45 protein-coding genes, 2 tRNA genes and 3 rRNA genes are annotated in these 57,671 nt (G+C 42.6%); 20 read left to right on the top strand and 30 right to left on the bottom strand.

Annotated elements, in window-relative coordinates; genetic code table 11:
• Window positions 1–82: 82 nt before the first annotated feature.
• Window positions 83–1,747 (bottom strand): M28 family peptidase, encoded by a 1,665-nt coding sequence (locus QR722_RS00250; protein WP_286284737.1) that lies wholly within the window; start codon window positions 1,745–1,747, stop codon window positions 83–85.
• Between the two features lie 171 nt (window positions 1,748–1,918).
• Here QR722_RS00250 and QR722_RS00245 point away from each other — a divergent pair, with 171 nt between their 5' ends.
• From QR722_RS00245 to QR722_RS00230, 4 genes are all read left to right on the top strand, one after another.
• A complete protein-coding gene (locus tag QR722_RS00245; RefSeq protein WP_286284735.1) occupies window positions 1,919–2,488 on the top strand; it encodes a TetR/AcrR family transcriptional regulator in 570 nt (189 codons plus the stop codon).
• Between the two features lie 142 nt (window positions 2,489–2,630).
• Entirely contained in the window at window positions 2,631–2,954 is a 324-nt protein-coding gene (locus QR722_RS00240) for a DUF1820 family protein (protein ID WP_286284734.1), read from the top strand.
• 97 nt (window positions 2,955–3,051) lie between these two features.
• Window positions 3,052–4,809 (top strand): DUF885 domain-containing protein, encoded by a 1,758-nt coding sequence (locus tag QR722_RS00235; RefSeq protein ID WP_286284733.1) that lies wholly within the window; start codon window positions 3,052–3,054, stop codon window positions 4,807–4,809.
• An 81-nt stretch (window positions 4,810–4,890) separates the two neighbouring features.
• The gene (locus tag QR722_RS00230; RefSeq protein ID WP_286284732.1) at window positions 4,891–5,355 is read left to right on the top strand and encodes a hypothetical protein; all 465 of its coding nucleotides are present in this window, start codon (window positions 4,891–4,893) and stop codon (window positions 5,353–5,355) included.
• Between the two features lie 25 nt (window positions 5,356–5,380).
• On the opposite strand, the gene QR722_RS00225 is transcribed toward QR722_RS00230, so the two are convergent.
• Entirely contained in the window at window positions 5,381–5,848 is a 468-nt protein-coding gene (locus QR722_RS00225; RefSeq protein WP_286284731.1) for an EVE domain-containing protein, read from the bottom strand.
• Between the two features lie 127 nt (window positions 5,849–5,975).
• Here QR722_RS00225 and imuA point away from each other — a divergent pair, with 127 nt between their 5' ends.
• From imuA to QR722_RS00210, 3 genes are all read left to right on the top strand, one after another.
• Window positions 5,976–6,659 (top strand): translesion DNA synthesis-associated protein ImuA, encoded by a 684-nt coding sequence (imuA, locus tag QR722_RS00220; RefSeq protein ID WP_286284730.1) that lies wholly within the window; start codon window positions 5,976–5,978, stop codon window positions 6,657–6,659.
• A 2-nt stretch (window positions 6,660–6,661) separates the two neighbouring features.
• Window positions 6,662–8,107, top strand: a complete 1,446-nt coding sequence (locus QR722_RS00215; protein ID WP_286284729.1) for a Y-family DNA polymerase — start codon at window positions 6,662–6,664, stop codon at window positions 8,105–8,107.
• A 140-nt stretch (window positions 8,108–8,247) separates the two neighbouring features.
• On the top strand, window positions 8,248–11,322 hold the full coding sequence (locus QR722_RS00210) for an error-prone DNA polymerase (protein ID WP_286284728.1): 3,075 nt from the start codon (window positions 8,248–8,250) through the stop codon (window positions 11,320–11,322).
• Window positions 11,323–11,332: 10 nt separating this feature from the next.
• Here the strand turns inward: QR722_RS00210 and QR722_RS00205 are convergent, their stop codons facing one another.
• From QR722_RS00205 to QR722_RS00145, 13 genes are all read right to left on the bottom strand, one after another.
• A complete protein-coding gene (locus QR722_RS00205) occupies window positions 11,333–11,761 on the bottom strand; it encodes an acyl-CoA thioesterase (protein ID WP_286284727.1) in 429 nt (142 codons plus the stop codon).
• A 21-nt stretch (window positions 11,762–11,782) separates the two neighbouring features.
• On the bottom strand, window positions 11,783–12,946 hold the full coding sequence (locus tag QR722_RS00200) for an iron-containing alcohol dehydrogenase (protein ID WP_286284726.1): 1,164 nt from the start codon (window positions 12,944–12,946) through the stop codon (window positions 11,783–11,785).
• A 64-nt stretch (window positions 12,947–13,010) separates the two neighbouring features.
• Entirely contained in the window at window positions 13,011–15,059 is a 2,049-nt protein-coding gene (locus tag QR722_RS00195; RefSeq protein WP_286287487.1) for a YjbH domain-containing protein, read from the bottom strand.
• 56 nt (window positions 15,060–15,115) lie between these two features.
• Window positions 15,116–15,841 carry a capsule biosynthesis GfcC family protein gene (locus QR722_RS00190; RefSeq protein ID WP_286284725.1) on the bottom strand — a complete coding sequence of 242 codons (726 nt, stop codon included), beginning with the start codon at window positions 15,839–15,841 and terminating at the stop codon, window positions 15,116–15,118.
• A complete protein-coding gene (locus QR722_RS00185) occupies window positions 15,834–16,511 on the bottom strand; it encodes a YjbF family lipoprotein (protein ID WP_286284724.1) in 678 nt (225 codons plus the stop codon). Before QR722_RS00185 ends, QR722_RS00190 begins: the two co-directional genes overlap by 8 nt.
• 73 nt (window positions 16,512–16,584) lie before the next feature.
• Window positions 16,585–16,962 (bottom strand): hypothetical protein, encoded by a 378-nt coding sequence (locus tag QR722_RS00180; protein ID WP_286284723.1) that lies wholly within the window; start codon window positions 16,960–16,962, stop codon window positions 16,585–16,587.
• 454 nt (window positions 16,963–17,416) lie between these two features.
• A complete protein-coding gene (gene istB / locus QR722_RS00175; protein WP_286284722.1) occupies window positions 17,417–18,202 on the bottom strand; it encodes an IS21-like element helper ATPase IstB in 786 nt (261 codons plus the stop codon).
• The gene (gene istA / locus QR722_RS00170) at window positions 18,199–19,221 is read right to left on the bottom strand and encodes an IS21 family transposase (protein WP_286284720.1); all 1,023 of its coding nucleotides are present in this window, start codon (window positions 19,219–19,221) and stop codon (window positions 18,199–18,201) included. The genes istB and istA overlap by 4 nt, the downstream gene beginning before the upstream one ends.
• Before the next feature lie 756 nt (window positions 19,222–19,977).
• A 5S ribosomal RNA gene (gene rrf, locus QR722_RS00165) occupies window positions 19,978–20,093 on the bottom strand.
• A 169-nt stretch (window positions 20,094–20,262) separates the two neighbouring features.
• Window positions 20,263–23,144 (bottom strand): 23S ribosomal RNA (locus QR722_RS00160).
• Window positions 23,145–23,693: 549 nt separating this feature from the next.
• Window positions 23,694–23,769 (bottom strand) — tRNA-Ala (locus QR722_RS00155).
• Between the two features lie 145 nt (window positions 23,770–23,914).
• Window positions 23,915–23,991, bottom strand: a tRNA-Ile gene (locus tag QR722_RS00150).
• Between the two features lie 242 nt (window positions 23,992–24,233).
• Window positions 24,234–25,767, bottom strand: a 16S ribosomal RNA gene (locus tag QR722_RS00145).
• Together the 16S, 23S and 5S rRNA genes with 2 tRNA genes alongside form the textbook arrangement of a ribosomal RNA operon.
• 543 nt (window positions 25,768–26,310) lie before the next feature.
• Here QR722_RS00145 and QR722_RS00140 point away from each other — a divergent pair.
• A complete protein-coding gene (locus tag QR722_RS00140; RefSeq protein WP_286284718.1) occupies window positions 26,311–26,844 on the top strand; it encodes a gamma carbonic anhydrase family protein in 534 nt (177 codons plus the stop codon).
• Here QR722_RS00140 and QR722_RS00135 read toward each other — a convergent pair.
• The 8 genes from QR722_RS00135 to QR722_RS00100 form a co-directional block, all read right to left on the bottom strand.
• The gene (locus QR722_RS00135; RefSeq protein WP_286284717.1) at window positions 26,841–27,089 is read right to left on the bottom strand and encodes a DUF1488 family protein; all 249 of its coding nucleotides are present in this window, start codon (window positions 27,087–27,089) and stop codon (window positions 26,841–26,843) included. The two genes, QR722_RS00140 and QR722_RS00135, sit on opposite strands and share 4 nt — an antisense overlap.
• Window positions 27,086–27,922 (bottom strand): shikimate dehydrogenase, encoded by an 837-nt coding sequence (aroE, locus tag QR722_RS00130; RefSeq protein WP_286284714.1) that lies wholly within the window; start codon window positions 27,920–27,922, stop codon window positions 27,086–27,088. The genes QR722_RS00135 and aroE overlap by 4 nt, the downstream gene beginning before the upstream one ends.
• Window positions 27,923–27,927: 5 nt before the next feature.
• Window positions 27,928–28,866: an oxygen-dependent coproporphyrinogen oxidase gene (gene hemF, locus QR722_RS00125; protein ID WP_286284713.1), complete on the bottom strand. Its 939-nt coding sequence runs from the start codon at window positions 28,864–28,866 to the stop codon at window positions 27,928–27,930.
• Between the two features lie 5 nt (window positions 28,867–28,871).
• Complete coding sequence (tsaC, locus tag QR722_RS00120; protein ID WP_286284711.1) at window positions 28,872–29,435, bottom strand: L-threonylcarbamoyladenylate synthase type 1 TsaC; 564 nt, start codon at window positions 29,433–29,435, stop codon at window positions 28,872–28,874.
• Between the two features lie 70 nt (window positions 29,436–29,505).
• The gene (locus tag QR722_RS00115) at window positions 29,506–30,066 is read right to left on the bottom strand and encodes a DNA topoisomerase family protein (RefSeq protein ID WP_286284710.1); all 561 of its coding nucleotides are present in this window, start codon (window positions 30,064–30,066) and stop codon (window positions 29,506–29,508) included.
• 65 nt (window positions 30,067–30,131) lie between these two features.
• Complete coding sequence (locus QR722_RS00110) at window positions 30,132–30,608, bottom strand: DUF494 family protein (protein ID WP_286284707.1); 477 nt, start codon at window positions 30,606–30,608, stop codon at window positions 30,132–30,134.
• 1 nt (window position 30,609) lies between these two features.
• Window positions 30,610–31,782, bottom strand: coding sequence for a DNA-processing protein DprA (dprA, locus tag QR722_RS00105; protein WP_286284705.1), 1,173 nt, complete (start codon window positions 31,780–31,782; stop codon window positions 30,610–30,612).
• Between the two features lie 29 nt (window positions 31,783–31,811).
• Entirely contained in the window at window positions 31,812–32,885 is a 1,074-nt protein-coding gene (locus QR722_RS00100) for a LysM peptidoglycan-binding domain-containing protein (RefSeq protein ID WP_286284704.1), read from the bottom strand.
• Window positions 32,886–33,097: 212 nt separating this feature from the next.
• On the opposite strand from QR722_RS00100, the gene def reads away from it, so the two are divergent.
• From def to QR722_RS00075, 5 genes are all read left to right on the top strand, one after another.
• Entirely contained in the window at window positions 33,098–33,610 is a 513-nt protein-coding gene (gene def / locus QR722_RS00095; RefSeq protein WP_286284703.1) for a peptide deformylase, read from the top strand.
• Window positions 33,611–33,631: 21 nt separating this feature from the next.
• Window positions 33,632–34,597, top strand: coding sequence for a methionyl-tRNA formyltransferase (fmt, locus tag QR722_RS00090; RefSeq protein ID WP_286284702.1), 966 nt, complete (start codon window positions 33,632–33,634; stop codon window positions 34,595–34,597).
• Window positions 34,594–35,922, top strand: a complete 1,329-nt coding sequence (gene rsmB / locus QR722_RS00085) for a 16S rRNA (cytosine(967)-C(5))-methyltransferase RsmB (protein ID WP_286284700.1) — start codon at window positions 34,594–34,596, stop codon at window positions 35,920–35,922. Before fmt ends, rsmB begins: the two co-directional genes overlap by 4 nt.
• 33 nt (window positions 35,923–35,955) lie before the next feature.
• Window positions 35,956–37,335: a Trk system potassium transporter TrkA gene (trkA, locus tag QR722_RS00080; protein ID WP_286284699.1), complete on the top strand. Its 1,380-nt coding sequence runs from the start codon at window positions 35,956–35,958 to the stop codon at window positions 37,333–37,335.
• A gap of 131 nt (window positions 37,336–37,466) precedes the next feature.
• Window positions 37,467–38,003 carry a DUF2780 domain-containing protein gene (locus QR722_RS00075; RefSeq protein ID WP_286284698.1) on the top strand — a complete coding sequence of 179 codons (537 nt, stop codon included), beginning with the start codon at window positions 37,467–37,469 and terminating at the stop codon, window positions 38,001–38,003.
• Between the two features lie 101 nt (window positions 38,004–38,104).
• On the opposite strand, the gene QR722_RS00070 is transcribed toward QR722_RS00075, so the two are convergent.
• A complete protein-coding gene (locus QR722_RS00070) occupies window positions 38,105–39,556 on the bottom strand; it encodes a TrkH family potassium uptake protein (RefSeq protein ID WP_286287750.1) in 1,452 nt (483 codons plus the stop codon).
• 1,027 nt (window positions 39,557–40,583) lie between these two features.
• Between QR722_RS00070 and polA the strand changes: the two genes are divergently transcribed.
• Entirely contained in the window at window positions 40,584–43,361 is a 2,778-nt protein-coding gene (gene polA / locus QR722_RS00065; protein ID WP_286284697.1) for a DNA polymerase I, read from the top strand.
• A gap of 294 nt (window positions 43,362–43,655) precedes the next feature.
• On the opposite strand, the gene yihA is transcribed toward polA, so the two are convergent.
• Complete coding sequence (yihA, locus tag QR722_RS00060; protein ID WP_286284696.1) at window positions 43,656–44,288, bottom strand: ribosome biogenesis GTP-binding protein YihA/YsxC; 633 nt, start codon at window positions 44,286–44,288, stop codon at window positions 43,656–43,658.
• A gap of 187 nt (window positions 44,289–44,475) precedes the next feature.
• On the opposite strand from yihA, the gene QR722_RS00055 reads away from it, so the two are divergent.
• The 3 genes from QR722_RS00055 to QR722_RS00045 all read left to right on the top strand — a co-directional run bounded on the left by QR722_RS00055 (window position 44,476) and on the right by QR722_RS00045 (window position 46,594).
• On the top strand, window positions 44,476–45,099 hold the full coding sequence (locus QR722_RS00055; protein ID WP_286284695.1) for a c-type cytochrome: 624 nt from the start codon (window positions 44,476–44,478) through the stop codon (window positions 45,097–45,099).
• A 489-nt stretch (window positions 45,100–45,588) separates the two neighbouring features.
• On the top strand, window positions 45,589–46,128 hold the full coding sequence (yihI, locus tag QR722_RS00050; RefSeq protein ID WP_286284694.1) for a Der GTPase-activating protein YihI: 540 nt from the start codon (window positions 45,589–45,591) through the stop codon (window positions 46,126–46,128).
• Between the two features lie 10 nt (window positions 46,129–46,138).
• On the top strand, window positions 46,139–46,594 hold the full coding sequence (locus QR722_RS00045; RefSeq protein ID WP_286284693.1) for a DUF2489 domain-containing protein: 456 nt from the start codon (window positions 46,139–46,141) through the stop codon (window positions 46,592–46,594).
• On the opposite strand, the gene QR722_RS00040 is transcribed toward QR722_RS00045, so the two are convergent.
• A complete protein-coding gene (locus tag QR722_RS00040) occupies window positions 46,577–47,149 on the bottom strand; it encodes a DNA-3-methyladenine glycosylase I (protein WP_286284692.1) in 573 nt (190 codons plus the stop codon). The two genes, QR722_RS00045 and QR722_RS00040, sit on opposite strands and share 18 nt — an antisense overlap.
• Window positions 47,150–47,271: 122 nt before the next feature.
• Here QR722_RS00040 and glyQ point away from each other — a divergent pair, with 122 nt between their 5' ends.
• The 3 genes from glyQ to QR722_RS00025 are packed head-to-tail and all read left to right on the top strand — an operon-like array spanning window position 47,272 to window position 50,726.
• Entirely contained in the window at window positions 47,272–48,204 is a 933-nt protein-coding gene (gene glyQ, locus QR722_RS00035) for a glycine--tRNA ligase subunit alpha (protein WP_286284690.1), read from the top strand.
• The gene (gene glyS / locus QR722_RS00030; protein WP_286284688.1) at window positions 48,197–50,269 is read left to right on the top strand and encodes a glycine--tRNA ligase subunit beta; all 2,073 of its coding nucleotides are present in this window, start codon (window positions 48,197–48,199) and stop codon (window positions 50,267–50,269) included. The genes glyQ and glyS overlap by 8 nt, the downstream gene beginning before the upstream one ends.
• 22 nt (window positions 50,270–50,291) lie before the next feature.
• Window positions 50,292–50,726 (top strand): early set domain-containing protein, encoded by a 435-nt coding sequence (locus QR722_RS00025; protein WP_286284686.1) that lies wholly within the window; start codon window positions 50,292–50,294, stop codon window positions 50,724–50,726.
• 743 nt (window positions 50,727–51,469) lie between these two features.
• On the opposite strand, the gene gyrB is transcribed toward QR722_RS00025, so the two are convergent.
• Genes gyrB through dnaA form a run of 4 tightly spaced genes read right to left on the bottom strand, consistent with a single transcriptional unit; the run spans window position 51,470 to window position 57,571 of the window.
• A complete protein-coding gene (gene gyrB / locus QR722_RS00020) occupies window positions 51,470–53,890 on the bottom strand; it encodes a DNA topoisomerase (ATP-hydrolyzing) subunit B (protein ID WP_286284683.1) in 2,421 nt (806 codons plus the stop codon).
• Between the two features lie 4 nt (window positions 53,891–53,894).
• Window positions 53,895–54,995, bottom strand: a complete 1,101-nt coding sequence (gene recF / locus QR722_RS00015; protein ID WP_286284682.1) for a DNA replication/repair protein RecF — start codon at window positions 54,993–54,995, stop codon at window positions 53,895–53,897.
• 27 nt (window positions 54,996–55,022) lie between these two features.
• On the bottom strand, window positions 55,023–56,126 hold the full coding sequence (dnaN, locus tag QR722_RS00010; RefSeq protein WP_286284681.1) for a DNA polymerase III subunit beta: 1,104 nt from the start codon (window positions 56,124–56,126) through the stop codon (window positions 55,023–55,025).
• A 20-nt stretch (window positions 56,127–56,146) separates the two neighbouring features.
• Window positions 56,147–57,571 carry a chromosomal replication initiator protein DnaA gene (gene dnaA, locus QR722_RS00005; protein WP_286284680.1) on the bottom strand — a complete coding sequence of 475 codons (1,425 nt, stop codon included), beginning with the start codon at window positions 57,569–57,571 and terminating at the stop codon, window positions 56,147–56,149.
• Window positions 57,572–57,671 lie beyond the last annotated feature (100 nt).

Below are 57,671 nucleotides of genomic sequence, written 5' to 3'. Positions count from 1 at the left end.
ATCATTGTCTCAATTTGAACAATGATTGCTGATGATTAATTAGTTTTTCAGCAATTTATACTTGTTGAAAGCTGACCAATCATTACTTATTAGTAGTTTTGCTAAACACATCGCCAAAGAAATCTCCTTGATTCCATTCAGGCCGCTTAGTTTGATTTCCCAATGTTAGGCCAATTTGAAAGTTGACTTCCGTGAACTTTTTAGCTGCTTGCCAGTTAAACACTTGGTTTAAGTCGTCAGTGGGTTTGTGGTAATGAGTGGCTAAAAAGCCTTGGAATTGCTTACTGCCATCGACCTCTGGATCTGCTGATTTCAAACCTGGCACCAAAAATACCGACGGCACGCCTTGCTGCACGAAACTATAGTGATCAGAACGGGTGAATAAAGCCAATTCAGGCCAAGGGTCGGGGCTTAGCTCAATACCAATATTTTTAGCGGCTTGAGCGACTGAGGTTTGCATATCACTATGATTCGCCCCAAACGCAATGACATCACCAAACTCGTAAGTCAAAATTGGCATATCTAAATTCACATTTGCGACAATATTTTGAATCGGCACAGTAGGGTGTTGGGCAAAATATTTAGAGCCCAACAAGCCCTTCTCCTCACCGGTTACCGCCACGAACAAAATCGATCGCTTAGGCTTGATGGACAGTTCACTGAACAATCTAGCCGTTTCTAACATCACTGATGTGCCACTTGCATTGTCCATGGCACCATTATTAATTTTGTCTTTTTTAACTGTTTTGGCAAAGCCAATGTGATCTGAATGGGCACTGTACACCACATACTGATTTTTTAAGTCAGGATCTGAACCTGCTAACACGCCAACCACATTGGGGCTTGAAACCTGTTTAAAATCATTTTTAGTGGTCAATTCAATACTTAGCGGTAAGTCAAAGCCCTTGGGCGCTTTATCTTCTTCCAACAAGGCGTAAATGGCTGCTAGGTTCATAGGAGCGTCAGCAAATATTTGCTCAGCAACATCTTTATGTAATAAGGCTCCACCCCCTAACTGTGCAAAAGCATTAACAGGCTGACCTTGAGGGTCTAAAAACCGAACACTTGGCACATGTAGAAAATTCAAAGCATTTTGATAAGGTTTCACTTTTTCCGACAAAGGAGTGCTTATCGTAATATATCCAATCGCACCATGGGCAATCGCATGCTTCTTTTTCTCGGTTGTTGAACCAAAATGCGCGCCTTCTTCACTGGGAAAGGACACGGGTTTACCCGACAGCACGACGACTACTTTGTCTTTAACATCGAGTCCGGCATAATCATCATGATTAAGCTCAGGTGCGACTATTCCATACCCAGCAAAGACTAGATCACCACGGGTGATACTCTGCTCAAGACCCGTATTAGCATATGCGATAAAATCTTGTGGATAATGCAGTTCAGTGGTGCCTTGCTTAGTGTGAAGAGTCAGTTTTGGTGAGCTTTGGTCCAGAAAGGCTTGTCTGAAGGCAATTCTCTGGAAATAAGTACCATCATCTCCCGCAGGCTGTAATCCGTACTTTTTAAATTCTGACTCAATATACTTTGAAGCAATTTCGTGACCTTCAGAACCGGTATCTCGGCCAGTTAGAAGATCATCTGCTAAAAAATATAGGTGCGCTTGCAGCCGATTTATTTGTGCTTGTTCAGCAGCGATATTTGCATTTCGTGATGCAGTTGAATTGGTTTGACAGGCGGCTAAAAAACAGGCTGACAACAACGTCAAACAGACTAACTTGATTTTCATTTCGGGTTTCCAATTTGCCAAGTTTATAATAAACGGCGCTACACTATGCCAAAGCAAGGCTATTTTCCAGCTTGACTCCTAAAAATACTCAGCTAATCTGTAAGAATACGTGTTCTTAGAGCATGAATCAGAAGATGTTTCACTATATCGAATCATCTATACGGAGAATACATGCCTCGTAAAGCCCTTTATAATGTTGAAGCAGTTCTAGAACAAGCCATCGCAGTTTTTCTTGAACACGGCTACCATGGCGCCATCATGGATGAAATTATTGCCAGAACGGATTTTAATCGCCGTGGCTTTTATTTAGAATTCGGCTCAAAACAACAATTCTTATATATCGTACTCGCTCATTATCAACAGCAGCATTTGTCCAAAGCGTTTTCCCACCTGGAAGACAATCGAGGCTTGGTGTCCATTCAAGATTTTTTCGATGAATATGTCTCACAGGTTAAGGGCCGAGGTTGCTTATTAATTAATATCATCACTGAATTGGGTTTCGACGATGAAAAAGTTCGAGATATTGGTCGTCATTATCTCGATAGAATGCAAATTGACTTTATCGGTTGTCTCGAAAAAGCCCAACAGACTAATCAACTACGGGGAACGATAGACATTGAATCCACAGCATTGCAACTGACCAGTTATGTACAAGGCTTTGCGGTCAATGCCATTCTTGCCGGCGACACAGATGAATTGCATTTAGCAACTAAAGCATTATTAGCGCCGCTGGCGTTATAATACAGGAATGGTTATTCTTATACTGTTGAGAAATACTGTCTGAGGTAGCCCTCGTTGAGTTTCTTTCTGTCAAATCTCTTGGTCTTTAGGTCGGTTATGGATAGAATCCACAGCTGGGATTTATTATTTTCAAGCAGGTTGTATGTCAAACAAACAGCACTTATTTAGAGTACAGTTTGTTAGTAACGGAGAACGTTACGAGCTGTATGTTAGAGAAGTTAGTCAAGGTAGTATGTTCGGGTTCGTCGAAATTGGCGATTTTGTTTGGGATACTCATACTAGTTTGGTGTTGGATCCAAGCCACGAAAAACTTAAAGCTGAATTTGCTGACGTCACTCACACTTATATTCCCATGCACAGTGTATTGAGAATTGATCAGGTGAAAAAGCAGGGTACAGCGAAAATTTCTGAACTGTCAGACAAAGTGACTGCTTTTCCCAGTCCTATATATACTCCAAAAAACTAACCTGACGCATATTTGACAGTATTGGCCTTGTAAAAGTTGTGTTTACTCTGTTTTTTATCTTAAGCTGTGTCGCCCTATGGATAACTAGAAACTGATGATGCGTGTAATCAAAAAAATTTTTTTACTAACTGCTGTATTGCTTAGTAGTGTTGCCGCTTGTGCTTCTGAACAACAAAAGCTTACGGATTTAATGGCGCAAATTTGGCAATACGAATTATCGATTTCGCCGGTCTTTGCGACCTCACAAGGGGTCCATGATTATGATGACCAGTTAGCTGATTTATCCCCAAGTGCATTATTAGCGCAAAATCAGCGCTTCAGCTCTTTCTTGGCGCAACTGCAACAAGTCGATAAATCCATGCTTGAGCGCACTGAGCAAATCAATCTGTTAATGCAAATCTATCGGGTGCAAGATTATGTGGATAATTATCGCTTCAATTACCACTACGTCCCTTTAACCTCGGAGTACGGCTTTCATAGTAGTTTGGCTGGTCTGCCGCAAACAGTTCAGTTTGGCACTTTAGCTGATTACCAAAACTATTTGTCTCGTTTACAAAAGTTTCCGGTTTATTTTGCGCAACAGATTGCATGGATGAAGAAGGGCATGGCAGTTGGCATGGTGCAACCAAAGATCGTGATGCAAGGCTTTGAGAAGTCCGTTGAAGGCTACTTTGAGGGTGATGTAGAAGACAGTGTATTTTATGCGCCATTTAAACAACTCGATAAACTTAATCTCAGTGACCAGCAGAAAACTCAATTAATCGAGCAAGCAAAGCTGAATATTAAGAATAATGTGTATACGGCGTACCGTAATTTTTACCAGTTTTTAGTTACTGACTATATACCTAACGCCAAGACTGATATTGCGGCTAAAACTTGGCCAAACGGCACTCAGCTATACCAGAATCGGACCCGCTATTACACCACAACCGATCTATCTGCTGACCAAATACATCAAATCGGCTTGCAAGAAGTGGCACGCATTCGAGCAGAGATGCAAACCGTTGTGGATGAATTAAAGTTCGAAGGTAGCATCAATGAATTCATTGAATTTCTCCGCACCGACCCGCAGTTTTACGCTAAAACTCCTGAAGAGTTATTGAAGCACGCTTCCTTTATCGCCAAGAAGATGGATGCCAAACTCCCTAAGCTGTTTCGTAAATTGCCCAGAACTCCCTATGGCGTTGCACCTGTTCCAGATAGTATTGCGCCCAAATATACCACTGGTCGCTATATCTCTTCTCGTAGAGATGACGAGCCAGGTTATTATTGGGTGAATACATACGCTTTAGATAAGCGTCCATTATATGCGATTCCTGCTTTAACCTTACATGAAGCCGTTCCTGGGCACCATTTACAGATATCCCTAGCTCGTGAAATGCAGGACTTACCAAATGTACGTCGCTATACCTATATTTCAGCTTTCGGTGAAGGTTGGGGTCTATATTCTGAATTTTTAGGCAAAGAAGTGGGTATTTATGCCACGCCTTATGATGAATTCGGCCGCTTAAGTTACGAGATGTGGCGGGCTTGCCGACTAGTCGTTGATACAGGTATGCATTTAAAAGGCTGGTCTCGACAGCAGGCTTTGGACTATATGTTAGAAAATACTGCATTGTCAGAACATAATGTCACCACTGAGGTTGACCGGTATATCTCATGGCCAGCACAAGCCTTATCTTATAAGATTGGCGAAATCGAAATTAAAAAGCTGCGTAAAGAAGCGGAAGAAGCCTTAGGGGATAAATTTGATCTTCGTTCATTTCACGATGCGGTTTTGGAATATGGTTCTATTCCTTTGTCAGTGTTGAGAGAAAATATGCAGCTGTTTATCCAACAACAGCAGAAACTATAGCAATTAACTAGCACCAACTGATTTGAGTCGTTTCAGGGGAATATAATGATATCGTTCGGCGTAATAGGTTTTTTAATATTAATGTTGATTTATTTTGTGGTCAGACACCAATCAGCACAATCGGAATTAAATAAATTAACTCATCAAGTCAAATCTCTTGATAAACAGAGTCGATTTTCATTGCAAGCATTGTCAATGCTTGCTGGTCAGATGCAAAAAACCTATCAGATACGTCTCGATAATCTCAATAAACATGCATTGATAAGTAGTGCTGATTTTAAGATTGTTAGCTTTATTATTGCTGAAGTTGAATTTGTCATCATGCAATGCTGTGAAAAGAGCGCGACTGTGGAAGAAGCGCTACTCAAAGCCCTTGAAAACTCAGAACTAGATATGGAACAAATAAAGAAATATATAGCTAATCAACCCGCTGAAATTCGAGTTCCTTGGTGTAAGAATACCGTTGGCGGATTTGTCTCAGCCTGCCATAACCTTACCTCAGACCGGGTCAAGCAAGCTGACCCTCGAGAGCTTGAAAAAAGCTAATCATATTAGCCTGATGATTATGTCCTTATAGCCCCTGGCATTTGTCTAATAAATGCTCAAATTCGACTTCAGTGACGGGCATTATTGATAGTCGATGGCTTTTTTTGACTAAACCAATTTGGCTGATTTGTGGCATCTGCTTAATCGCTTTTAAGCTTAAGACATGATTAAATTTTTCAACAAATCTGACATCAACCATGAACCAACGTGGATTTTCCACGCTGGATTTCGGATCATAGTAGTTACTCTCTGGATTGAACTGAGTGTGATCTGCATAAGCCTCTTGGGCAACTTCGGCTAATCCCGCTATTCCAACCTGTTTACAACTAGAGTGATATATGAATACCTTATCGCCTTTTTTTACTTCATCTCGTAAAAAGTTACGGGCCTGATAATTTCTAATGCCATCCCAATGCTCGGTTTGATTAGGCCGATTCGACAAATCATCGATGCTAAATGCGTCCGGTTCCGTTTTGAATAACCAGTAATTCATAATTTACTCTGTTTTTAGTTTAGGTAACTTTACCCCATTCATCATAAACCCATTGTTGATTTACGCCAAAACTTGCATCTGCTAAATTGATCAATATACTGTACATAAACACAGTATAGATTTCATTATGAATACCTTAATAGAACAATTGAAAAATAAGCGGCTTATCTGGCAAGGAAATCAGCAGCAGGTTTTTACCAGTACCAATAGTTCAGGTTATGCAGAGCTTGATCACGCCTTGCAAGGCGGCTTTCCGCAACAAGGTGTTATCGATATTGATAGCCCAATCGGTATAGGTGAATTGCGTCTGATGCTTCCGGCATTACGCTCCCGTCAGCAGCAGAGTAATAGGCTTGTGGTTTTTATCGCTGCGCCTATGCAAATCAATGGCGAGATGTTAGCTGAGTTTGGTTTTGCTCTTGAGCAGATCTTAATTTTACAACCTAATAGCGCTGAGCAGGCTCTTTGGAGCGCAGAGCAGTGTTTAAAGAGCGGTTGTTGTCATGGTGTTTTGCTGTGGCATAAGAATGTAGAGATACCTCAAGCTAAGCGATTACAACTGGCCGCTGAACAAGGTGATGCTTTGCAGTTAATCTTCCGCCAAGACAATCCATTGAAGATCTCATTACCTATCGATTTAGCCATGAAACTAGCTTCTCATCGTCAGGGTATCAGTGTTCAGATAACTAAACGCAAGGGAGGGTGGCTCGAGAAGCCTTTTGAAGTCAATATGAGTGCCAATTGGCCGGAGTTGACATTGCCAGAGATGTCATCAAATGTACTTTCTTTTTCCCATGTTAAAGTGGGTTAGCCTTGAAGTCTCTGTGGCTATATTTACATTTTACCCATTTACAGCTGGACTGTTTATGTGCAACTCATGGTACAGACTCCGCTGAGAGCCTATCGTCGCAGCATTGTATGTCAAAACCAGTGGTAATCCTAGATGCCAAGTCAAATAGCATATTGCAACTGAACCAAGCTGCTATTGAAGCTGGCATTCAGCGGGGTATGGGGTTAGGTACTGCGGCAGCGCTAAGTCAACATCTGCAAGTTGTACCTTACAATGGCGAAGTAGAGCAAAAGAAGCTGACCGAGATTGCCGAGCATCTATATTTGGTAACCTCTGACATATGCCTATTGCCTGCAAATGGGATCTTGTTGCGAATCCACAACATGCTGTCACTTTATGGAGGCCTCAATGAGTACTGGCATGCGATAAAAAACCAACTGAATGACTTTCCAGTGAAGTATCACTTTGCGACGGGGCAATCTCCTTTTGCTGCGAAAATACTAGCCTGTACTGGTTGGGATCAAATTTGTGATCACCTTCCAATGCTGCAACACCAAATCGGTTTACGCAAATTGTCTGATTCTGAACTAGATAGCAAAACGGTTAATAAGCTTTCACGTGTGGGGGTTCATTGTATAGCAGATCTCATGGCTATCTCTCTCAAAGAGATAGCTAAGCGGTTTGAAAATGATTTAGTCACTTATCTAGGTAGGTTAAGGGGTGACTTTCACCACCCAATAGTATTTTTCCACCCTAAAACACGTTTTACCCAATACCTAGAGCTGCTCTATGAAATAAGCCATACCGATACTTTACTACGTCCAATGATAAAGATGCTTGATGCCCTAGAGCAGTTTTTAAAAGTTCGGGATTTGTTAACCCAAAAAATAGTGTTCACTCTATACCAGCGTGATGCTGAAATACTGACATTAGAAGTCGGTTCAGCTCAAGGGGAATATCTAAGCAGCAGATGGCATGCTTTGGCGGCACTCAAAATAGAAAACCTCAGATTAAAATCACCGGTCTATGGGCTGGAGCTATACACTGGAGCAACAGAGCAACGTTGCCCTGATAAGGCCGATTTATTTACAGCCCGAAGAGGAGCACTATCTTATTTACAATTGATCTCAATGTTACAAGCCAAGTTAGGTGAGCAGGCTGTAAAACAGATTCAATTAGACAATGACCATCGGCCAGACCGAGTGAATCGATATGTATCACCCAGCAATCAACTCTTCCCTCACAATCGTCATCTACAGGGAATGCGTCCGAGCTTTCTACTGGCGCCTTGTCTAGCCCTCACTGAAGCTGTAAAAATCCTTCACGGACCTGAGCGAATAGCCACCGGATGGTGGGACAATAAGGTTATGACCCGAGATTATTTTATCGCTCGAAATAACCAGGGCCAATGGCTGTGGATATTTCGAACACCTTGCGCAAAGTGGTATGTCCATGGCCTATTTAGCTAACCTTCGGATTCTAGCCATAAAGCATAGGCTTAGGCAAACTTGGCCAGTTAGAGGCAATTATCAGGTTTATAAAAATTTAAGACTATATATTCTTAATGTAATCAAGCAATCAGAATCTCACTTATCTGCAGACTATAGTTATGGCTTACGCTGAATTATTCTGTCGCACCAATTTCAGTTTTTTGCAAGGCGCATCTCACCCTCAAGAGATGGTTCAACAGGCACACTTTCTAGGTTATGAAGCTATCGCTATTACCGATGAATGCTCTGTCGCGGGTGTGGTCAGAGCCTATACTGAAATCAAGCAACATAATTTAAATATAAAGCTTATTGTGGGCAGTTATTTCAAACTTGATGACAGTTTAGAGTTAGTTTTGTTGTGCCCTACAAGAGAAGCCTATGGCGAGCTATGCAGAGTTATCACCAATGCCAGACGTCGCTCGGCTAAAGGTGAGTATTTATTGGAAGAGTGGGACCTTAAAACGGTTAAACATTGCCTAATTCTTTGGCTACCAAAGGGCGTTGCCCAGCATGATGAAAAATGGGTGCAGTGGTTACTCAAGTCTTATCCAGAAAGATTGTGGATCGCACTACAGCGTCATTTGACCGCCAACGAACAGCGTTATATCCAGCATTGCCAGAAGATCAGCCAATTATTTAACATTCCAATTACCGCTTGTGGTGGTGCTCTGATGCACATTCCTGCTAGACAACAGTTACAGCATGTACTCAGCGCAATCAAACAACGCACCACTGTGGGTCAGCTAGGCCGTGACTTACTGTCAAACGGTGAAGCATGTTTGCGCAGCCATAATAAGCTTAAGAGTCTGTTTAACAGAGACTGGTTAGAGCAAGCCGTTAGTATAGCTCGTCTGTGCTCTTTTAGTTTACAAGAGTTACGCTATGAATATCCTGCAGAGCTCGTACCTGAAGGAAAGACACCTGTGCAATATTTGGCTGAACTGGTTGAGAATGGCATCAAGCAACGCTTTCCGGAGGGTATCTCTGCGCCAATTCGAGACATTATTGACAAAGAGCTGGTGTTAATTGCAGAACAAGAATATGAATTCTTCTTTTTAACTATCTTCGATATTGTCCAATTTGCCCAAAGGCAACAAATCCTATATCAAGGGCGAGGCTCTGCAGCCAACTCAGTGGTGTGTTATTGTCTTGGCATTACTTCGGTAGATCCCCGCCAAATTAATGTGTTGTTCGAGCGTTTTATCTCTAAAGAGCGCAATGAGCCGCCAGATATTGATGTAGATTTTGAACATCAGCGCCGTGAAGAAATTATCCAATATATTTATACGAAATATGGTCGAGAGCGAACCGCTATTGCTGCCACAATATCTAGTTTTCGCTTTAAAAGTGGGCTTAGAGAAGTAGGTAAGGCATTGGGTATTAATCAAACTCAATTAGAATTTTTTATTAATAACATTAACCGTCGAGACAGTGGTCTAAATTGGCAGGCACAAATTGCCGAATTAGGCATGGATCCTGAGTCGCAAATAGGTCAGCAGTTCATTTCTTTGGTTACTGAAATTATTGGCTTCCCACGACACCTCTCGCAACATGTCGGCGGTTTCATAATTTCTTCAGGTCCGCTCTATCAGCTCGTTCCAGTTGAAAACGCTGCGATGCAAAAACGAAGCGTAATCCAGTGGGACAAAGATGATCTGGAAAGTTTAGGCCTACTCAAAGTCGACATATTGGCCTTAGGCATGCTCACTGCCATTCGCAAGTCATTTGCCCTTATCAAACAACATTATCTGCGTGATTTAAGTATTGCTCAGATCACCAAACTTGATGACGACCCTCATGTTTATAAGATGATTCAACAGGCAGATACCGTTGGAGTATTTCAGATAGAGTCCCGCGCCCAGATGAGTATGTTACCTAGGCTTAAGCCCAAATGTTATTATGATTTAGTTGTTCAAATTGCTATTGTCAGGCCCGGTCCGATTCAAGGAGATATGGTTCACCCTTTTTTACGTCGCAGAGAGGGAAAAGAGCCAATGGAGTATCCGTCAAAGGAAGTCGCCGAGGTTTTAAGCCGCACTATGGGCGTACCTATATTTCAAGAGCAAGTAATTAAATTGGCTATGGTTGCGGCAGGGTTTTCTGGTGGCGAGGCTGACCAGCTTCGAAGAGCAATGGCTAGCTGGAAAAAGAACGGTGAGCTGATGCAGTTTCAGTCCAAGCTGGTAAATGGCATGCTTGAGCGAGGTTACTCTGAGGATTATGCGCTGCGGATCTTTAATCAAATATGTGGTTTTGGCGAATATGGTTTCCCTGAATCCCATTCAGCATCCTTTGCAGTATTAGCCTACGTATCATCTTGGCTTAAATACCATTACCCAGCAGCTTTCTATGTGGGCTTAATGAACAGTTGGCCAATGGGATTTTATCCACCCGCGCAATTGGTCCAAGATGCTCGACGCCATGACGTCAAGATTTTACCGATATGCGTCAATCACTCTCAGTACGAGCACATCTTTGAAGCCGATACCGATGGCTTCGCTATCCGTTTGGGAATGATAATGATTAAGGGGTTAGCTCAAAAATCCGCAGAATGCATAGTGTTACGCCGTCCATTAACAGGCTATAAACAGTTTGTTGAAATTAAACAACTTGGAATGGCCCGAGACCAAATCGAAGCTCTGGCAAGCGCAAATGCCTTGGCGGTTATCACCGAAAACCGATATGCCGCTCGCTGGGCTCTAATGGAATCAGAAACAGATCTACCATTATTGAATGAGCAACAACAAGAGTACTTAGTTACTTCAAAGCCATCAGCAGCGGAACAGATGCTTGAAGACTATGCAGCAACAAGCTTATCTTTGGAGCATCATCCTATATGCTTGTTGAGAGAAGCCAACAAATTAGGCAAATATACCAGTGCACAACAACTTCAGGGAAAAGCGCACAAATCTGTGGTCACTGTAGTGGGTGTTGTCATTGGCAGACAAGCACCTGGTACTGCAGCAGGCGTAACTTTTATGACCCTCGAAGATGATACTGGCTGTAGCAATGTAGTGGTGTGGCAAGCGACTGCTCGTGCGCAAAAGCAGGCATTCCTAAAATCAAAAATAGTGAAAGTCAGTGGGATCCTAGAGCGCGGTGATGGCGATGTAATTCATGTCATCGCTGGAAAAATCACGGACTTGAGTCACTTGTTTGAGCACCTAAGCTGCCGCGCTCGAGACTTTCATTAAAGTATCCTTTCTAAAACGTTAAAGCTTCAAGTGCACTACGCAATTGCTCAGGAATACTGACACTTTGATTGGTCTGCTTATTTACAAAAACATGCACAAAATAACCCTCTGCCGAGGGCATATCTTCACCAACTTTAAAAAGACCTAGCTCGTAGGTGACTGCACTATTTCCCAATTTGGCGACTCGGATGCCAATTTCTAGTTTCTCAGGGTAAGCAATAGGTGAAAAATACCGACATTTTGACTCCACCACATAACCAACCACTGGACTATGGTGAATATCTAAACCACCATGCTCAATTAAATAACGGTTCACCGCACTGTCAAAGTATGAATAATATTGTACATTGTTGACGTGTCCATAAATATCATTATCACTCCAGCGTGTTTGCACTGGATAGTAATATTGGTATTGATCACGACTCATTTTGTTGTTCAATGTAACACCCCACTGCTCACCTTAAAACGCTGCTTGATACATTCTGAGGGCATCATCTTTACTTATCGCAACCGGATTATTAACTAACAAACGCTGTTGCTGCATTGCCTCTTCAGCAAGCCGAGGTAAACTATCTTCAGTCACACCACATTCACGAAGTTTATTCGGTAAGCCCAGCTCAACAATGAGACTTTCTAATCGTTGGATAAACTTCAGACTCTTAGCTTCATCTGAATCATCAATTTGAATATCATCACATATAAGGCAAGCCAGCTCGGCATAAAGGCCCTTAGCTGCAGATAAGTTAAACCGCATGACATGGGGCAACATTAACGCATTACTCAGACCATGTGGAATATGAAAAATACCGCCTAATGGATACGCAAGTGCGTGTACACCGGCAACCGGCGAGTTAGCAAAAGCTTGCCCTGCTAGCATTGAGCCAAGCAGCATGTTTCCTCTAGCGACTAAATCCTCTCCATTATGAACAGCTGTTCTTATATTATTATTTAATAAAGTCAGAGCATTACAGGCTAATCCATCTGAAATCGGGTTTTTCTTAATTTTACTAGTATAGGCTTCTATTGCGTGCACCATGGCATCAATACCGGTTGCAGCAGTAATATGAGGGGGTAAGCCGATTGTCAATTCTGCATCTAGAATTGCAGCATCGGGTAATAAGCTAGCGGAAACTACACCTGATTTGGTCGAGCCTCCAGTGGTGACGATGGAGATAGGCGTCACCTCAGAGCCAGTACCCGCAGTCGTTGGCACTAATACAAGAGGTAAGCGCCGACCGATGACATTATCCACGCCAAAGATCTGTTTTAAGCTTTGTTCACAAGTTGGTGAGGCTAGGACAGCGACCAGTTTGGCTACATCTAAGCTGCTTCCGCCGCCAAAGCCAATCACCATCTGCACTTGTTCGGCTGTAGCCATAGATGTGGCAGCCATCACAGTATCAGCGGAGGGATCCGGTTCAACTTGATCAAAGACCGAAAAAACAATCTGTTGATTTCTCAACGACTGCTTGAATTTATCCAATAGCCCTAAAGCATGAATTTGCTTATCGGTAACTATTAGAACTCTTGCGATCCCTCGTTGAATGTTAAATTGTTTAAAAGCTGTAGATACCGGCTGACCAGAAAAAATAGTTGGCGTGGTCGAAAACACAAATGGATTCATTACAACTCCTAATTGAACCAGAAAGACCTACCAATATGGCAGGTCTAATCTAGTTTAAAAAAAATCAATCATAAAAGGGTGCGCGAATTTCTGTCAAGCTTCTGAGTTTAACAGGCCGTTGTAACATTTGTCCGCCGTCCCGACCTATTGGTATCCAAGGGATTCTTCCTCTGCCTTTGGCTGGCGTAAAAGAAAACAGATCAAAGGGTATGGAGATATAGAATCCCTTAGTGAAGCTACCCTCACCATACTCTTCAGACGATACATTGGTAAAAGCTGCGTAAGCTCCCACTATAATACCGCTATCGAAACGCTTAGCAAAATCGATGTTCACCCCTTTGTCTTTGGCCAAAAATTGTCCTGCACTTATGGTTAATTGTGCCTCGGGTAAAAACTCTGGCTGCCAATACATACTGGCATGCCCGGTTAAAGCTTTATAATCAAAGAAGGCCGTTTCGCTGTCATAATCCCGTTGTTGTACATAGTTAAGGTCTATACCAAACGAAAGGCTACTATCGACGGGGCGATATAAAATCTCCCCACCAACACCGCCAAACATGGTCTCTAGATACCCGGCGTAGGCTTGCGCATAAACATTGGGTGCAATCCTATCAAACCAGTGTAAGTAGGCGTTTTCCATAGTTACCGCACTACGGCTGACATATTCTCTAATTTGGGTACGTACGCGAGGTAAGGCCGATTGTTGTGCATCTACTAAAAATTTGAATTTATCAAAATTTTCTAACAAGGTAACTTTAAGGCCACCTCTTACCGAAAAGTTTGGATTAAATGCGTAGCCGCCATTTACAAAAGCGCCACCTTGATAAAGGTAAAAATCTTCCGGATTACCAAAGGTTTGGATCCAAAAGGCCTCAACACCGAACAGCACACCGGATTTATCTTTAGGCTTGTAATTATCCATGCTTGCTTGTGATGGGTCAGTACGTAAGTAGGTACTTTGGATATCGGTTTCTAATTCCTCGTAGTGGGCAGCAACTTTAAATTCTGAGGCGTCAATTTCAGTCGCTAGCATCGGCGTATGTCCAACCGTTTCAACTATACGATAAGTCTCTATAGACTCTGGCAACTCAGATGCAAGTATTCGACCTACGCGCTCGGTAGCCTCATCATGATCACGATAACCAAGTTGAACTCCATAAAAAGTCATCTCACTGCCTTCTTGATGGGTTGCGTTAATTAAATAACTACCTTCATTGGCCAGATCTGCATACAGTCGCTCGCGGTTGAGGTTTTCCATAGCGTCGGCAGGTTGCATGTTTTCCAACGAACGGGGAGGACGGTCAAATTTAACCTGACTAACGGTATGCATATTGAAGTTATATGAAACACCAAAGCCTAGGGTGTTACCCCGTTGATAATTCAAATGAAAATCAAAATTGTCATACTTATAAACCGCGCCAAAGTTCCAATTAGTTTTCTGTTCCAACTCTCCGGCGCGATCATCTAGATAATCATTCCCCTCATACTCTAGCTTTAAGGTCAAACCTTCAACGGGTGTGCGATATTCTATACCACCAAAAATTGACGCAGGACCTTTGAAGAACTCGTTGTAATCGACTTTACCGCCACTACCAGAAAATCCACTTGGACGCTCGCAAAAAGAATCTTTTAATTTGCAAAAAGGGTTAGTTATGTTGCCTTCGGCACCCAAATAGCCCGTTCCTAGGCCGATATGAAAATCAAAGGGGCCTACCGCTTTACTGAAGTTAATAAATTCACTACTAAAGAATCCTGTGCCGCCGATATCCATAAAACCAATTGATACATCAGGTAAGTAATAGCTTTCTTTCACCAGTCTAAATTTAACATCAATCCCTTTGTCTTTCAGGGTTTGATCTCCACTAAACCCTGGATATGGACTATACAACCGAGTGCGTACATCGGTATATCTTACGGTAGACTCCATCCAAGGGAATAGCTGAATACTGGCTGACCAAAACCGGTATTGATCAATATCATTGTAGTTGAAAGTAAATGAACCTTCCTTCGCCATCCGCGCGGTAGGTGTCTGCAATAACCCAGTGCCGCCGCGTACCGTCTGCGACAAATGTCCATTATTATCATCGCGAGTATCTTGTTGTGTTTCTGCCATAATAGGCAAGCTCACTGTAATGGCTAGAACAACCAATGAGCAATAAAACCCTTTCATTAAACATCCATCCTATTTATTGCAAGATTGGCTATCGCCCAATTTAATTGTTCGATTTCAGACAAGAATTGAAATTCTCTAAAGGGTATGAATATCTGCGAGCCCGGCATAACTTGGCTGCACTCTTTATTCCAATACGCCACTGGCATCTTATAAACTTGCGTATTTGGGTAAATCACATATACAAAGTCTTCTTCCGCGTAAGCACTCTTATTATATTGGCTAATCACATCTTGGATACATTGGTTATCTTTGTATTCTATCTTGCGACTTTCCTCTAAGGCTCCGAAAATAGTTAAAGCAGTTTTACGCTCTGATAATGCTATGACATAACGACCGTCTTCAAATTGTGGATTATGTGCTAAAGAAAAGCGCGCAAAATCAAAATCAACTTCCATTTTTATCCGTTTAGCGAGTTGCCAACTTTTAACTTGGTTGATGGTATTTTGAAAGGCCTTTTTATGCTTTCCAGCACCTTTACCTTTTTCAGCCAATTTATTGATTAGTTCAAGCCTAGTGCTTTCGATATCCGCACTCCCCAACTTAAAAATTTGACTCGCTGGCCAGTACCAATCTGATTTTAAAGCCACTGGTGCTAAAACCTCAGTTAGACGAGGGTTAACTGTAAATTGATAGGTGCTGCCGTTTAACTCAACCTGCACGGAAGCTTTGGCATAGAAAGAAGTACAGATTAAACATAAGGTCGTAATTAATATTTTATTCATGGGAATCCTTATGTACTCGTAATGCTCTACTGATATAGGTGATGTCTATCACTTCGGCTTTGGGTGTGGTTTTTTGACGTGATTTTAATAAGTTGCCAGATTTCTTATCATACCAGAAGGAGTTCATCCAAGTGCTTTCACCTAAGCTTTGGCTATTAAAGTTAACTTCTTCGTCTATTCTTATAATCTGAAATTCACGTTGCTGGATGATCAATGTCGTGTCTGAGGACCGACTAAAATGTGAATAAAAACTAGTGCCAAATTGATGGGTTGCAAAGTCCACTGTCCGTTGCCATGATTCACCCGTCTGCACATTATCGCTTTTTTTCAATGGGTCAGAGTCTAAGTTACTTGTGTAAATTAAATCTTGTCCAAAGCCTCTTGTTCTTATCGCTCTGCCATACTGGGTGACTAATAAGGCATCATCAGCTGATATCCATTTATATTGGTTTGATTCTATAAAGGCTAAGCCCATTGTCACCACTGGTCGATCTGCAACTTTAATATAGATTAGATCATTTGGAGAGTCGCTTACTTGCTGATCGGTTAATAAGACATCAAGTTCATTTTCGAAATACATTTCGATATTTCGCTTATAGGCTTGTTGGGTAGATGAGCAACCCGTAAGAATGATGACAGAAAGAAATAAAATGCTAGTTAACGTTTTCATCGAATACCATTTTGATAAAACCTTGTTCCAATAAAAAAGCCGCCAGCAGGCGGCTTTTATAAACTCGATTTACTTAGTTCGTAGGAGCATAAGTAAAAGTAACAGGAACTGTTGTAGTAGAGGTAGCTGTACCTGTACCAGTTACTGTTGTGGTAATGGTAGTACCAATACATACACCATCAACTAGCTCATCATCACCATCACAAGTAGGCGGTGGTGGTGGCGGAGGCGGTGGTGGTGGCGGTACAACACGATCAGGTGCAGAACCTTGCATATTTGAAATTAAACCACCAACTACTGCAGCGCCAACTACACCAGCAGCGATTTGACCTTTAGATAGGTTACCAACTGCGGTATTAGCAGCGTTCTGGCCGCCAGTTTGATCCTGGGCTTGAACATTAACAGAGGCAAGGGTTGCCGCAACTGCTAGTCCAATTAAACTCTTTTTCATCATTTTTCCTTAAAAAATTGACACCTAGCCGAGGATAATAAAGTATCCTCATAATGATCTCAATGATTAATTAGCAATCTATAGCTTATTTATCTTAACTTTGCAGATTATTTAATTTTATCTGATAACCAGTATCAATATAGCAACACAATATGTCATATTTTGGAGCTACCTACACAAATTTACCCAGCAATCTACCGCTTCAAAGCTAACAGATCAACCTAAAACTATTCAAGAGGGTCAGTATTCAAGAGGGTCAGAGTAACTTGAAGCTGTTCTTGTGTTATCTGGACAGCCGTAAAATACTGCAGGGTAGCAACACTGAACAAGCCCCACGACCACGCGGTAAATACGTCCCTGTACACTTAGCGTTTTCATCCCTGAAAACAATTGTCAACGGTAATCTAATTTTGACCCACTTAGCGGTAAAGTAAAATTGACCCACCTTTAGCGTTTATACTTCATTTTGTTTATTGGTAACTGGGGCTATTCCAGCCGCTTTCTTACCTCTAAGCCGGTAACTATTTCCTGCAATCTGTACGATATGAGCATGATGTAACAGTCTATCTAGCAAGGCCGCAGTCAGCGTTTGATCGTCAGCGAAGGCCGTTGACCATTGTGAGAACGGTAAGTTACTTGTGACGATTACACTGCCATGCTCGTATCGTTTAGCAATCACGTTAAAGAACAGGTTGGCTTCTTCTCTTCCGAAGGGTAAATAGCCTATTTCGTCTATGACCAGTAGCTTGGGGGCGAGCACACTACGTTTAATATACCCTTCCAGCCTGTCTTGTTTTTTGGCTGTACCTAGTTGCAACATTAAATCTGCGGCGGTAATAAAACGAACTTTGATGCTTTTTTGAATGGCCTGATAGGCGTAGCTTAATGCCAAGTGGCTTTTTCCCACACCACTAGGGCCAAGTAATACGATGTTCTCAGCTCGCTCGATAAATGCGAGGCTGGTAAGTTCTTGAAGTTGTTTTTTAGGTGCACCAGTAGCGAACTTGAAATCGTAATCTGCGAACGACTTAATAGCCGGTAGACCCGCGAACTTAAGCAGTGTTTCTCTCGTTCGTTGCTGTCTTGCTTCTACTTCAACATTCAACAGTGATTCTAGGAAGTCAGCCAGCGAGCTTTCTTTCCCAGCGGCGTTGTCAGCAATGGCAGACCACTCGGTTGCTAAGGTGCTTAACTTTAGGCTATCACAAGCTTGTTGTATTCGTTCCATTTGCAAGTTCATGGCTGCGCCCTCAACAATTGGTCATAAACACTTAGCGGGTGCTGGAAGCTCTCAACGGGGACGGCCCTTCGTGATGGTATTCGTGGTGATGACTTATTAGACAGGGACTGTAACGGCAAGGACGCTAATGCCAGTTGCTCTTTAATTAACAAGGCCGCTGGCGTTTGCTTTGTCGTTCCGTGTATTCTTTGATTGGCAACATCTTGGAGCCATGGCCCGATTTGCGCGTTGGCCGTATCAACATCCAAGGTAAGTCCGGCTTGCTTTAGTGTTGCAGCAAGCGGCGTAATAAAACTGTGCTTTAGGTAACCATTAAACCGCTCCACTTTACCTTTGGTTTTCGCTCGGTAAGGGCGGCACGCTCTTAATCTGAACCCATAATCAGACGCCAGCTCAAGAAGATGCTTATTCCATCGATGACGAGCATCGCCATAGGCATCTCGCTCAATCATCAAGCATTTGGCGTTATCAAACAGGATTTCCTTCGGAACACCACCGAAGTAATGTAGCGCTTCTCGGATCCCGTTTATCCAATCGTCCTGTTTCTCATGTGTGCCGAAACGCACGTATGTGCCACGGCTAAATCCCATTGTCGCCACAAACGCTTTAAGCTTAGCGTGACCACGCTTAATCGTCGTGAAGTCCACCTGCATCTGTTGTCCTGGTGCCGTTTCGAAGCGCACGATATCTTCTTCCGTTTTGGGTTTGAACTGCCGAATATAGATTTTTAAAATCCCTTCTTTACCGTCATACCCCTGCGTTTGAATCTCGCGTAACAAAACCGTCGCGGGGATCCAATAGGGCTTAGCAGCCTCAATGTGTTCTCGAACGTAAGGTTTAAAAGGGTCTAACTTTGAAGGCCTCTTTGGTCTTGGCCCATAATTAGGTGTGCGGGCGATGTCGCGTAAATAGCAACGAACGGTGTTTCGAGCGATACCGAGTTGGCGGCTAATAGCTCGGATACTGTGACCTTGTTGATGTAGCACGTGAATATCCACTAGTGACTCCTGATTTAGCATTGCATCTCAACCACCGTTTTTTTCTTAACCGGTGGTCATTGTGCCTCAGGTGGGTCAATTTTAAATTGTCGTTAGTGGGTCAGTTTTACATTGCCGACAACAAATATGTCGTGGCACTTACACAGTATTTCTTCTTGTGAACATTCAAGGATAAGCATGTTTCGTGGACAGCCATAATAGGTTTGTAGAGCAGGTTACGTGGACAGCCATAATAGGTTTGTAGGGAAGCAAAACTGTATAAGCCCCACGACCACGCGGTAAATACATCCCTGTACGCTTAGCGTTTTCATCCGAGAAAACGATATGTCGTGGCACTTATTCAGCATTCCTTCTTGTGAACATCTAAGCATTCGGTTGATATAAGCTTTTCGCTATTTTCGTAAGGCTCTCACATGGGGGTAAGCGAGGATGTTTTAGGAACGAAGTTCCGCCTGAGCGCACGACCGACATGGATGTCGGGCTGGAGATACCACCATGGAAGGTTGACACCTAGCCGTTTGATACGTGGACAGGCATTGCATGACATTTGAGGGGTTAGGTTTGGTGGTGCAAAATTAACGAAACAAAATGCTGAGCGTAGCGAATTCTAATTATTGAGTTATGTTTGCGCAAGGTGAGGCTGGCTATCTGACGGCGCAAAGCGTGATTACTTTACTAGAGAATCGAGAATACTCCACCCCATAAAGGCACTTCGTTAGCTAAATCGCAGGCATAAAAAAAGGCTACCTAAATAGGTAGCCTTTCTTCTAAATGGGAGCCTGGCAGTGTGCTACTCTCACATGGGGAAACCCCACACTACCATCGCCGCTAATACGTTTCACTTCTGAGTTCGGAATGGGATCAGGTGGTACCGTATCGCTATGGCTGCCAGGCATAAACTGGTTGTCTCGTTTAACGTTGTAGTTAAACCAAACATTAACAAATCTGGAAAAGCGATATCGTAATCAAATCGAGTTGCGTACTCTTGCTTGTTTTACCAAGCCTGTTTTGTGTTGTCTTGTCACTCATTCAACACCAATGTCAAAGACATTTGGGCGTTGTATGGTTAAGCCTCACGGGCAATTAGTACAGGTTAGCTTAACGCCTTGCAACGCTTCCACACCCTGCCTATCTACGTCGTAGTCTTCAACAACCCTTTAGGACAGTTAAACTGTCAGGGATGACTCATCTTGGGGCTCGCTTCCCGCTTAGATGCTTTCAGCGGTTATCGATTCCGAACGTAGCTACCGGGCAATGCCTTTGGCAAAACAACCCGAACACCAGCGGTTCGTCCACTCCGGTCCTCTCGTACTAGGAGCAGCTCCCCTCAATCATCCAACGCCCACACCAGATAGGGACCGAACTGTCTCACGACGTTCTAAACCCAGCTCGCGTACCACTTTAAATGGCGAACAGCCATACCCTTGGGACCGACTTCAGCCCCAGGATGTGATGAGCCGACATCGAGGTGCCAAACACCGCCGTCGATATGAACTCTTGGGCGGTATCAGCCTGTTATCCCCGGAGTACCTTTTATCCGTTGAGCGATGGCCCTTCCATACAGAACCACCGGATCACTATGACCTACTTTCGTACCTGCTCGACGTGTCTGTCTCGCAGTTAAGCTAGCTTATGCCATTGCACTAACCTCACGATGTCCGACCGTGATTAGCTAACCTTCGTGCTCCTCCGTTACTCTTTGGGAGGAGACCGCCCCAGTCAAACTACCCACCAGACACTGTCCACAATCCCGATTAGGGACCTATGTTAGAACATCAAATATACAAGGGTGGTATTTCAAAGGTGGCTCCACACAATCTAGCGACTGTGCTTCAAAGCCTCCCACCTATTCTACACATGTAGATTCAATGTTCAGTGCCAAGCTGTAGTAAAGGTTCACGGGGTCTTTCCGTCTAGGTGCGGGTACACAGCATCTTCACTGCGATTTCAATTTCACTGAGTCTCGGGTGGAGACAGCGTGGCCATGGTTACACCATTCGTGCAGGTCGGAACTTACCCGACAAGGAATTTCGCTACCTTAGGACCGTTATAGTTACGGCCGCCGTTTACCGGGGCTTCGATCAAGAGCTTCGCTTACGCTAACCCCATCAATTAACCTTCCGGCACCGGGCAGGTGTCACACCGTATACGTCATCTTGCGATTTAGCACAGTGCTGTGTTTTTAATAAACAGTCCCAGCCACCTGGTCACTGCGACCCCCATTCGCTTACGGAGCAAGTCCTTCACAAACAGGGGCGTACCTTCTCCCGAAGTTACGGTACTATTTTGCCGAGTTCCTTCACCCGAGTTCTCTCAAGCGCCTTAGTATTCTCTACCTGACCACCTGTGTCGGTTTGGGGTACGGTTCGATATATCATAAGTTTAGAGGCTTTTCCTGGAAGCATGGCATCAACAACTTCAACACCGTGGTGTCTCGTCTCGTGTCTCAGGCTAATAGAATTCCGGATTTACCTAAAATTCTACCCTACGCACTTTCACTTGGATAACCAACACCAAGCTTGCCTAGCCTTCTCCGTCCCCCCTTCACTGATATACCAAGTACGGAAATATTAATCCGTTTCCCATCGACTACGCATTTCTGCCTCGCCTTAGGGGCCGACTTACCCTGCCCTGATTAGCATGGGACAGGAAACCTTGGTCTTCCGGCGTGGGGGTTTTTCACCCCCATTATCGTTACTCATGTCAGCATTCGCACTTGTGATATGTCCAGCTCGCCTCACAGCTCACCTTCAACCACTTACACAACGCTCCCCTACCATGTCTACAAAGTAGACATCCGCAGCTTCGGTATATTGCTTAGCCCCGTTACATCTTCCGCGCAGGCCGACTCGACTAGTGAGCTATTACGCTTTCTTTAAAGGGTGGCTGCTTCTAAGCCAACCTCCTAGCTGTCTTAGCCTTCCCACATCGTTTCCCACTTAGCAATATTTTGGGACCTTAGCTGGCGGTCTGGGTTGTTTCCCTCTTCACGACGGACGTTAGCACCCGCCGTGTGTCTCCCGGATATCACTCATTGGTATTCGGAGTTTGCAAAGGGTTGGTAAGTCGGGATGACCCCCTAGCCTTAACAGTGCTCTACCCCCAATGGTGTTCGTCCGAGGCGCTACCTAAATAGCTTTCGGGGAGAACCAGCTATCTCCCGGTTTGATTGGCCTTTCACCCCCAGCCACAGGTCATCCCCTAACTTTTCAACGTTAGTGGGTTCGGTCCTCCAGTTGATGTTACTCAACCTTCAACCTGCCCATGGCTAGATCACCGGGTTTCGGGTCTATACCTTGCAACTAAACGCGCAGTTAACGCTCGCTTTCACTACGGCTCCCCTAATCGGTTAACCTCGCTACAAAATATAAGTCGCTGACCCATTATACAAAAGGTACGCAGTCACAGAACAAGTCTGCTCCCACTGCTTGTACGTATACGGTTTCAGGTTCTATTTCACTCCCCTCACAGGGGTTCTTTTCGCCTTTCCCTCACGGTACTGGTTCACTATCGGTCAGTTAGGAGTATTTAGCCTTGGAGGATGGTCCCCCCATTTTCAGTCAAGATAACACGTGTCCCGACCTACTCGATTTCACTTAAAGTTCGCCTTTGTGTACAGGGCTATCACCTTGTATCGCTGTGCTTTCCAACACATTCCACTGGCTTACAATTAGCTTAAGGGCTAATCCCCGTTCGCTCGCCGCTACTAGGGGAATCTCGGTTGATTTCTTTTCCTAAGGGTACTTAGATGTTTCAGTTCCCCTCGTTTGCCTCATTAACCTATGTATTCAGTTAATGATACCGCCGAAGCGGTGGGTTTCCCCATTCGGATATCTGTGGTTCAAATGCGTTTTGTCAACTCACCACAGCTTTTCGCAGACTTACACGTCCTTCATCGCCTCTAACTGCCTAGGCATCCACCGTATACGCTTAGTCACTTAACCATACAACCCCAAATATCCTACCGCTTTGCTTCCTATGCTGCGTGGCTCTTCAATCTCACTCGGTTACATACAAATACGTATGCGCCCTCATTCGATTTTCGTATCCACTTGCCTAGAAACCAAATCGTTGAATATTCCGTTAAAGACATGAATGATTAACGGTATATTCTTTGGCTTGATTTGCGCCTTTTTATTCACAAATCATAGGTGCTCATTTAAGAGCTTGTGTATGCATGACAAGTACTAATCACAAAATCAGATAGAGTACGCTTGAAGATTACTCTTCAATTATTACTCTTAGTTTTGATTACTTTTATCAGCTTTCCAAATTGTTAAAGAACGTTCGTGCAAAATTATCGAAACAAGAAACGTGAACGTGTGAACACTGATTCTTGAGATAACATTTGCGCAAGGTGACTATCATTACATGACGTCGCTTACACAATGCACTTTTAAGGTTTAAAAAACCCTAATCAATTTATGCTATTACTACACATATTGATTAAGGTGCTTACTTCCTTTTGAGCAAATCATCGCCACTTAAATAAGTGGTGGAGCTAAGCAGGATCGAACTGCTGACCTCCTGCGTGCAAGGCAGGCGCTCTCCCAGCTGAGCTATAGCCCCTTTGTACGCTGCATATCTTATTCAAATATCAGGTAAAAAGGTTGAAGATGATGAATCTTCGGCCAATTCGTATCTAGGCAAGGCGGATATCGAGGACGTTTAGCCTGCTAAACGACGAGGTATCCAACGCAGCATAGGTGCGAAGTGGTAGGCTTGGGCAGACTTGAACTGCCGACCTCACCCTTATCAGGGGTGCGCTCTAACCAGCTGAGCTACAAGCCTTTCTTGCTTCTGCTTTTCGCCCTACTCTTCGCTTTTAGTTTTCGCTCGCTCGGTTATGTACCACTTGTACATGCCCTCGCTCACTCAAACGTCAGCTCGACTAGAACAAAAATCATCGCAATAAACGATGATTACAGCGCTAAGAGTTTGCTTGAATTACCCAAGCACATCTTTTGCTCTTTCTTTATTAACAACAAAACAATCTGTGTGAACACTGCATCACAAAAGTGATACCTATAGTGTAAGGAGGTGATCCAACCCCAGGTTCCCCTAGGGTTACCTTGTTACGACTTCACCCCAGTCATGAAACACAAAGTGGTAATCGTCCTCCCGAAGGTTAGACTAACTACTTCTTTTGCATCCCACTCCCATGGTGTGACGGGCGGTGTGTACAAGGCCCGGGAACGTATTCACCGCAACATTCTGATTTGCGATTACTAGCGATTCCGACTTCATGGAGTCGAGTTGCAGACTCCAATCCGGACTACGACGAGCTTTAAGGGGTCCGCTCCACATCACTGTCTCGCTTCCCTCTGTACTCGCCATTGTAGCACGTGTGTAGCCCTACTCGTAAGGGCCATGATGACTTGACGTCGTCCCCACCTTCCTCCGGTTTGTCACCGGCAGTCTCCTTAGAGTGCCCAACTAAATGCTGGCAACTAAGGACAAGGGTTGCGCTCGTTGCGGGACTTAACCCAACATCTCACGACACGAGCTGACGACAGCCATGCAGCACCTGTCTCAGAATTCCCGAAGGCACTGAGGCATCTCTGCCAAATTTTCTGGATGTCAAGAGTAGGTAAGGTTCTTCGCGTTGCATCGAATTAAACCACATGCTCCACCGCTTGTGCGGGCCCCCGTCAATTCATTTGAGTTTTAACCTTGCGGCCGTACTCCCCAGGCGGTCTACTTATCGCGTTAGCTTCGCTACTCACGGATAAAATCCACAAACAGCTAGTAGACAGCGTTTACGGTGTGGACTACCAGGGTATCTAATCCTGTTCGCTACCCACACTTTCGCACATGAGCGTCAGTCTTTGGCCAGGGAGTCGCCTTCGCCACTGATGTTCCTCCAGATATCTACGCATTTCACCGCTACACCTGGAATTCCACTCCCCTCTCCAAGACTCTAGTCGTACAGTTCTAAATGACCGTCCCAGGTTGAGCCCGGGGCTTTCACATCTAGCTTATACAACCGCCTGCGTGCGCTTTACGCCCAGTAATTCCGATTAACGCTCGCACCCTCCGTATTACCGCGGCTGCTGGCACGGAGTTAGCCGGTGCTTCTTCTGTTGCTAACGTCACAGCTGATGGGTATTAACCATCAACCTTTCCTCACAACTGAAAGTGCTTTACAACCCGAAGGCCTTCTTCACACACGCGGCATGGCTGCATCAGGGTTTCCCCCATTGTGCAATATTCCCCACTGCTGCCTCCCGTAGGAGTCTGGGCCGTGTCTCAGTCCCAGTGTGGCTGATCTTCCTCTCAGAACAGCTAGAGATCGTCGCCTTGGTGGGCTCTTACCCCGCCAACTAGCTAATCTCACCTGGGCTTCTCTTTGCGCGAGAGCTAAAAGCCCCCTTTGGTCCGTAGACGTTATGCGGTATTAGCTATCGTTTCCAATAGTTATCCCCCACACAAAGGCAAATTCCCAGGCATTACTCACCCGTCCGCCACTCGTCAGCAACTAGCAAGCTAGTTCTGCTACCGTTCGACTTGCATGTGTTAGGCCTGCCGCCAGCGTTCAATCTGAGCCATGATCAAACTCTTCAATTAAAGTTTCGAAATATGAATTTTTTTGGTAAACACTCTTATAATGAGTGTCCACACAGATTGTCTTGTTATCAATTGTTAAAGAACATTTTGAGCTAATCTTGCCAGCAAATATGTAAACATTATCACTCGGCTTTCTTGCTCAAGGTAAGCGTCGCATTTGACGTCACCCGATAAATCTTTTTCCTTGCTGAAGTTTGACTCTAAGGTCTCTCTCAAGCGGGAGGCGTATTCTACACTCTCCGGATTCGGTGTCAACCTTTTTTGTTTAGAAAATTTTAATTTATTTTCGAAACGTTTCTGGTTGAACCCCGCTTCACACCTGCCCTAGAGCTGTGTCACAGATTTGTCATTTGACTCTCTGTGAATGAGTGTTCTTGTAAGAACTCCCCGAAGCGAGGGCGCATTCTACAGTTACCAAGATGAACGTCAAGGGCTTATTTAAAAAAACATTCTAAGTGCTTAGATATTGAGCAAATCGGATAGTATTAGTGCAAATGAGAGGTTATATTGCGCCTTTAGCCTTTTATATATAGTAGGAATAATATGGCAATTCGTTCGTTTAAGGGTGTAACACCCTCTTTTGGGCAAAACTGTTATGTAGATGACAGCGCTGTATGGGTAGGTGATATTCAATGTGGTGATGATGTTAGTGTTTGGCCATTAGTTGTTGCTCGCGGTGATGTTAATGCAATGCGTGTGGGAAGCCGCACTAATATTCAGGACGCTACGGTTCTACATGTGACACGCAGTAGTGTTAGTCAGCCTGACGGTTTCCCGCTAGTCATTGGTGATGATGTGACTATTGGCCATAAGTGCATGCTACATGGATGTACATTAGGCAGTCGCATATTAGTTGGGATGGGTGCCATTATAATGGATGGTGCCATAGTAGAAGATGATGTCTTTGTTGGCGCTGGGTGTTTAGTTCCCCCAAACCGAGTTCTTAAGAGCGGATTCTTATATGTTGGCAGCCCAGCCAAGCAGGCTCGTAAGCTAAGTGAAGAGGAATTAGCATTCTTAAAGATATCTGCTGAAAATTATCTAGTGACTAAAGACGAATACTTGCAAGAGCGTTAAGCCAATATGGCGTCAGGAGATATGATTATATCTCCTGATTCATTCCACTGCTCCGAGCTAACCTGTTCTGCGATCAACTCCTCTATATCAAATTGATGTCTAATATAAAGATCTTCAGCAATAGAGGATTTTATTGGCAGTATGTAGCAATCGATTAATTGCCCCCCATTCATTACCAATAGTTTCATCGCCTGTTTATCTACGTCATAAATATAACCATCTAATACTTGAACGGTTTGATTCATAATTCAGCCCGGAGTTTTTGTAATACCGGCTGGATATCAGGCATAACACCGCGCCATAGGTAAAAGCTATATGCTGCTTGCCCGACTAACATACCCAATCCGTCACTAATCTTAAGCACACCCAATGCTTTGGCTTTTTGCATAAAAACAGTCGGTTCAGCTAAGTAAACCATATCGTAAGCAAATTCTGAGGCACTTAGTACAGCGTCAGAAATATCAGGTATACGATTATCTAGACTCGCAGAAGTACAATTAATAATAATAGAGTAGGTTTTGCTGTTGATATTAACCTCATCGAAACCTAAACCATGAATTTTGTCATTAGCAAACCACTGACTCAATTCTTCAGCCTTACTTTTAGTTCGGTTCACAATATCAATGCATTCAACCCCTTGCGCAAGAAGCGGCAAAACAACACCTCGTGTCGCTCCACCAGCACCAATAAGTAGAATTCTAGCGTTAAGTAAACTAGCTTGCTGATTCTTTAGATCGATAACCAGACCTGCACCATCTGTGGTATCCCCTTTATAAAGGCCATTTTCCATTCTAATGATGGTATTAACGGCTCCGGCCGCCTGCGCATTGGGTGTCAACTCCGCCACCCACTTAGCGGCTTCTTGTTTAAACGGCGCAGTGACATTACATCCCTTCGCGAAATCATTGTTAAAAAATTCTGATAGGTTGGCTGGGAAGCTATCAATTTCACCCAATATTTTTTGGTATGAAATATCTTGCCCTGTTTGCTCAGCAAATAACTGATGGATTAATGGCGATTTGCTTTGCTCAATAGGATTTCCAAAAACCGCATAATGATCATTTTTAAAGGAATTCAAAACGATTACTTCCCTGAAGTTTTCAGATTTAACCAATCTCTGGGCTTTAAAAAATCTTCCACCAAACGTGCCTCCGCAGTATTGGACTGGGCTTGATAGTTATATTCCCAACGAGCCAATGGCGGCATCGACATTAATATAGACTCAGTGCGGCCTCCACTTTGCAGACCAAATAAGGTACCGCGGTCATACACAAGATTAAATTCTACATAACGACCACGTCGATACAATTGGAATTGTCGCTGTTTCTCGTCGTAAGGAATATCCTTACGCTTTTCAATAATAGGAATATATGCATCTAAAAAGCCGTTGCCAACAGCTTGCATAAATGCAAAGGACTGATCGAATCCTGACTCATTCAGGTCATCAAAAAACAGACCACCAACACCGCGGGTTTCTCCTCGGTGCTTTAAATAGAAGTACTCATCACACCATGTCTTGTATTTATCATAAACGTCGTCTCCAAAAGGTGAACAAAGATTTTTGGCAACAGAATGCCAGTGCTGAACATCTTCCAGAAAAGGATAAAACGGGGTTAAATCAAACCCGCCTCCAAACCACCAAACTGGGGCCTCACCGTCTTTTTCAGCCATAAAAAATCTTACATTGGCATGAGATGTAGGGACAAAAGGGTTTCGGGGGTGGATAACCAAAGACACACCCATAGCCTGAAAACTTCTACCAGCCAACTCAGGCCTAGCGGCACTGGCAGAGGGAGGAAGTTGCGAACCAAACACGTGAGAGAAGTTTACCCCACCTTGTTCTATAATATTGCCACCGGTGAGTACCCGAGTACGACCTCCACCGCCTTCTTCCCGTTCCCATGCATCTTCTTTGAAGCTACCTTTGCTATCAGCTAATTCTAGCGTATGACAAATATCATCTTGTAGTTTTAGTAAATACTCTTTGACCTTTTGCAGGTCTGGTGCTGAGGTATCTGTCATAGTCATTAACCTGCTCTTATTATCTCACCTGTGAGTCCATTTCTAATTTGACTCGGATTACGTTGTTGTCCGACTTTACCTTCTATACATACAACTTGGTCACCGAATTGTTGGACAATTTGCTGCTGCGAAGTTGCTGGCGGTAAGCCGCTCTCATTTGCACTTGTAGATATCAATGCACTGTTTAGGATTTTACATAGGTCAATAACTGGCGGATAAGCACTGACCCTCACGGCGATTAAATCTGAGCCACCGGTCAAAGAATCACTGGTATTTTGTTGTTTTGGTAGCAGCCATGTGTGCGGTCCCGGCCACGAAGCCATCACCTCTGAGAGTTGGCTTTTGGGTATTGCAGAAAAATCCACAAAGTCTTCTAGCTGTTCAACATTTCCAGCAATTAAAATCACACCTTTGTGCAAAGGCCTATTCTTTAATTCAAAAAGTCTGGAAATTGCTTCCTCGTTTCGAGGATCACAGCCTAGCCCGAATACCGCCTCCGTAGGATAAGCCAAAATAGCACCGCTTGAAAAGTGCGTTATTAATTGTGCTGAATTAGGTTTAATTAACATGCAAATAAAAGTCTAATTAGTAAGGCAACGGAGTGTAATGCATATAGGGAAGTTTAAAAAGCGACGACTGTCACTGGTTGACTTTGGCGTTGCATTCTTTCTGCGCACATTGATAGTAGGTTTTGCCTGCACTCTTTCGCTCTAACATCACAGGCCAATCACACTTAGGGCAAGTCTTGTTAATCGGTTGATGATTCAGCGCGTATTTACAAGAAGGGAAACCGTCGCAAGCATAAAAACTTTTGCCAAACTTGTTGGCCCGTTTAAGCAGCTTACCGCTTTTGCACACCGGGCAATCAACATGAATATCAGCCCGTTGTTTTGCTGCCTCGATATGATGGCATTCAGGAAAGCCTGTACAGCCAATGAATAAACCATAACGGCCTTTTTTTATTGCTAAAGCTAAACCACAATCGGGGCAACTTGAGCCACCTATTTGAGTCAACTCTACAGTTTGATTGTCATGGATGGGTTTAGAAAAGGTGCATTTGGGATAATCGGAACATCCTAAGAACGCGCCAGCTTTGCTGCGCCTGACGTGTAGTTTGGCGCTGCACTCTGGGCAATCACCAAAAGCGCCATCTAAAGCATTTTCATGTCCAGAAAAAAGAGAATGATCAATTTTAGACATGTTATAGCTTACACATATAGGAGGTTAGCATGTGGTCTTTAGACCACAGGCTGATGTAACTTAAGTTAATGAAGTGGACCTTCGGGCTCATCAAAAAGAAGATCTTCCATTTGAGCATAAGCATTCTCTTTACCAGGCACATTAAATAGCACCATTAAAACAACCCATTTGAGGTCTTCTAAACAAAATTCTTTGGAATCTATTTCCATTACCCGATCAATAACCATCTCGCGGGTGGATGAATCTAACACATTAATTTGTTCTAAAAACATCAAGAAACCACGACACTCTACATCCAAACGCATCTCTTCTTCATGGGTATAGATTCGATTAACGAGTGCATCGCCAGACTTGACTAAATAAGGTTTAATATCTGTTTCTTGCAGTGCGGCTAGCTTTTCAAGCCAGGAAAGCGCTTTATAAATCTCATCATGATGAAATCCAGCGCGCACAAGTTCGTCGGTCAATTCGTCTTGATCAACACGAATTTCAGTTTCACTGTGAATGAAGTTTTCGAATAGATACATGAGGATATCGAACATATTATTTGCCCCTCAATTTGATGTAACCTCCAGGTACGGAAGCTACTAAACCACGCAATTCATATTCTAATAATTGCGCCAATACTTGTTTAATCGGCAGATTACTGCGTTGCATTATAGCGTCTAACGCAGTCACGTCATGTTCTACACTATCTAACAATGTGTCCGATGCCAAGCTTTCACAAGGTCTTTTTTGTACTTTTTTTACAGCATCTATTTGTGATTTCGAACTAAGATGCTGAAATTCTTCTAATATATCACTTATGTTAGTTACCAGTTTGGCCCCTTGTTGGATCAAATAATGGCTCCCCGCGCTTAAAGGACTATTAATATTGCCTGGTATCGCCATCACTTCGCGGTTTTGTTCAAGACCCAATCGAGCGGTGATCAGTGAACCACTTTTAAGTGCAGCTTCAACAATTAGCACGCCCATTGATAATCCACTAACGATGCGATTACGACGGGGGAAATTTTCTGCTTTGGGCTCGCACCAAGGTGAAAACTCGGACAACAGCACCCCCCCATTCTCGACTATTTCAGCACCCAAAGGCCGGTTGCGTTTAGGATAGCACTTTTCCAATCCACTCCCTAAAACAGCTATTGTCTGGCCGTTGACGCTCAATGCCCCTTGATGAGCACAGGTATCTATTCCTAAGGCTAAACCGCTGGTAACACAAACACCGTTAAGCGCCATTTGAGCCGACAAATCAAATGCGCAATGCTTCCCATACATGCTCGGATTGCGACTGCCTACTACTGCTACCTGTGGAGTATTTAATAATGTTTTATTTCCCCTTCCAAATAATAAAAATGGTGGACGACTAATGTTTGCCAACAATCGAGGATAAGCCGAATGTTGAGGGAACAAAATGAAATGAGCAGGATCACTTTTAAGCCATCTGATATGCCTATTGAGCAACCCCATATCGGGCTCTATTAGGATACGAGCCTGCGATGATGATAAGCCTAAATGGATTAGACTTTTGCTATCCAGCGCGAATAATTGTTGAATTGCTTCTATCCCACTGTTCTCAATTATTTTAGCTAGTTTTGCCGGACCGAACTGTGGGATTTGCTCTAAGATCAGCCACTGAATCAAGTGGTCATTGCCTGTTTCACTAATATCAGCTAACTCGGCCAAACGAGCAGATGAGTTTTGCACTTCCTGTGCCATTCGCTGCGTCCTTGCGGTTTAATTGTTTTCTAGGGTTTAGCCACCAAAGCGCCCTTGCGAATTACTTTAGTGGAGCGGGTTATTAAGGCATAACTGGCTTTTTCGAAAACTTTAAACACCACCACCTCGCCAGCCTTGATAAATGGTTGAGCGACCTCATCCCCGCCATCAAACACAGCTTGAATGAAGCCGTTCTCTTTATCGTACTTTGGTGATTCGCCATCATAAATGTCGGGCCCTTGCAGATAAATACCAAAGACCGTACCAGGCTTAACTTCTCGCTCACCTAGATCTAGCACTACTACATTATATTTACCGAGCAACTGGTGTTGCTCAAGGCTGTCGACAATTTGACCTTTTTGGCGAGTAGCGGGATGAAGCTCCAAATTTTGTGGTGCAATATCTTCTGCAGGCAACAGCTTATCCCCTCGTTTGGCTTCAAAATTAGCTTGCTTGAGCTCAACTAAGTGCTGGCCTTCAATTTCACTTTCCAAGGGTACCGCATCTGCTACATGTCGAATCTGGATACCAAGAAGGTTTCCATATTGATCAAGCACTGGATTCTGCTTGCGTATTATATTGTAGCGACCCGGGGTACGACGAGCCGCTCGACTAAGAACAAGATCGCCACTGACATAGCGCACCGCCCCTTCCTGATTACCCAACAAGTGCGGCAAACGTTGATATTCTTCGTCACTCATAATAGAACTATTTTCAATGTAGGGCTGGATCACCGTCCATGGAAGAGCTGGAATAGGCTCGGCTTGCTTCATTACCTTATGGCCTTGGGGAGACAACTTAATTTGTGTTTTGGGTGTCTCTCTGACCATCTCTAGTTGGGGCTCACCTTCGGCATTGTAGCGCAGGCGCAGTTCATCACCGGGATAAATAAGATGAGGATTATCTATATGTACATTGTTACGCCATAGTTCTGGCCACAACCAAGGTTTATCCAAGTATAAGCTGGAGATATCCCACAAGGTGTCGCCTTTTTTCACCACGTAAACCTCTGGTGCGCTACCTTTAATATTGATCACATCGGCCAACGATACCAACGGCAAAAACAAAAGTATCACTAACAGCTTTATTAATTTTTTGCCCATGCCTTCCTCTTTACACCTTTCATTGTGGTTTTAGTATCGACCTGCACTTGATAAAGCTTGATCGAACTTTATATATATTTAGGCTAGAATAGCGATCCCAATCATTCAATAGTCTATTTTATTGAACCGTATAGTAATTGATACTGACCTTGAGTACAGTTTTGTCAAAAACTGACCTAGGTTTACAGAGTATAGTGTAGCTGAAGAACAAGATGGCCATTTTAAACGTATTGAGATTCCCTGATGAGCGACTTCGTACAGTCGCCAAGCCCGTTGACAAGATTGACGGCGAAATAAAAACCTTAGTTGCGGATATGTTCGAGACTATGCGTGAAGAAAACGGCATTGGTCTGGCGGCGACGCAAGTTGATGTCCATAAGCGCGTGGTCGTGATGGATGTATCTGAAGACCAAGACAAACAAAGAGTATTCATCAACCCTGAAATCATTGAGATGGACGGCAAGACCATAAGCGAAGAAGGCTGCTTGTCGGTACCACACAGTTATGCCAAAGTGGAGCGTGCAGAGCATATCAAAGTAACAGCCATGGATCTTGATGGTAAAACTTTTACTTTGGAAGCTGACGGATTACTCGCTATTTGCATTCAGCACGAGCTGGATCATCTCAAAGGCAAGTTATTTGTCGATTATCTGTCTCCGTTAAAACGTCAGCGAATTCGCAGCAAGCTAGAAAAAGAAGCTCGTTTAAATTCACGCGGCGACTAATATCTTAACCAAGGAACTTTTTTGTCCAAATCACTTAATATCGTATTTGCTGGAACACCTGAGTTCGCTGCCTTGCATTTAGCGGGACTGATCCAGTCCCAGCATAATGTCATAGCAGCTTACACCCAGCCAGACAGGCCCGCTGGGCGTGGCAAAAAGCTTCAACAAAGTGCCGTCAAACAATTAGCATTGCTGCATGACATCCCTGTCTACCAACCTGTTTCGTTTAAAGATGCAGATGCGCAGCAACAATTGGCGGCCATGAATGCCGATGTCATGGTTGTAGTGGCTTACGGACTTATTTTGCCGCAAGTTGTGTTAGATACCCCTCGCCTAGGCTGCCTAAATGTACATGGTTCACTATTGCCTCGTTGGCGTGGTGCGGCGCCTATACAGCGTTCGATTTGGGCCGGTGACAAAGTTACAGGTGTTACCCTAATGCAGATGGACCAGGGATTAGACACAGGTCCTATGTTGTTGAAAAAAACCATCGATATTGAATCTACAGATACCAGCGCCACTTTGTATACCAAACTGGCCGAAACGGGGCCGTTAGCGTTATTAGATTGCTTGAACCAGTTGGAGCAACTTAGTCCTGAAACACAACAAGATGATGCCGCTAATTATGCACAGAAGCTTAGCAAGCAAGAGGCTAAAATAGATTGGCATCTAGATGCAACTCAATTAGAACGTAACATTCGTGCATTTAACCCCTGGCCCGTTGCCTACTTTAGTATCGCTGCCGAGGGACATGGAAATTTGGACATCAAGGTGTGGGGTGCAAGCGTGGTGGAACTCCCTCCCCAGCATCAGCAATTATTAGACGGTGAAATTATTCGTGCTGACAAGCAAGGTATTTTAGTTAAAGCGGGATCGAACGGTTTATTAATTAACTCTCTTCAACTGCCAGGAAAAAAAGCCATGCCCGTGCGAGATATTCTGAATGCTAAGAAAGAGTGGTTTACACCCGGTCAGGTGTTAGCTTGAGCAACAGTACAGAACAAATTCAGCAACTACGCTCCAGTAAGCATTTGCGAGCTGATGCCGCCAAGCTACTACATCAAATACTCGATCAAGGTAAATCGGCTCGAGAATGCTTACCCATTGCCCAACAACCTTATTTAGATAAAGACAAAGCTTGGCTGCAAGAAATGGTTTATGGGGTATTACGTCAACTACCCACTTTACAATATTGGTTACGTAAGTTGTTAGATAAACCCCTGAAAAACAAATACAAAGTAGTTGAGCATTTAATCATGCTGGGGTTGTATCAAATCGCTTTTAGCCGTGTCTCAACTCATGCAGCCGTATCAGAAACGGTTGAGGCGACGCGGGTATTAAAAGCAGAACCATTAAAAGGTTTAGTCAACGCTATCTTGCGTAACTTTATTAGACAAAAACTCAATGAAACACCAATCGGTGATGAACAAATAGAATCAGGTTTACCTAAGTGGCTATATAAACAAATTCAGCAAGCTTATCCTCTTCAGCTTGCCGAACTAAGTCAGGCTATGCATTCTAGACCGCCGATATGGCTGCGAGTTAACCAGCAAAAAATGTCCGTCGGGCAGTTTTCTGAATTTCTAACTGCACAGAATCAAGAATTCACATTAAGCGAAGAACATCCAGATGCGATTATTTTGGCGAAGAGTCAGGACATTACACAGTTACCGGGCTTTGACCAAGGTTGGTTTGCCGTCCAAGATGGCGCCGCTCAGTTAGCCGCGCGCTATTTACAAGCTGAAAAAAATGAGCGCATTTTAGATTGTTGCGCGGCACCTGGTGGCAAAACCTGTCATATTTTGGAATTACAACCTAACTTAAAAGAATGTATTGCTTTGGATGTAGACCCGTTAAGATTGATACGGGTACAAGAGAATTTAGATCGACTTGAGCTATCAGCCAAATTAGTCAGCGCCAACGCAACCGATATTGCCAGCTGGTGGGATGGTCAACAATTTGATCGAATTTTGCTTGATGCGCCTTGTTCCGCAACCGGTGTAATTCGTCGTCATCCAGACATAAAATGGCTACGCAAAAGCACTGATATCGACACCTTAGTTGCGCTACAACAGACAATCCTGCAAGCCATGTGGTCGGTGCTCAAGCCTGGTGGAACACTGCTTTATGCCACCTGCTCTATTTTACCCGATGAAAACCGTAATCAGATTAGTCGATTCTTAGCGCAGCAAACGGATGCGAGCTTATTACCGATTATTGAAGGCGAGACAATCAGCCAACCAGGCCGGCAAATTTTACCGGGTGAAACACAAATGGATGGTTTCTATTATGCGAGACTGCTAAAGTCTTAACCTTAAAGTAAAGCGTATTAAATCTGATAAAGAATGAAAATAATAATATTAGGCGCAGGACAAGTTGGCGGTACTCTGGCTGAAAATCTTGTAGGTGAAAAAAATGAGATTACTGTCATTGATTCAGACCAAGATACTTTGCGCTCATTACAGGACAGGCTTGACTTGCAAGTTGTTCACGGCGTGGGATCCCACCCGGATGTATTAGCCAAAGCGGGGGCCGAAGATGCCGATATGTTGATTGCTGTAACTAACAGTGATGAAAGCAATATGATGGCATGCCAAGTCGCGCACTCTCTATTTAATACACCCACCAAAATCGCTAGGGTTCGCTCTGAGCAGTATATTATTCACCAAGATAAACTCTTTCATCATCAGGATATACCTGTTGATCATTTGATTGCACCTGAACAATTAGTCACTAAAGCCATAAAGCGCCTAATTGATTACCCAGGGGCACTGCAGGTTGTAGAATTCGCCGATGGCAAAGCGTCTCTGGTGGCCGTTAAAGCCTATTACGGCGGCCTATTGGTTGGACATGCATTATCCGCGTTGCGCGAGCATATGCCAAATGTGGACACTAGGGTTGCTGCGATATATCGACGTGGAAGGCCCATACGCCCGTTAGGCACTACGGTTATAGAAGCAGATGATGAGGTGTTTTTTATCGCCGCGACTAAGCATATTCGCGCGGTGATGAGCGAACTGCAAAAACTCGAATCTAGTTATAAGCGCATTATGATTGCGGGTGGCGGATTGATAGGCGCAGGCCTAGCCAAACGACTGGAGCATAACCATAACGTTAAACTGATTGAATTTTCGCAAGAACGAGCGAAATACCTATCAGCCCATTTAGACAAAACCATTGTTTTTTGCGGTGACGCCTCAGATCATGAGTTGTTAACCGAGGAAAACGTGCAACAGGTTGACGCCTTTATAGCCGTTACCAATGATGACGAAGCAAATATCATGTCAGCAATGCTGGCGAAGCGCTTAGGTGCGCAAAAAGCCATGGTGCTGATCCAACGCAGCGCTTATGTGGATCTTGTTCAAGGTGGCGAAATCGACATTGCCTTTTCGCCCCAGCAAGCCACTATTTCAGCCTTGCTTACCCATATTAGGCGTGGTGATATTGTTAATGTTTACTCGCTGCGCCGCGGGGCAGCAGAAGCAATAGAGGCGATAGCTCACGGTGATGAAAACACCTCAAAAGTAATTGGCAAAGAAATTCGCAACATTAAACTCCCCCCCGGCACCACTATCGGTGCTGTTGTCCGTCAAGAAGAAGTGATCATTGCTCACAGTAATACAAAAATTGAAGCTAACGATCATGTCATACTGTTTTTGGTGGATAAAAAATTCATTTCAGATGTAGAAAAGCTGTTTCAGCCTAGTGCATTCTTTTTCGGTTGATTTTATACGATAAATGAACACACTGTGGCACATTGACGCTAATCAGACTTAAGGCTAATTGCTAAATCTATAACACCATTTACACTCTGCGCGCAGTCGCACTTAGCGTTATCAATAATGGAGAAACAACTATGAAACGTATTGGAGTAATTTTCACCGTAATAGCCCTATCTTTTTCAGCCCAATCTCAAGCTGAAGGATGGTTTGATTCACTAAAAAGTATGTTAGGAATGGGAGAGGAAGTAAAACAGAAAACTCCTAATTCTAATGATATGGTCGCTATATTGGCCAAAAATTTAGGCGTAAACAATCAACAAGCGCAAGGTGGATTGGGATCAATTTTCAATTATGTAAAAGGCAATATTTCAGCTGACAAGTTTAATCAATTGTCTGACTCACTGCCTGGCGTTTCTGACCTGATTAATGCAGCACCGGATGTGAGCCAGCTTAAAGAATCAGGCGGGTTAGCTGGGCTTATGGATAAGGCGGCAGAGTATAATGATTCTCTAAAAGCTATAAATAATGTTAAAAAGCAATTTGAGGCATTAGGGCTAAAACCAGAAATGATTATGCAATATGTTGAGCAGGCCAAAGCATATTTGGATACTGAACAAGGTCAACAAGCCAAGCAATTACTTATGCAAGGTTTAGGTAATTTACTGGGTTAATCCCCAAAGAGCTGGCATCTTTTTCTTAATTCGTATTATTCAAAAGCCCGCATTTAAGCGGGCTTTTTGTTGCAAGTGCCATTCATTCACCTGTTCAGATACTAGCTGCGCCAAAAGGTTGGAGAAAATAATACCAATAAAGAAAATATTTCTAAACGTCCGAATAGCATAGCAACAACCAGTAGCCATTTACCGCTATCTGTCACATCCGCGAAGGTGCCAGCCACTTGCCCAAGGCCAGGACCCAAATTGTTGAGGGTCGCCGCTGTAGCCGAAAAAGCCGTAATGTTATCCATTCCAGTTGCAATAAGTCCAATCATAATAATCACAAATATCATTGCATAAGCCGAGAAGAACCCCCACACCGCTTCTACAACTCTTTCAGGCATCAGTCTATCCCCTAACTTTACCGAGTAGACGGCTTTGGGGTGGATAAGACGCTCAACTTCACGTTTGCCTTGAAGATACAATAAGAAAACGCGTATGACCTTTAAACCACCGCCGGTGGAGCCAGCACAGCCACCAATAAAGCTCGAAAAGATAAGTAATATTGGCAAAAAGGTGGGCCAATTGGCAAAGTCAGTTGTGGCAAATCCAGCCGTAGTGCTAACAGAAACAGCCTGAAACAAAGCTTGGTCAAATGCTCCCTCTGCGTTGCCATAATTGCCGTGCTGAACGAGCACTAGAAAACAGACAGTGATCAATACTGCCTGAATAAAGAAAAATGCTTTTAACTCAGGGTCGTGAAGATACCCACGTAAAGATCTGCCGCTTGCAGCCGCATAATGTAAGGCAAAGTTCAGAGCTGCTATCCACAAAAACACGACACATATAAGATTAATGACTGGGCTATTAAAATGTCCCATACTCGCATCATAATTAGAGAATCCGCCAATGGCTATGGTCGAAAAGGAATGACAAATGGCATCGAACCAATTCATCCCCGCAGCCCAATAAGAAACCGCACATGCAATAGTCAGGGAAAGATAAATATACCAAAGGTGCTTTGCCGTATCTGCAATACGAGGCGTCATTTTAGAATCTTTTACCGGGCCTGGCGTTTCTGCTCGATAGAGCTGCATTCCACCCACCCCTAATATTGGCAAAATAGCGACAGCTAACACAATTATCCCCATCCCCCCAAGCCATTGAAGTTGTTGACGATAAAACTGTACTGATTTAGGCAGGTACTCGATCCCCTCGATAACAGTTGCACCTGTGGTGGTTAATCCTGAAAAAGACTCAAAGAATGCGTCTGTGACGGACATTTCTGGTTGTTCGAGTAACAAGAATGGGAAAGCAGCAAAGCTAGCCAAAACGGCCCAAAATAACACCACTATCAAGAAGCCTTCCTTTGCTCTTAAATCACGACGATATCTTCTATTGGGGTACCAAAAGGCTAAGCCGGTGAAAAGAATAAGAAAAAAAGCTAACAAAAATGGTAAGCCACTGCCATCTTCAAAGACTAGGGAGATAATACCGGGTAACAACATGGTAGTACTAAACATCGCAACCAACAGCCCTAATATACGAATTATCGTACGGTATTGCATCATCGTTTTAGGCATCCTTGATGTAATTGCCTGTTTAGCAATAGTGCCTGAACAGATTTAAAAGTTGGGTTCATGGAAACATACTCAAACAAGACCGCGTCCTGATCATGGTTTTGGGTTTAGGCGTTTGATGATTATCATCTTCTCAAGGATAAATCTAAAGGGGTTAATTCAAATATAGTCGATTTAATACATTGTTTTTACTCTATTTGTGCTTTGAACTGCAAATTTTATATTATTGACAAGTTCAGCTTAGCTACAAGTGAGCATAACAATTTCCAATTAGTTCGAACAGACATCAGAATTCGAATGAATTCAATCCAAAACGTCAATGATAAGAGCCTTGGTTATTACCCCTTCACATTTATCATCAAGATCAGCCTAAGTCACCGCTATTTTGTAATAGATATCACACCTTTACCCATTTAAATACATCACCAAAGTATTAAAGATACTGGAGCGCTTAATAACATTAGGGTTTGCAGAATTCAGTTTCCATCCCGATCAAATTCCTGTTAGTAAGTACAAACATACTTAGTAGCACTAATGTATTTTTTTTGGCGAATTGGCTCAGCTGTAGACGTTTAAAATCATGGCTTATGCAAATCAAGCTAGGTTGAAACTAGTTTTGATGCTAAAAAATTTTAATCCTAACTCTTCTTTCTAAATAGGAATGTGTTACATTACCGCTCTGCTCAAGCAAGGCCGCATTTTTAACATTCTATTTACATATAGATTGTTAGTTGCTTAAGCAATTTTGATAGACTTAACACCGCTTTATATTTATCTATCAACAAAATTATCCACAAGATAATAATAATAAAAATATTAAGGACAATCTCTTTCCTTATTCATGAGCATCACGGCCCATAAGGCCTGCAACCACTTCAATTTATTTTTAAGTTGATGCGTAAAGACGATCCTAAAATTCTATCTACAAAGTTATCCACAGCGAGATGAACTGGATGATGGGCGCTTTGTATGGCATTCTGCAAAATAATTTATATATATTTGATTTGGACTTTTTATGGCGATAGTTCCCCCTAATCCGTTTGTTTTAGTTGACGGCTCCTCCTATCTGTTTCGTGCCTTCCACGGGATGCCCCCTTTGACAAATTCTAAGGGCCAGGACACTGGCGCAATTTACGGTGTTGTTAATATGCTTAGAAGTCTTATGAAGCAATACTCTCCAACACATATGGCCGTCGTCTTTGATGCCAAGGGTAAAACATTCCGCGATGACATTTACCCCCTCTACAAGGCTAATCGGCCACCCATGCCCGATGAATTACGCAGTCAAATTGCTCCCCTACATAAAATAATCAGGGCCATGGGGCTACCGATTATTGTTGAAGATGGAGTAGAAGCTGATGACGTAATTGGCACTCTTGCGCAGCAAGCAACGGATCATGGTATTGACACCTTGATCAGCACAGGTGATAAAGACATGGCGCAGTTAGTCAATCAACACGTTACCTTGATCAACACTATGAATAATCAAATAATGGATGTTGATGGGGTACGGGAAAAGTTCGGCATCCCACCTGAATTAATTATTGATTTCTTGGCACTTAAAGGCGACAAGGTTGATAATATTCCCGGAGTGCCAGGGGTTGGCGATAAAAGTGCACTAGGTCTTTTACAAGGTATAGGTGGGATCGATGCCATTTATCAAAATCTGGACAAAATAGCAGATCTTGACTTCCGTGGTGCCAAGAAAATGGCTGATAAAATGCGAGAGTATGAAGAACAAGCACGGTTGTCCTATGAATTAGCCACCATAAAATTAGATGTTGAACTTGAATTCAATCCACGTGAGTTAGTACCTACTCCGCCTTTAAGCGATGAATTATCAGAACTTTTTAAAGAATATGAGTTTAAAAGATGGTTTGAAGAGGCCAGTAAAGGTGGCAATATTTTAGCGGGTAAAACGGCTACTCCTGCGCAATCAGATGACAAGGCTGAGGCAAAAGCCGCACCAGCCCTAGATAGCAGCGCTAAATATAGTACCATTTTGACCAAACAGGATTTAGACGAATGGCTTGAAAAGCTACAAAACGCCGAACTATTTGCATTTGATACAGAGACAACCAGCCTCAATTATATGGAGGCTGAATTAGTAGGCATGTCTTTTTGTATACAACCCGGCGAGGCTGCTTATCTTCCTTTGGCTCACGACTACCCTGATGCGCCCGAGCAACTAGATCGAAATATGGTGTTAGAACTGTTCAAACCTCTATTAGAAAGTGAACAACACAAGAAGGTCGGCCAACATATAAAGTATGATAAAAATGTACTGGCCAACTACCATATAGACTTAGCGGGTATCGAATTCGACACCATGTTGGAATCTTATGTATTAAACAGTGTTGCGACTCGGCATGATATGGATAGCCTTGCTAAACACTATTTACAGCATAATAACATCACCTTCGAGGAGATAGCCGGCAAGGGAGCAAAGCAGCTCAGTTTCAATCAAATACCGTTAGAACAAGCCTCACCTTATGCTGCGGAAGATGCTGATATTACTCTGCGCTTGCATCAAACCCTTTGGCAACAATTGAGTCAAGACAGCAAATTGCAATCTGTGTTTAGCCAAATTGAACGACCGCTCATTTCGGTGTTAGCCAAAATGGAACAAGGGGGAGTGTTAATTGATAGCCAAACATTGCTACAACAAACTCAAGATTTAGCTAGTCGTATTATGCAGTTAGAAAAAGAAGTGCATGATATGGCGGGAGAAGAGTTCAATTTAGGTTCGACCAAGCAATTACAAGAAATACTGTTTAATAAATTAGACTTACCTGTCCTTAAAAAGACCCCCAAAGGCGCACCTTCCACCGCTGAAGAAGTCCTACATGAACTTGCTTTGAACTATCCTTTACCTAAATTGTTATTGGAATACCGTGGGTTAACTAAATTAAAAAATACTTACACTGATAAGTTACCAAAGATGATCAACCCACGCACAGGACGTGTGCACACCTCTTATCACCAAGCCATAACGGCGACAGGAAGGCTATCATCTACAGATCCGAATTTACAAAACATTCCTATTCGGACTGCGGAAGGCCGTAAAGTCAGACAAGCCTTTGTGGCCCGTCCCGGATATAAAATTGTAGCTGCGGATTATTCTCAAATTGAGCTTCGTATTATGGCCCATTTGTCTAAAGACAAGGGGCTGGTGGATGCGTTTTCAAGTGGTAAAGATGTTCACAAAGCTACAGCTGCAGAGGTATTTTCTGTCGGCCTTGATGAAGTAACAAGTGATCAACGACGCAGTGCTAAAGCGATTAATTTTGGATTGATTTACGGTATGTCAGCCTTTGGCCTGTCTCGTCAGTTAAATATTCCAAGGCAAGACGCACAAAAGTATATGAATGTCTATTTCGAGCGCTACCCTGGCGTTTTAGGGTATATGGAGGATACTCGGGTATCAGCCAAAGAATTAGGTTATGTATCGACGGTATTTGGTCGCAGGCTATATTTACCTGATATCAATGCGAGTAATGGCATGCGTCGTCAAGGTGCAGAGCGGGCCGCAATCAACGCCCCCATGCAAGGCACGGCTGCAGATATAATCAAAATGGCAATGATTAAAGTGGATCAGTGGATCGATGGTCTAGCTAATGATGATGTTAAAATGATCATGCAAGTACATGATGAGCTTGTTTTTGAAATAAAAGAACAAAAAGTAGCTGAGCACACTAAAACCATTATAGCGCTAATGGAAGCAGCCGTTTCACTTTCAGTCCCGCTAATTGTGGAAGCTGGAACAGGAGAAAATTGGGATGAAGCGCACTAAATTGATAGAGACTATTCACTACGAAGAAAGTAAATAAACTAGGATGTTGTAATAAAATTACACTTTTGCATTGCAAAAGCCTGCACGATGTCTAAAATATACTCTGTAGGGTACAGAGGTTACTTTTTAGTTATACCTTTGATTTTGACCTCGGCTTTTGCCGAGGTTTTTTTATGCCTGCAAGAAAGTTTTTACGAGCTGTGTGAACTTTTACGAAACTGTAGACTCTGACTATATAGTGTTTATGTGTTTTCTCTCAGTGTGTATGCCTCTTTGCTTGCAAAGAGGCTTTTTTTATTCACTGGTATCAGCATCCTCCTGCGCTGAGGTTGTTGTATAACCCAGCCAGCTATCTAATACCGCTTCTAAGTTATCTAGACCCAATCCATTTAGGGATGAAAAAGCGTGAACGGTCACATCTCCACAAAATGCCATAGAGGCTTCACGGGCCATCAGCAACTGCGCTTTGCGCTTACCTGACTTCAATTTGTCCGCTTTAGTTAAAAGTGCCAAAACAGGTAAATTACGCTCAACCGCCCAGGCAATGAGTTGCTGGTCAAGATCTTTGAAAGGATGACGGATATCCATAAGCACCACTAGCCCCTTTAAGCTCTTTCGAACTTGCAAGTATTCGCCCAATGCCTTTTGCCATTTAAGTTTCATATCCAAAGGTACTTTAGCGTAACCGTAGCCGGGTAAATCAACCAACCGACGGCCTTCGTCAATTTCAAACATATTGATTAATTGAGTTCTTCCTGGCGTTTTACTGGTTCGTGCTAGACCTTTTTGCCGAGTTAGGCGATTTAACGCACTTGATTTTCCTGCATTTGAACGACCGGCGAACGCAACTTCTACTCCAGTATCCTGCTCTAGGTGTCGGATATCAGGAGCGCTTTTGGTAAATTTGGCATGACTATAGTGACTCACACATTCTCTCTTAACATTGGAAGGTTGATCGGTATTTTTGCTGGCAAGTATAACATTGATAGGCATTTATTGAGCTAAAACGATGAAATATCCACACAATTCTTCTGGAAATGATTTTATCATGCCATTATATGTGTAAAATACCGTTATTAATTAACCATTTCAAAAAGATGTTTTGAGAACCACTATGAAAAAATTGGGTTTGTTATTGTGTTTATCGTTTGCGTTTTCAACTACTGTTTTAGCACAAGGTGATGCTGAAGCAGGGAAAGCTAAGTCACTTACTTGTGCCGCATGTCATGGAGCCGATGGTAACTCTGCTATTGAGATGAACCCTAAATTGGCAGGTCAACATGCCAATTATTTAGCTAAACAGTTAGCTGAGTTCAAACTAGCATATGAGACCGGTGGTAAAGAAGGACGTAACAACCCCATCATGGGCGCTCAGGCAGCGGGTCTCTCAGAACAGGACATGCAGGATCTAGCAGCCTACTTTTCATCACAAGAACAGTCAGCGGGTTCGACGCCAGAAGATGTGATCGAAAAAGGCCAGAAGCTATATCGCGGTGGGGATGTTGATAGAGGCGTAACCGCTTGTATTGCCTGCCACGGTCCAAGAGGAAATGGTATGGGATTGGCTGGTTTTCCTGATATCAGCGGTCAACATACAGGTTATTTGAAAAGCCAACTAGAGATGTTTAAAAGCGGTGACCGAGCCAATGATTTGAACGGCATGATGCGTGATATCGCGAAAAAATTAACTGACGAAGATATCGAAGTATTATCCAAATACTTAGGTGGACTTCATTAATTAAGGTAATTTAAATTACCCCAATACAATAATATGACCAAAAAGTTCATTTTTTTTTGCAAACACAATGTAAATGAGTTGTAAATTATACTTTATGGTGTATTCTTTGCGCAGATTAAAAAAAGGAAGCGCAGGCGATAGCCTGTCACGGAAGCTAGAACGGCAACTAATAAAACCAATAAGCTGTTCACTTAACCAACCTGGGAATAAATGGATTAACCATAAAGTGTCAGGATGACCGACAACAAAAATAAAAGCTTCGTAAATATTAATAAAAAGAGAAGCGGTTTGAAATGGAAAGCGCTAAATGTTTAGGATGAACATATAACGGGAGAAGTGTCATCTGACACTCAATATCTAAAAGGTAACAGTTTTGCTGTTGCCTTTTTTCTTTTGTGCCCACAAAAGATTCAGCTCATCGTTATTTGTCTGTGTGTACCCCATAAAATTAAGGTAAAATTAAACCTTATTCATTACACGGCAATATTCATGGCAAGAATCAAGAAATCTCGCAAAATTGGGCAAATTGGTACACCTAAAGCAAATTGGGAACCGAAAAAACCTAAAGCGACACAAACCGGTAAACCTAAAAAGCGTAAAGGCAATCCATCTGGCAGTCGCCAGGACATGGTTGAGCTCAATTCACAGAAACATGGCACCGGTGCTAACAAAGACCCGCGTATTGGCAGTAAAAAGCCGATCTCATTAGTTATTGAAGCTAAAAAAGACAAGCCCATAAAACCGGTTATTTCGAAAGAAACCTTCTTCACACCTGCTCAAGAGCTAAAAGCCCTAGAAGAAAATACTAGGTTGTCTGATTTACTTGATCAATTAGATGAAGGTGCAGTGCTATCAAATGAAGATAACCGCTATGTCGAAACTCAATTGGCTAGGCATAAAGTGTTATGCGAATTGCTCGGCATAGGTGACGAAGAAAATGAAGCTGAAGTAGAAACAGACAATAAAGATAGTCAAGAAGACGATCTTTTAAATCGTTTTGAGTCTATAGACATTAATAAGTTTAAGTAAGAGGTCTATTTTGTCTGGTGTTGAATATTTAGTTGTCGGGCTATGTCTAGTGTTTTTGGCAGGATTAGCATTCTATGCTGGGAAGTTATTATTTCAACTGAAGCAGCAAAAACAGCGGCAACTCGAAGCAAGACGAGCCAGAGTACTGCGCATTATGGAGAGTATCCAGACCATAGCACTCGCCGTTGAGCAGCAGCAATGTAATTTGTCTGAAGGGGCGATCCGGTTAGTTAATTTACTTGATTGTATTCCTGTAGAATCGCCACCGAATTGTGAAAGAGATTATCCTCAGTTGTTTGAGCTATTTACCCATGTACGGCACTTACCTACCCACCAACAACGTAAATTTCAAAACAACCAAGAACGCAAAGAACAAGATAAAATTAGAGAAGAACAAGAAGCACAGCTCGAAGCAGGGATTTTGAAAGAAGTGGCGCTAATCAGGCAACTAGAGTTCAAGATCTGATGGGTAGCAATGACAGTCAATGGTATGGTCATTTACCAAGCCAACTGCTTGCATGAAAGCGTAACAAATTGTTGAGCCAACAAAATTAAAACCACGTTTTTTTAGCGCTTTTGCCATCGCATCGGATTCGCTTGTAGAAGTAGGTACTTGATTTAAACTTTGCCAAGTATTTATAGTGGGTTTGTGATCGACAAAACTCCAGATAAATTGGCTAAAGTCCTCTCCATTTTCGGCCATTTTTAGATAGGCATTTGCGTTCTTAATGATAGAGTTAATTTTTAATCGGTTGCGCACTATGCCGGAATTCAGCATGAGTCGCTCGACATCCTCTTGATTTAACTTAATAATTTTTTCTGGGTCAAAATTAAAAAACGCTTTTTCATAGTTTTGCTGTTTTTTTAAGATGGTTATCCAACTCAAACCAGCTTGCTGACCATCGAGGCATAATTTAGCAAATAACGTCTGACTGTCTTTAACCGGTCTACCCCACACCTGATCATGGTATTGTTGGTAAATGGGGTCATTACTTACCCAACCACAGCGTGTTAATTGCATAAGGGCTCCCAAACAAATAGCCTTTTGTCAGAATAAATCATTTTTTAACCTACATTCGATGCACGACAGCAGGTATACTTGCGTGCATTTTTTAAAATAACCTAATTGTATAGTGATAGTACATGCAAAAGTTTGATATTAAGACATTTCAGGGGCTAATTCTGGGTTTACAGGATTATTGGGCTCGCCAAGGTTGTGTAATTATCCAACCTTTAGATATGGAAGTAGGTGCTGGCACCTTTCATCCTATGACGTTTTTGCGCTCATTAGGGCCTGAGCCCATCAGTAGTGCTTATGTGCAGCCATGTAGAAGACCTACCGATGGCCGATATGGAGAGAATCCTAATCGTCTACAGCACTATTACCAATTCCAAGTCATGCTTAAACCCTCCCCAGACAATATCCAAGAGTTGTATTTGGATTCCTTACGTGAATTAGGTTTTGATCCACTGGTTCATGATATCCGCTTTGTCGAAGACAATTGGGAATCCCCTACCCTTGGCGCATGGGGCCTTGGTTGGGAAGTATGGTTAAATGGCATGGAAGTCACACAATTTACCTACTTCCAGCAAGTTGGAGGCTTAGAGTGCTCACCTGTCACTGGTGAAATCACCTATGGTCTGGAAAGATTAGCCATGTATATTCAAGGCGTTGACAGCATTTATGATCTGGTTTGGACTGACGGACCTATGGGCAAAGTAACCTATGGAGATGTGTTCCATCAAAATGAAGTAGAACAATCAGCATATAACTTCGAACATGCTGATGTGACAGCTTTATTTGCGACATTTGAACAATGCGAAAAAGATAGCCAGCGAATGATAGAAGCGGGTCTGCCCCTGCCGGCCTATGAGCAAGTTATGAAAGCTTCTCATGCGTTCAATATGTTAGATGCCCGCCATGCTATATCCGTCACCGAGCGTCAGCGTTATATTTTGCGCGTTAGAGCATTGTCCAAAGCGGTAGCGGAAACCTATTATCAGAGCAGAGAAGCTTTAGGCTTCCCCATGTGCAAGTCTAGCGAGTTAAAGAAAGGAGGAAATAACGATGCGTAAAGAGAATTTATTAATTGAACTTGGCACCGAAGAGCTTCCTCCAAAGGCATTAAAAACATTAGCCCAAGCGTTTGCAGATAATATGTCACAAGCCCTTCAAGATGCAGACCTAAAGTATACCAACGTTAAGTGGTTTGCATCTCCTCGTCGCCTTGCGGTTGCTGTAGAACAGTTAGCGGAAAAACAACCAGACAAAAATGTTGAAAAAAGAGGCCCTGCAAGCAGTGCCGCTTTCGATGCTGATGGTAATCCAACCAAAGCCGCTCAGGGTTGGGCTAGGTCTAACGGTATTGAAGTTGCCCAAGCACAACGACTTAAGACCGATAAAGGTGAGTGGCTTATGCATGTAGCCAGCGTGACTGGTGAAACGATCCAAGTGCTGCTTAGTGACATGATTGAAAGCTCACTGAAGAAGCTCCCTATCCCTAAAGCGATGCGTTGGGGAAGCAAGCGCACTCAATTTATCCGCCCCGTACACACCTTTACCGTACTCTATGGCGATGAATTAATTGCTGCCAATGTACTAGATTTACCCTCTGCACGAACTATCCAAGGTCATCGCTTTCATGGTGAAAAAACCTTTGAGCTCGACCACGCAGATAATTACTTAGAAAGCTTAAATAAGCATTTCGTTATAGCCGATTACGCAGCTCGACAAGCATCTATCAAACAGCAACTGCAACAAAAGGCCGCAGAAGAAAATGCTGTAGTTGAACTAGAACAAGATTTGTTGGATGAAGTTACAGCGTTGGTTGAATGGCCTGTTGCCCTAGTGGCCAACTTTGAAGATGAATTTTTGCAAGTGCCTAAAGAGGCGCTCATCTATACAATGAAAGGGGATCAGAAATATTTCCCAATGTTAAATGCTAATGGCGGGTTAAAATCTCGATTCTTGTTTATATCTAATATTCAAAGTAAAGATCCCATTCAAGTGATCAGTGGGAACGAAAAGGTTATTCGACCTCGCTTGGCAGATGCCCGTTTCTTTTTCGAGACTGACAAAAAGCGTACGCTAGAATCACGCCTAGAAAGCTTAGAAAGTGTATTGTTTCAAAAGCAGCTTGGTACCTTGGCAGATAAATCTCGTCGAATTTCCCATTTAGCTAGCAAAATTGCCCAGCGTATTGATGCGAATGCTGAGCACGCTGCTCGAGCAGGTTTGTTATCTAAAACTGATTTAATGACCGAAATGGTCATGGAATTTCCCGATGTTCAAGGCATTATGGGCATGCACTATGCTACCCACGATGGCGAAGATATTGAAGTAGCTAATGCGTTAAACGAGCAATATATGCCACGGTTTGCTGGCGATGCGCTTCCTCAGTCTGGTGTTAGCTGCGCCGTTGCTTTGGCTGACAAGCTAGATACCTTAGTCGGGATATTCGGCATAGGTCAGTTGCCAAAAGGTGATAAAGATCCTTTTGCCTTACGCCGCGCCGCCATTGGTGTATTGCGTATAACGGTAGAAAAAAACCTAGCACTTGATTTAGTTGATATGGTGTCTGACGCCTATCAATTGTTGGCAGATAAACTCAATCAGAATGATGTTTGTGATCAGGTGATTGATTTTGTATTGGGTCGATTTAGAACTTGGTATCAGGAACAAGGCGTTGATATAGATGTCATACAAGCAGTACTTGCTCGTCGCCCTACTTCTCCAGCAGATTTTGCTGCCAGAATTAACGGTGTTACTCGTTTTAAGAGTTTATCTTCAGCAAAGGCCTTAGCAGCTGCGAATAAACGAGTAGCAAATATTCTTGATAAAAATCAAGTATCCAATGATTATATGGTTAATCCATCTCTGCTGGTTGAGCCTCAAGAGCAGCAACTCGCTAAAGAGATCGAGCAGATAAGCAAAGATGTTCAGCCACTATTAAGTAAAGGTGATTATGTTGCTGTTTTAGAAGGGTTATCTACCCTTGGCGATAGTATTGACGCCTTTTTTGACGGCGTGATGGTCATGGCAGAAGATAATGCTATAAAACAAAATCGCCTGGCACTGTTACTAAAATTACGTGAATTATTTTTGCAGTGTGCTGATATTTCACTCCTTAGACACGATTAATTAAAGGTAAGAGAATACACATATGCAGAAGAAAATTGCGTTATTCATTATGCTTGGTGCATTTTTATCAGGCTGTAGCAGCACTTTTGTTGAGCAAATCCTCGAAAAAGACTACCAAAGCTTTTATTTACGTGGCGTTTTCACTTGGTGGGAAGCAGACGAAAATTATCGCTTGAAATTAGTTGAAGGAAGGCTCTACAAGTCGAGTGTCAAGTTGATTGCAGATGGTCAACCTTATGACTTTAAGTTTGCCGATTCTAACTTCGCCCCTGGTTACGATTGCGGCAGCCCGAAAGGCACTCAAGGTAAAGTTTTATTCTTAGGTAAGAAAGCGATGGCTTCCTGCGAAGACCCTGGCGGCAATTTTCAATTTACCCCTGATGAGACAGCCGAGTATGATTTTTTCATAAACTTTGCAGATGTCGATTCGCCGACCGTCTATGTAGAAAAATCTTAATCTAAAATTGTTACATTACAGTGCAAAAAAGCGGGAACCATTTTGGACCCGCTTTTTTTATTTCCGCTTGAAGAATATAACAACTCCTTTTTTGGTAATGCTACATATTCTTACCTCTATCCCCTTTATAGATGAGTTCAGCACTCAATAAAGTTGCAAGCTATGCAATCAAATTGAATGGTCCCACCTATAACAAGCATTAAATGAGTGCAGGTAATTTTTATACTTCTCGATTAATGCAGGTAAACAATTTTGGGTATTTATTGATATGTATTGATGCAAAATATTGCTTTTTGGCGTTTTTTGACAGGCTATACAACTCATCAAGAGGCATTCTTACTTACATAGCAATGCACTTGGCTAAGTTATCCATTAAAATCACAACAGGATGGCTACAGGAGCCATTTGTTCATTTACCTGTCAAAACTAGCATGGGTTGAGCATGAGTTTGGAATGATAATATTAAAATTGCGGAAAACGTTTTTTAAACATACAGCTAAAGTTCCTGCTAAAACTTAGGTACTGTTTACCTTTTACTAGATTCCATACACGTTTTATCTTTATGATTCAGTTCTATCCCTCGCTTGTGGTTTTAACTTAGTGTTATTCGCTACATTAGTTACAGGTATAAAAAAGGCGGTTATTATAACCGCCTGTTCTATCACTTCATGAATTATGAGAATTTATGGGTTCCTAATTAGAATCTTTTCGAAAGATTATGAGAACCCACACTTTGGCCTTACCTATACATCTAGGTTTGCTACTCGAAGCGCATTTTCTTCAATAAATGCTCTCCTTGGCTCAACTTGGTCACCCATTAGTGTAGTAAAGAGTAAATCTGCACCAACCGCATCTTCAACTTTAACTTGCAGCATCCGACGATTTGCAGGATCCATGGTGGTTTCCCATAATTGACTAGGGTTCATCTCCCCTAGCCCTTTGTAGCGCTGGATGTATTGGCCGCGTTTAGATTCTGCCATTAACCATTCTAGAGCACTCACAAAGTCAGTGACATTCTTAGTTTTATCGCCGCGTTTAACATAAGCACCTTCTTCCATGATGCCGTTAATTGCTTTGTTAAGCTCTTTAATTTTGGTGTATTCAGTAGAATCCACAAAATCATGGTCGAAGCGATAGATAGTATCAATTCCATGCTGCCTAAGGATTATGGCAATATAAAAACAGCTCTTCTCAATATCTTCTTCAACGGTAAAGCTGTAGGTAGCACCATCTGATTCATCTTCCGTTAAAGAAGCAATATAAGTATTACCGAATGCTTCTAGTTTTGCCTTATCATTAAGATCCGTTCTTTCTAGAATGTCACTATATATCAGTTGGTTTACCAGTACTTTTGGATAGAGACGACTGATTCTATTAATCATTTTTACCGCAAGGTGGTATTGATTAACTAAATTCTCTAATGAAACCCCAGTAATGCCAGGGGCATCTGCATTAACATGGATTGACGCGCTGTCTAATGCAATAGCTGTAAGGTACGCAGTTAGTGCTTCATCATCTTTCAAATACTGCTCTTGCTTACCCTTCTTAGTTTTGTACAAAGGTGGTTGAGCAATGTAAATATATCCACGTTCAATAATTTCTGGCATTTGGCGATAGAAGAAAGTTAGCAACAAAGTACGAATGTGACTTCCATCAACATCAGCATCGGTCATGATAATAATTTTGTGATAACGTAATTTCTCAGGGTTATATTCATCGCGACCTATGCCACAACCCAATGCAGTAATCAGGGTAGCGACTTCTTGAGACGATAGCATCTTGTCAAAACGTGCTTTTTCTACGTTAAGTATTTTACCTTTGAGTGGTAAAATCGCTTGGTTTTTCCGGTTTCTTCCCTGCTTAGCGGAACCGCCAGCAGAGTCTCCTTCCACTATGTAGAGTTCAGACATGGCAGGGTCTTTTTCCTGACAATCTGCAAGTTTGCCTGGTAAACCAGCTAAATCTAACGCACCTTTACGGCGAGTCATTTCTCTAGCTTTACGGGCAGCTTCTCTAGCTCTTGCTGCATCGATTATCTTACCAACGATAATTTTACTTTCAGCAGGATTCTCTAAAAGGAAGTCTGTTAGCGCTTCACCCATAGCAGTTTCAACCGCAGGCTTCACTTCTGAAGAAACGAGCTTGTCTTTTGTTTGAGATGAAAACTTTGGATCAGGTACTTTCACGGAAACAACAGCTGTCAAACCTTCACGGGCATCATCACCGCTGGCATTGGTTTTAGCCTTCTTGTTTAAGCCTTCTTTTTCCATGTAGTTGTTCAGAGTACGGGTCAAGGCTGCGCGGAACCCTGCTAAGTGACTACCACCATCCCGTTGTGGAATGTTATTGGTGAAACAGAAAACATTCTCATTGAAACTGTCATTCCATTGCATCGCTACTTCCACAGAAATACCATCGTCCCTTTCTGTTTGGAAACTAAATATTTTGGAATGAACAGCGGTCTTGGCCCGATTCAAATATTCTACAAAGGCTTTAATACCACCTTCATATTTAAAGTTATCTTTCTTGCCGTCACGGTCATCGCTCAACACGATAGAAACACCCGAGTTTAAGAAACTCAATTCCCGTAACCTTTTTGCCAAAATATCGTAGTGATATTCTACGTTGGTAAAAGTACCTTCACTTGGCCAAAATCGTATTGTGGTTCCAGTTAAATCTGACTCGCCAACAGCTTTAAGTGGTTCTTGCGGTACTCCATGCACATATTCTTGTTCGTAAGCTTTTCCACCACGGCGTATTTTCAGTTGAAGTTTCTTAGATAGTGCATTAACTACTGATATACCTACACCATGTAATCCACCAGAAACCTTGTATGAGTTGTCATCAAACTTTCCACCTGCGTGCAATACTGTCATGATAACTTCAGCTGCCGACACACCTTCTTCTGGATGTAATTCGGTAGGAATTCCACGACCGTCATCACTAACAGATACTGAACCGTCAGTATGAATCTTCACATTTATTTCGGAACAATGTCCTGCAAGTGCCTCATCGATCGAGTTATCAACAACCTCGAACACCATGTGATGAAGGCCAGTTCCGTCGTCAGTATCACCAATGTACATTCCAGGTCTTTTTCTAACTGCATCTAGACCTTTGAGTACTTTGATACTCGAGGAATCGTAAATATTCTCTTCTGACATTTGATTAATTCTCCTCACTCATTACGCCATGTTCCACGTGGAACATTTTCTTGTTTTTATATTTATCCATAAACAGCAACTGGTTTTTTTCAATTGCTGTAATAAAAAGCTGGGTATTACTTTCAACCAACTTATCAATAAACAGTTCTCGCTTTTGTTCATCCAGTTCCGCACCAATATCATCTAACAGAAAAACACATGCTTTTTGCGTCTGCTCACATAGATATTGAATTTGCGCAAGCTGCAATGCAGCAACCAACATTCTTAACTGACCCCTTGATAACACTTCTGATACATCAACACCTCGCGTTTTAATCTTAAGGTCAGCTTTATGAGGTCCGACACTTAGATATCCATTACGGCTATCTTTGTCGAATTTTTTGAAGATGGACTGCTCTAAAGTCACATCCTTTTCCCATCCCCTATGATACGAGATTTCGACAGAAAACTCAGGTAGAAAATGCAATAAATTGCTATTTAAATGGCCCAGAATGGCGTTTAAATAGTCTTTTCTCATCTTAGTGATGATATCCCCTTCTTTTACAATTTGCTTGTCCCAGAATCTCATCTGGTCGTCGTAACTGTTATCACGTTGGGAAGCATACTTACGTAGTAATGCATTCTTGTTTTTCAGTAATTTTTGATAATTTTGTGACGCCTGGGCAAAGGAATGTTCCACGTGAAACAATCCCCAATCTAGAAATCGTCGACGTAATGAAGGTGACCCTATTATCAAATCAGAACTTTGAGGAGTGAATATTTGAATGGGAATATGGCTAACCAATTCAGACATACGATTTGATTTGTTGCCATTAACGCTAACCAGCAGAGAGTCATCAATACTTCGCGACATGCCTAAGCGAAGAGATTTGGTTTCGTCAGAAGAGACACAAAATATACTAAACCTATCTTGTTCACTTTGAATAACGTTTCTATGTTTTAAGGTACGAAAGGAGCGACCAAAACCTAGGTAGTGGAGAGCTTCTAAAAAAGAAGACTTACCACTACCGTTTTGACCGAATACAAAATTAACAGATGGAGAAGGTTTGATATCAACATTAACAAGATTACGGAAATGTTGGATCTGGACTGTGTCCAGCTTCATAAAAAAATATATCCTACAAATTGAACGCTATAATCTCATTGGCATAATAACGTAAAGGGCAGAGTCATCAGCAGCATCTTCTATCAATGCACTACTGTTAGAATCAGCTAATGTAATCTTCACATTTTCAGAAGCCAATGAATTGAATACATCAATTAGATACGCAACATTAAAGCCGATTTCTAAGTCACCGCCTTCAAAATTTATATCAACAATCTCTTCAGCTTCTTCTTGTTCAGGATTGTTAGCAGTAATTTTTAATTCATTATTTGATAGGTTTAAACGTACACCTCTAAACTTTTCGTTAGACAAAATAGCAGCCCTAGAAAAGGCATTTTTAAGAAGGTCTTTACTAGCTTCTATTATCTTATCGCCATCTTTTGGTAACACGCGACGATAATCAGGAAAGCGTCCATCAACTAACTTACTGGTAAAAATAAAATCAGTTGAAAAAATACGGATATGATTAGATCCAAGTTGAATTTTCACCAATTTATCATCGGATTCGATAAGCCGCGTAATTTCGAGGACGCCTTTACGAGGAATAATAACTTGACGCGTTGGCAACACAGCGTCTTTATATTCCATACGACAAAGAGCTAGCCGGTGACCATCAGTTGCCACGGTACGTATTGTATGTTCTTCCGTTTCTAAACTCATACCATTGAGATAATATCGTACGTCTTGTTGAGCCATTGAGAATTGAGTGCTATCGATTAAATGCTTTAGATTAGCACGTGAAATCTCAAATTCAGTTTCCCCTTCCCAATCTTCTAAATTAGGGTAATCAGAGGCGGAAAGAGTTGATAAAGAATAACGACTGCGACCGGAACGAATAATTGCTTTATTACCGTCAACCTCAAACTTGATTTCGCTGCCATCTGCTAGACCTTTACAAATATCAAACAATTTTTTGGCTGGAACGGTGATTTCACCCTCCTGAAATTCACCGGTTAAAGTGACATTTGAAATAAGCTCGACTTCTAAATCCGTACCAGTTAACCAAAGTGAACTCTCACTCACTTTAATTAGAACATTGGATAGGATTGGTAATGTATGGCGTCTCTCAACCGCGCCAGACACTAATTGAAGAGGTTGAAGAAAGTTTTCCCGGCTAATGGTGAATTTCATTTAGTAACTCGTTATTATTTTTAAGAAGATAAGGTGCGAATTAAGTTTTGATAGTCTTCTTTTATATCATGACTTTCATCTCTTAGCTGCACTATTTTTTTACAGGCGTGCAATACCGTAGTGTGATCACGACCACCGAAAGCATCACCAATTTCAGGCAAACTATGGTTGGTTAATTCTTTAGAAAGAGCCATGGCCATTTGACGGGGGCGAGCTACACTTCGACTGCGTCGCTTAGACAATATATCGGCCATTTTGATTTTGTAATACTCAGCCACCGTTTTCTGAATGTTATCGATAGTGACAAGTTTTTCTTGTAGGGCCAATAGGTCACGCAGTGCTTCACGGACGAAATCGATAGTAATTGGTCTGCCAGTAAAATTAGCGTTGGCGATAACTCGATTAAGCGCTCCTTCCAATTCACGAACATTAGAACGCAAGCGTTTAGCTATAAAAAACGCCACCTCATCCGGTAAATGTATTTTGTTTTCAAGGGCTTTGCGATTAAGAATAGCCACTCGTGTTTCTAATTCTGGCGGTTCGATGGCAATGGTGAGACCCCAACCGAAACGGGATTTAAGACGATCCTCAACTCCATCAATTTCCTTTGGATACCTATCGGAAGTTAGGATAATCTGTTGATTACCTTCAAGTAAGGCATTAAAGGTATGAAAGAATTCTTCTTGAGAACGCTCTTTATTAGCGAAAAACTGAATGTCATCTATTAATAGCGCATCGACAGAACGGTAATAGCGTTTGAATGATTCAATCGCATTATTTTGCAGGGCTTTTACCATATCTTGAACAAAACGTTCAGAGTGCATGTATACGACAGTAGCATTCTTTTTACGAGCAATAATGCCATTTCCAACCGCATGGAGTAAGTGAGTTTTACCTAAACCTGTGCCACCGTAAATAAATAACGGGTTATACGCACCACCGGGGTTATCGGCAACTTGGGTTGCAGCAGCTCTAGCCAACTGGTTAGATTTACCCTCAACAAAATTATCGAACTGATAATTAACATTGATATTACTTTTATGGGTCTGCTGGTTAGGAATAGATACCCCTTGTCCACCATGACGACTGCTAGAATCGAAAGCTGCATTACTGGGCAAACTTACATTTGAATTATTATAATTGTCTTGGGCTGGACTCACTTCAGAATTAGGTTTTACATTATTGCTAAACTGATTGATAACTGGCGCCCTGCCCGTCACATCCAACAGTAGAATAGGTGCATCAGAGCCACAGAACTCCGCAAACAAATGTGTGATCCTACCGTGGTACTTATCGCGAACCCAATCCAAAACGAAGCGATTAGGTGCCAGCAAGGTTACCGCTTGACCATCATCAGAGACTTTAAGTGGTCTTATCCACATGCTGAACTCTTGGGTTGAAAGATCTTGCTGTAGCCTATCTAGGCATTTATTCCATAAAGACATTAATAAATTGCTCGCCAAGCGGCCTAACTCGCCCGCTACTTAATAAAATATAGGATAATTAACTTACAAACCAACTAAGGGCAAATTGTCCAATTACTGT

The sequence above is a fragment of the Aliiglaciecola sp. LCG003 genome, assembly GCF_030316135.1.
Taxonomy (GTDB): Bacteria; Pseudomonadota; Gammaproteobacteria; order Enterobacterales; family Alteromonadaceae; genus Aliiglaciecola.
Note: the sequence above shows the minus strand (reverse complement) of the source record. Positions and strands in the feature narration are given on the sequence as shown.

Excerpts from the sequence above, each read along its gene's own strand:
- QR722_RS00195 (WP_286287487.1), bottom strand. The coding sequence starts at position 15,059 with ATGGCAGAAACACAACAAGATACTCGCGATGATAATAATGGACATTTG.
- imuA (WP_286284730.1), top strand. The coding sequence starts at position 5,976 with ATGAATACCTTAATAGAACAATTGAAAAATAAGCGGCTTATCTGGCAA.
- yihI (WP_286284694.1), top strand. The coding sequence starts at position 45,589 with ATGGCAAGAATCAAGAAATCTCGCAAAATTGGGCAAATTGGTACACCT.
- tsaC (WP_286284711.1), bottom strand. The coding sequence starts at position 29,435 with ATGTTAATTAAACCTAATTCAGCACAATTAATAACGCACTTTTCAAGC.
- QR722_RS00200 (WP_286284726.1), bottom strand. The coding sequence starts at position 12,946 with ATGAATCCATTTGTGTTTTCGACCACGCCAACTATTTTTTCTGGTCAG.
- dnaA (WP_286284680.1), bottom strand. The coding sequence starts at position 57,571 with ATGTCTTTATGGAATAAATGCCTAGATAGGCTACAGCAAGATCTTTCA.
- recF (WP_286284682.1), bottom strand. The coding sequence starts at position 54,995 with ATGAAGCTGGACACAGTCCAGATCCAACATTTCCGTAATCTTGTTAAT.
- QR722_RS00075 (WP_286284698.1), top strand. The coding sequence starts at position 37,467 with ATGAAACGTATTGGAGTAATTTTCACCGTAATAGCCCTATCTTTTTCA.
- QR722_RS00225 (WP_286284731.1), bottom strand. The coding sequence starts at position 5,848 with ATGAATTACTGGTTATTCAAAACGGAACCGGACGCATTTAGCATCGAT.
- QR722_RS00055 (WP_286284695.1), top strand. The coding sequence starts at position 44,476 with ATGAAAAAATTGGGTTTGTTATTGTGTTTATCGTTTGCGTTTTCAACT.
- istA (WP_286284720.1), bottom strand. The coding sequence starts at position 19,221 with ATGCTAAATCAGGAGTCACTAGTGGATATTCACGTGCTACATCAACAA.
- QR722_RS00140 (WP_286284718.1), top strand. The coding sequence starts at position 26,311 with ATGGCAATTCGTTCGTTTAAGGGTGTAACACCCTCTTTTGGGCAAAAC.
- QR722_RS00025 (WP_286284686.1), top strand. The coding sequence starts at position 50,292 with ATGCAGAAGAAAATTGCGTTATTCATTATGCTTGGTGCATTTTTATCA.
- QR722_RS00245 (WP_286284735.1), top strand. The coding sequence starts at position 1,919 with ATGCCTCGTAAAGCCCTTTATAATGTTGAAGCAGTTCTAGAACAAGCC.
- QR722_RS00240 (WP_286284734.1), top strand. The coding sequence starts at position 2,631 with ATGTCAAACAAACAGCACTTATTTAGAGTACAGTTTGTTAGTAACGGA.
- QR722_RS00185 (WP_286284724.1), bottom strand. The coding sequence starts at position 16,511 with ATGAAAACGTTAACTAGCATTTTATTTCTTTCTGTCATCATTCTTACG.
- QR722_RS00070 (WP_286287750.1), bottom strand. The coding sequence starts at position 39,556 with ATGCAATACCGTACGATAATTCGTATATTAGGGCTGTTGGTTGCGATG.
- def (WP_286284703.1), top strand. The coding sequence starts at position 33,098 with ATGGCCATTTTAAACGTATTGAGATTCCCTGATGAGCGACTTCGTACA.
- trkA (WP_286284699.1), top strand. The coding sequence starts at position 35,956 with ATGAAAATAATAATATTAGGCGCAGGACAAGTTGGCGGTACTCTGGCT.
- QR722_RS00115 (WP_286284710.1), bottom strand. The coding sequence starts at position 30,066 with ATGTCTAAAATTGATCATTCTCTTTTTTCTGGACATGAAAATGCTTTA.
- glyS (WP_286284688.1), top strand. The coding sequence starts at position 48,197 with ATGCGTAAAGAGAATTTATTAATTGAACTTGGCACCGAAGAGCTTCCT.
- glyQ (WP_286284690.1), top strand. The coding sequence starts at position 47,272 with ATGCAAAAGTTTGATATTAAGACATTTCAGGGGCTAATTCTGGGTTTA.
- QR722_RS00180 (WP_286284723.1), bottom strand. The coding sequence starts at position 16,962 with ATGAAAAAGAGTTTAATTGGACTAGCAGTTGCGGCAACCCTTGCCTCT.
- dprA (WP_286284705.1), bottom strand. The coding sequence starts at position 31,782 with ATGGCACAGGAAGTGCAAAACTCATCTGCTCGTTTGGCCGAGTTAGCT.
- istB (WP_286284722.1), bottom strand. The coding sequence starts at position 18,202 with ATGAACTTGCAAATGGAACGAATACAACAAGCTTGTGATAGCCTAAAG.
- gyrB (WP_286284683.1), bottom strand. The coding sequence starts at position 53,890 with ATGTCAGAAGAGAATATTTACGATTCCTCGAGTATCAAAGTACTCAAA.
- dnaN (WP_286284681.1), bottom strand. The coding sequence starts at position 56,126 with ATGAAATTCACCATTAGCCGGGAAAACTTTCTTCAACCTCTTCAATTA.
- QR722_RS00235 (WP_286284733.1), top strand. The coding sequence starts at position 3,052 with ATGCGTGTAATCAAAAAAATTTTTTTACTAACTGCTGTATTGCTTAGT.
- QR722_RS00110 (WP_286284707.1), bottom strand. The coding sequence starts at position 30,608 with ATGTTCGATATCCTCATGTATCTATTCGAAAACTTCATTCACAGTGAA.
- polA (WP_286284697.1), top strand. The coding sequence starts at position 40,584 with ATGGCGATAGTTCCCCCTAATCCGTTTGTTTTAGTTGACGGCTCCTCC.
- QR722_RS00190 (WP_286284725.1), bottom strand. The coding sequence starts at position 15,841 with ATGAATAAAATATTAATTACGACCTTATGTTTAATCTGTACTTCTTTC.
- QR722_RS00230 (WP_286284732.1), top strand. The coding sequence starts at position 4,891 with ATGTTGATTTATTTTGTGGTCAGACACCAATCAGCACAATCGGAATTA.
- hemF (WP_286284713.1), bottom strand. The coding sequence starts at position 28,866 with ATGACAGATACCTCAGCACCAGACCTGCAAAAGGTCAAAGAGTATTTA.
- QR722_RS00135 (WP_286284717.1), bottom strand. The coding sequence starts at position 27,089 with ATGAATCAAACCGTTCAAGTATTAGATGGTTATATTTATGACGTAGAT.
- QR722_RS00100 (WP_286284704.1), bottom strand. The coding sequence starts at position 32,885 with ATGGGCAAAAAATTAATAAAGCTGTTAGTGATACTTTTGTTTTTGCCG.
- QR722_RS00210 (WP_286284728.1), top strand. The coding sequence starts at position 8,248 with ATGGCTTACGCTGAATTATTCTGTCGCACCAATTTCAGTTTTTTGCAA.
- QR722_RS00040 (WP_286284692.1), bottom strand. The coding sequence starts at position 47,149 with ATGCAATTAACACGCTGTGGTTGGGTAAGTAATGACCCCATTTACCAA.
- QR722_RS00250 (WP_286284737.1), bottom strand. The coding sequence starts at position 1,747 with ATGAAAATCAAGTTAGTCTGTTTGACGTTGTTGTCAGCCTGTTTTTTA.